Source organism: Acinetobacter sp. P37 (assembly GCF_057480965.1).
Genome location: NZ_JBLIYY010000001.1, coordinates 57,672 through 115,211, shown reverse-complemented (window position 1 = coordinate 115,211; position 57,540 = coordinate 57,672). Strand labels below are relative to the sequence as shown.

At 39.7% G+C, this 57,540-nt stretch carries 63 protein-coding genes and 2 pseudogenes (2 of these 65 running past the window's edge); 50 read left to right on the top strand and 15 right to left on the bottom strand.

The window, feature by feature from the left end:
* From AC25JC_RS00600 to AC25JC_RS00475, 26 genes and pseudogenes are all read left to right on the top strand, one after another.
* Positions 1–217, top strand: partial view of a hypothetical protein gene (locus AC25JC_RS00600; protein ID WP_180110113.1) — the 3' portion only. The gene continues 140 nt to the left of window position 1, outside the view; the window shows 217 of its 357 coding nt (coding positions 141–357); its start codon lies off the left edge, out of view; its stop codon occupies positions 215–217.
* 40 nt (positions 218–257) lie between these two features.
* Entirely contained in the window at positions 258–881 is a 624-nt protein-coding gene (locus tag AC25JC_RS00595; protein ID WP_180115799.1) for a putative metallopeptidase, read from the top strand.
* 71 nt (positions 882–952) lie between these two features.
* The gene (locus AC25JC_RS00590) at positions 953–1,147 is read left to right on the top strand and encodes a hypothetical protein (protein WP_257223749.1); all 195 of its coding nucleotides are present in this window, start codon (positions 953–955) and stop codon (positions 1,145–1,147) included.
* Between the two features lie 62 nt (positions 1,148–1,209).
* Positions 1,210–1,752, top strand: coding sequence for a DUF2280 domain-containing protein (locus AC25JC_RS00585; protein ID WP_180115798.1), 543 nt, complete (start codon positions 1,210–1,212; stop codon positions 1,750–1,752).
* Positions 1,691–2,977, top strand: a complete 1,287-nt coding sequence (locus AC25JC_RS00580; RefSeq protein ID WP_078191936.1) for a terminase large subunit domain-containing protein — start codon at positions 1,691–1,693, stop codon at positions 2,975–2,977. The genes AC25JC_RS00585 and AC25JC_RS00580 overlap by 62 nt, the downstream gene beginning before the upstream one ends.
* Before the next feature lies 1 nt (position 2,978).
* Positions 2,979–4,412, top strand: coding sequence for a DUF4055 domain-containing protein (locus AC25JC_RS00575; protein ID WP_180115797.1), 1,434 nt, complete (start codon positions 2,979–2,981; stop codon positions 4,410–4,412).
* 2 nt (positions 4,413–4,414) lie between these two features.
* Positions 4,415–5,539, top strand: coding sequence for a minor capsid protein (locus tag AC25JC_RS00570; RefSeq protein ID WP_180115796.1), 1,125 nt, complete (start codon positions 4,415–4,417; stop codon positions 5,537–5,539).
* Positions 5,540–5,580: 41 nt separating this feature from the next.
* Positions 5,581–5,955 (top strand): hypothetical protein, encoded by a 375-nt coding sequence (locus tag AC25JC_RS00565; protein ID WP_078191933.1) that lies wholly within the window; start codon positions 5,581–5,583, stop codon positions 5,953–5,955.
* 240 nt (positions 5,956–6,195) lie between these two features.
* A complete protein-coding gene (locus AC25JC_RS00560; RefSeq protein WP_180115795.1) occupies positions 6,196–6,948 on the top strand; it encodes a DUF6651 domain-containing protein in 753 nt (250 codons plus the stop codon).
* A gap of 20 nt (positions 6,949–6,968) precedes the next feature.
* Positions 6,969–7,925 (top strand): major capsid protein, encoded by a 957-nt coding sequence (locus AC25JC_RS00555; protein ID WP_180020902.1) that lies wholly within the window; start codon positions 6,969–6,971, stop codon positions 7,923–7,925.
* A gap of 50 nt (positions 7,926–7,975) precedes the next feature.
* A complete protein-coding gene (locus tag AC25JC_RS00550) occupies positions 7,976–8,452 on the top strand; it encodes a hypothetical protein (RefSeq protein ID WP_486923259.1) in 477 nt (158 codons plus the stop codon).
* 3 nt (positions 8,453–8,455) lie between these two features.
* A complete protein-coding gene (locus AC25JC_RS00545; protein ID WP_486923258.1) occupies positions 8,456–8,830 on the top strand; it encodes a hypothetical protein in 375 nt (124 codons plus the stop codon).
* Positions 8,827–9,225, top strand: a complete 399-nt coding sequence (locus tag AC25JC_RS00540) for a hypothetical protein (RefSeq protein WP_171263712.1) — start codon at positions 8,827–8,829, stop codon at positions 9,223–9,225. The genes AC25JC_RS00545 and AC25JC_RS00540 overlap by 4 nt, the downstream gene beginning before the upstream one ends.
* Positions 9,200–9,571 (top strand): glutamate 5-kinase, encoded by a 372-nt coding sequence (locus AC25JC_RS00535; protein WP_486923257.1) that lies wholly within the window; start codon positions 9,200–9,202, stop codon positions 9,569–9,571. The genes AC25JC_RS00540 and AC25JC_RS00535 overlap by 26 nt, the downstream gene beginning before the upstream one ends.
* Before the next feature lie 29 nt (positions 9,572–9,600).
* The gene (locus tag AC25JC_RS00530) at positions 9,601–10,119 is read left to right on the top strand and encodes a hypothetical protein (RefSeq protein WP_180110103.1); all 519 of its coding nucleotides are present in this window, start codon (positions 9,601–9,603) and stop codon (positions 10,117–10,119) included.
* Between the two features lie 43 nt (positions 10,120–10,162).
* Positions 10,163–10,537, top strand: a complete 375-nt coding sequence (locus AC25JC_RS00525) for a hypothetical protein (protein WP_486923256.1) — start codon at positions 10,163–10,165, stop codon at positions 10,535–10,537.
* Positions 10,534–10,947: a phage tail terminator-like protein gene (locus AC25JC_RS00520; protein WP_180115790.1), complete on the top strand. Its 414-nt coding sequence runs from the start codon at positions 10,534–10,536 to the stop codon at positions 10,945–10,947. Before AC25JC_RS00525 ends, AC25JC_RS00520 begins: the two co-directional genes overlap by 4 nt.
* Positions 10,948–11,012: 65 nt before the next feature.
* Positions 11,013–11,949 (top strand): annotated as a pseudogene (locus tag AC25JC_RS00515) (phage tail tube protein).
* A 39-nt stretch (positions 11,950–11,988) separates the two neighbouring features.
* Positions 11,989–12,459: a hypothetical protein gene (locus AC25JC_RS00510; protein WP_180115789.1), complete on the top strand. Its 471-nt coding sequence runs from the start codon at positions 11,989–11,991 to the stop codon at positions 12,457–12,459.
* A 403-nt stretch (positions 12,460–12,862) separates the two neighbouring features.
* A complete protein-coding gene (locus tag AC25JC_RS00505) occupies positions 12,863–13,024 on the top strand; it encodes a hypothetical protein (RefSeq protein ID WP_486923255.1) in 162 nt (53 codons plus the stop codon).
* A gap of 93 nt (positions 13,025–13,117) precedes the next feature.
* Complete coding sequence (locus AC25JC_RS00500; RefSeq protein ID WP_180115787.1) at positions 13,118–13,942, top strand: hypothetical protein; 825 nt, start codon at positions 13,118–13,120, stop codon at positions 13,940–13,942.
* Between the two features lie 102 nt (positions 13,943–14,044).
* Positions 14,045–14,581, top strand: coding sequence for a hypothetical protein (locus AC25JC_RS00495; protein ID WP_486923254.1), 537 nt, complete (start codon positions 14,045–14,047; stop codon positions 14,579–14,581).
* 61 nt (positions 14,582–14,642) lie between these two features.
* A complete protein-coding gene (locus AC25JC_RS00490; protein WP_486923253.1) occupies positions 14,643–15,710 on the top strand; it encodes a tape measure protein in 1,068 nt (355 codons plus the stop codon).
* 18 nt (positions 15,711–15,728) lie between these two features.
* Positions 15,729–18,176: a hypothetical protein gene (locus AC25JC_RS00485; protein ID WP_486923252.1), complete on the top strand. Its 2,448-nt coding sequence runs from the start codon at positions 15,729–15,731 to the stop codon at positions 18,174–18,176.
* Positions 18,177–18,471: 295 nt separating this feature from the next.
* The gene (locus tag AC25JC_RS00480; RefSeq protein WP_486923251.1) at positions 18,472–18,813 is read left to right on the top strand and encodes a phage tail protein; all 342 of its coding nucleotides are present in this window, start codon (positions 18,472–18,474) and stop codon (positions 18,811–18,813) included.
* A gap of 50 nt (positions 18,814–18,863) precedes the next feature.
* Complete coding sequence (locus tag AC25JC_RS00475) at positions 18,864–19,817, top strand: phage tail fiber protein (protein ID WP_180115783.1); 954 nt, start codon at positions 18,864–18,866, stop codon at positions 19,815–19,817.
* Between the two features lie 45 nt (positions 19,818–19,862).
* Here AC25JC_RS00475 and AC25JC_RS00470 read toward each other — a convergent pair whose 3' ends face one another.
* A complete protein-coding gene (locus AC25JC_RS00470; RefSeq protein ID WP_486923250.1) occupies positions 19,863–21,800 on the bottom strand; it encodes an acyltransferase family protein in 1,938 nt (645 codons plus the stop codon).
* A gap of 150 nt (positions 21,801–21,950) precedes the next feature.
* Between AC25JC_RS00470 and AC25JC_RS00465 the strand changes: the two genes are divergently transcribed.
* A complete protein-coding gene (locus tag AC25JC_RS00465; protein ID WP_180115781.1) occupies positions 21,951–22,265 on the top strand; it encodes a hypothetical protein in 315 nt (104 codons plus the stop codon).
* Between the two features lie 248 nt (positions 22,266–22,513).
* Positions 22,514–23,029 (top strand): glycoside hydrolase family 108 protein, encoded by a 516-nt coding sequence (locus tag AC25JC_RS00460; RefSeq protein WP_486923346.1) that lies wholly within the window; start codon positions 22,514–22,516, stop codon positions 23,027–23,029.
* Between the two features lie 31 nt (positions 23,030–23,060).
* On the opposite strand, the gene AC25JC_RS00455 is transcribed toward AC25JC_RS00460, so the two are convergent.
* Positions 23,061–23,285 carry a hypothetical protein gene (locus AC25JC_RS00455; RefSeq protein WP_486923249.1) on the bottom strand — a complete coding sequence of 75 codons (225 nt, stop codon included), beginning with the start codon at positions 23,283–23,285 and terminating at the stop codon, positions 23,061–23,063.
* Between the two features lie 241 nt (positions 23,286–23,526).
* On the opposite strand from AC25JC_RS00455, the gene AC25JC_RS00450 reads away from it, so the two are divergent.
* Both AC25JC_RS00450 and AC25JC_RS00445 read left to right on the top strand, forming a co-directional pair.
* Positions 23,527–24,378, top strand: a complete 852-nt coding sequence (locus tag AC25JC_RS00450; RefSeq protein ID WP_180115778.1) for a 3'(2'),5'-bisphosphate nucleotidase CysQ family protein — start codon at positions 23,527–23,529, stop codon at positions 24,376–24,378.
* 69 nt (positions 24,379–24,447) lie between these two features.
* On the top strand, positions 24,448–25,191 hold the full coding sequence (locus AC25JC_RS00445) for a histidine phosphatase family protein (protein ID WP_078188709.1): 744 nt from the start codon (positions 24,448–24,450) through the stop codon (positions 25,189–25,191).
* Between the two features lie 88 nt (positions 25,192–25,279).
* On the opposite strand, the gene AC25JC_RS00440 is transcribed toward AC25JC_RS00445, so the two are convergent.
* Positions 25,280–25,723 (bottom strand): hypothetical protein, encoded by a 444-nt coding sequence (locus AC25JC_RS00440; protein WP_486923248.1) that lies wholly within the window; start codon positions 25,721–25,723, stop codon positions 25,280–25,282.
* Positions 25,724–26,167: 444 nt separating this feature from the next.
* On the opposite strand from AC25JC_RS00440, the gene AC25JC_RS00435 reads away from it, so the two are divergent.
* Positions 26,168–28,762: a M66 family metalloprotease gene (locus AC25JC_RS00435; RefSeq protein WP_486923247.1), complete on the top strand. Its 2,595-nt coding sequence runs from the start codon at positions 26,168–26,170 to the stop codon at positions 28,760–28,762.
* Between the two features lie 104 nt (positions 28,763–28,866).
* Here AC25JC_RS00435 and rpsT read toward each other — a convergent pair whose 3' ends face one another.
* On the bottom strand, positions 28,867–29,133 hold the full coding sequence (gene rpsT, locus AC25JC_RS00430; protein WP_078188707.1) for a 30S ribosomal protein S20: 267 nt from the start codon (positions 29,131–29,133) through the stop codon (positions 28,867–28,869).
* A gap of 215 nt (positions 29,134–29,348) precedes the next feature.
* Here rpsT and AC25JC_RS00425 point away from each other — a divergent pair, with 215 nt between their 5' ends.
* The 6 genes from AC25JC_RS00425 to AC25JC_RS00400 all read left to right on the top strand — a co-directional run bounded on the left by AC25JC_RS00425 (position 29,349) and on the right by AC25JC_RS00400 (position 34,984).
* Positions 29,349–30,014: an NAD(P)H-binding protein gene (locus AC25JC_RS00425; RefSeq protein ID WP_180115776.1), complete on the top strand. Its 666-nt coding sequence runs from the start codon at positions 29,349–29,351 to the stop codon at positions 30,012–30,014.
* A gap of 10 nt (positions 30,015–30,024) precedes the next feature.
* Complete coding sequence (gene rraA, locus AC25JC_RS00420) at positions 30,025–30,537, top strand: ribonuclease E activity regulator RraA (RefSeq protein ID WP_180034795.1); 513 nt, start codon at positions 30,025–30,027, stop codon at positions 30,535–30,537.
* A gap of 147 nt (positions 30,538–30,684) precedes the next feature.
* Complete coding sequence (locus tag AC25JC_RS00415; RefSeq protein ID WP_486923246.1) at positions 30,685–31,464, top strand: glutathione S-transferase N-terminal domain-containing protein; 780 nt, start codon at positions 30,685–30,687, stop codon at positions 31,462–31,464.
* Between the two features lie 225 nt (positions 31,465–31,689).
* Complete coding sequence (locus AC25JC_RS00410) at positions 31,690–32,373, top strand: response regulator transcription factor (protein WP_078188703.1); 684 nt, start codon at positions 31,690–31,692, stop codon at positions 32,371–32,373.
* Positions 32,374–32,426: 53 nt separating this feature from the next.
* The gene (locus tag AC25JC_RS00405) at positions 32,427–34,265 is read left to right on the top strand and encodes a sensor histidine kinase (RefSeq protein WP_486923245.1); all 1,839 of its coding nucleotides are present in this window, start codon (positions 32,427–32,429) and stop codon (positions 34,263–34,265) included.
* A 23-nt stretch (positions 34,266–34,288) separates the two neighbouring features.
* A complete protein-coding gene (locus tag AC25JC_RS00400) occupies positions 34,289–34,984 on the top strand; it encodes a hypothetical protein (RefSeq protein WP_486923244.1) in 696 nt (231 codons plus the stop codon).
* Between the two features lie 50 nt (positions 34,985–35,034).
* Here the strand turns inward: AC25JC_RS00400 and AC25JC_RS00395 are convergent, their stop codons facing one another.
* From AC25JC_RS00395 to AC25JC_RS00380, 4 genes are all read right to left on the bottom strand, one after another.
* Positions 35,035–36,201 carry a ribosomal protein uL16 3-hydroxylase gene (locus AC25JC_RS00395; RefSeq protein ID WP_486923243.1) on the bottom strand — a complete coding sequence of 389 codons (1,167 nt, stop codon included), beginning with the start codon at positions 36,199–36,201 and terminating at the stop codon, positions 35,035–35,037.
* Between the two features lie 96 nt (positions 36,202–36,297).
* Entirely contained in the window at positions 36,298–36,843 is a 546-nt protein-coding gene (locus AC25JC_RS00390; protein WP_180022725.1) for a hypothetical protein, read from the bottom strand.
* A gap of 106 nt (positions 36,844–36,949) precedes the next feature.
* Positions 36,950–37,543, bottom strand: a complete 594-nt coding sequence (locus AC25JC_RS00385) for a Maf family protein (RefSeq protein WP_180027243.1) — start codon at positions 37,541–37,543, stop codon at positions 36,950–36,952.
* A complete protein-coding gene (locus AC25JC_RS00380; RefSeq protein ID WP_078193708.1) occupies positions 37,543–37,926 on the bottom strand; it encodes a DUF2237 family protein in 384 nt (127 codons plus the stop codon). The genes AC25JC_RS00385 and AC25JC_RS00380 overlap by 1 nt, the downstream gene beginning before the upstream one ends.
* Positions 37,927–38,066: 140 nt before the next feature.
* On the opposite strand from AC25JC_RS00380, the gene AC25JC_RS00375 reads away from it, so the two are divergent.
* The 4 genes from AC25JC_RS00375 to AC25JC_RS00360 all read left to right on the top strand — a co-directional run bounded on the left by AC25JC_RS00375 (position 38,067) and on the right by AC25JC_RS00360 (position 41,807).
* Positions 38,067–39,254 (top strand): phosphoglycerate kinase, encoded by a 1,188-nt coding sequence (locus AC25JC_RS00375; RefSeq protein ID WP_180078411.1) that lies wholly within the window; start codon positions 38,067–38,069, stop codon positions 39,252–39,254.
* A 151-nt stretch (positions 39,255–39,405) separates the two neighbouring features.
* The gene (locus AC25JC_RS00370) at positions 39,406–39,681 is read left to right on the top strand and encodes a hypothetical protein (protein ID WP_078193510.1); all 276 of its coding nucleotides are present in this window, start codon (positions 39,406–39,408) and stop codon (positions 39,679–39,681) included.
* A gap of 122 nt (positions 39,682–39,803) precedes the next feature.
* Positions 39,804–40,841, top strand: coding sequence for a class II fructose-bisphosphate aldolase (fba, locus tag AC25JC_RS00365; RefSeq protein ID WP_078193509.1), 1,038 nt, complete (start codon positions 39,804–39,806; stop codon positions 40,839–40,841).
* 111 nt (positions 40,842–40,952) lie between these two features.
* The gene (locus tag AC25JC_RS00360; protein ID WP_486923242.1) at positions 40,953–41,807 is read left to right on the top strand and encodes an EamA family transporter; all 855 of its coding nucleotides are present in this window, start codon (positions 40,953–40,955) and stop codon (positions 41,805–41,807) included.
* Between the two features lie 188 nt (positions 41,808–41,995).
* Here AC25JC_RS00360 and AC25JC_RS00355 read toward each other — a convergent pair whose 3' ends face one another.
* Entirely contained in the window at positions 41,996–42,229 is a 234-nt protein-coding gene (locus tag AC25JC_RS00355) for a hypothetical protein (protein WP_078188692.1), read from the bottom strand.
* 115 nt (positions 42,230–42,344) lie between these two features.
* Positions 42,345–42,998, bottom strand: coding sequence for an oxygen-insensitive NAD(P)H nitroreductase (nfsB, locus tag AC25JC_RS00350; protein WP_111883737.1), 654 nt, complete (start codon positions 42,996–42,998; stop codon positions 42,345–42,347).
* 252 nt (positions 42,999–43,250) lie between these two features.
* Here nfsB and hpaI point away from each other — a divergent pair, with 252 nt between their 5' ends.
* Positions 43,251–44,045, top strand: a complete 795-nt coding sequence (gene hpaI / locus AC25JC_RS00345; protein ID WP_486923241.1) for a 4-hydroxy-2-oxoheptanedioate aldolase — start codon at positions 43,251–43,253, stop codon at positions 44,043–44,045.
* Positions 44,046–44,372: 327 nt separating this feature from the next.
* Positions 44,373–44,591: a transposase gene (locus AC25JC_RS00340; protein WP_111883736.1), complete on the top strand. Its 219-nt coding sequence runs from the start codon at positions 44,373–44,375 to the stop codon at positions 44,589–44,591.
* Positions 44,592–44,643: 52 nt separating this feature from the next.
* Here AC25JC_RS00340 and AC25JC_RS00335 read toward each other — a convergent pair whose 3' ends face one another.
* A complete protein-coding gene (locus tag AC25JC_RS00335; RefSeq protein WP_486923240.1) occupies positions 44,644–46,053 on the bottom strand; it encodes an LLM class flavin-dependent oxidoreductase in 1,410 nt (469 codons plus the stop codon).
* A 304-nt stretch (positions 46,054–46,357) separates the two neighbouring features.
* On the opposite strand from AC25JC_RS00335, the gene AC25JC_RS00330 reads away from it, so the two are divergent.
* Together AC25JC_RS00330 and AC25JC_RS00325 are read left to right on the top strand one after the other, a co-directional pair.
* Positions 46,358–47,605, top strand: coding sequence for an SfnB family sulfur acquisition oxidoreductase (locus tag AC25JC_RS00330; protein WP_180094517.1), 1,248 nt, complete (start codon positions 46,358–46,360; stop codon positions 47,603–47,605).
* A 12-nt stretch (positions 47,606–47,617) separates the two neighbouring features.
* On the top strand, positions 47,618–48,877 hold the full coding sequence (locus AC25JC_RS00325; RefSeq protein WP_486923239.1) for an acyl-CoA dehydrogenase family protein: 1,260 nt from the start codon (positions 47,618–47,620) through the stop codon (positions 48,875–48,877).
* Between the two features lie 234 nt (positions 48,878–49,111).
* Here AC25JC_RS00325 and AC25JC_RS00320 read toward each other — a convergent pair whose 3' ends face one another.
* On the bottom strand, positions 49,112–49,831 hold the full coding sequence (locus AC25JC_RS00320) for a UDP-2,3-diacylglucosamine diphosphatase (RefSeq protein WP_180119967.1): 720 nt from the start codon (positions 49,829–49,831) through the stop codon (positions 49,112–49,114).
* Positions 49,832–49,969: 138 nt separating this feature from the next.
* Positions 49,970–50,479, bottom strand: a complete 510-nt coding sequence (locus AC25JC_RS00315; RefSeq protein ID WP_486923238.1) for a peptidylprolyl isomerase — start codon at positions 50,477–50,479, stop codon at positions 49,970–49,972.
* 168 nt (positions 50,480–50,647) lie between these two features.
* Here AC25JC_RS00315 and AC25JC_RS00310 point away from each other — a divergent pair, with 168 nt between their 5' ends.
* Positions 50,648–52,375, top strand: coding sequence for a glutamine--tRNA ligase/YqeY domain fusion protein (locus AC25JC_RS00310; RefSeq protein ID WP_486923237.1), 1,728 nt, complete (start codon positions 50,648–50,650; stop codon positions 52,373–52,375).
* Positions 52,376–52,510: 135 nt separating this feature from the next.
* Positions 52,511–53,422: a bestrophin family protein gene (locus tag AC25JC_RS00305; RefSeq protein ID WP_486923236.1), complete on the top strand. Its 912-nt coding sequence runs from the start codon at positions 52,511–52,513 to the stop codon at positions 53,420–53,422.
* 9 nt (positions 53,423–53,431) lie between these two features.
* Here the strand turns inward: AC25JC_RS00305 and AC25JC_RS00300 are convergent, their stop codons facing one another.
* Positions 53,432–54,355 carry a LysR family transcriptional regulator gene (locus AC25JC_RS00300; RefSeq protein ID WP_486923235.1) on the bottom strand — a complete coding sequence of 308 codons (924 nt, stop codon included), beginning with the start codon at positions 54,353–54,355 and terminating at the stop codon, positions 53,432–53,434.
* A 96-nt stretch (positions 54,356–54,451) separates the two neighbouring features.
* Between AC25JC_RS00300 and AC25JC_RS00295 the strand changes: the two are divergent.
* Both AC25JC_RS00295 and AC25JC_RS00290 read left to right on the top strand, forming a co-directional pair.
* Positions 54,452–55,515 (top strand): annotated as a pseudogene (locus tag AC25JC_RS00295) (aldo/keto reductase).
* A gap of 80 nt (positions 55,516–55,595) precedes the next feature.
* Positions 55,596–56,054 carry an SRPBCC domain-containing protein gene (locus AC25JC_RS00290; RefSeq protein ID WP_372491103.1) on the top strand — a complete coding sequence of 153 codons (459 nt, stop codon included), beginning with the start codon at positions 55,596–55,598 and terminating at the stop codon, positions 56,052–56,054.
* 139 nt (positions 56,055–56,193) lie between these two features.
* Here AC25JC_RS00290 and AC25JC_RS00285 read toward each other — a convergent pair whose 3' ends face one another.
* Positions 56,194–56,730, bottom strand: coding sequence for a lecithin retinol acyltransferase family protein (locus AC25JC_RS00285; RefSeq protein ID WP_078193494.1), 537 nt, complete (start codon positions 56,728–56,730; stop codon positions 56,194–56,196).
* 135 nt (positions 56,731–56,865) lie between these two features.
* Here AC25JC_RS00285 and AC25JC_RS00280 point away from each other — a divergent pair, with 135 nt between their 5' ends.
* Positions 56,866–57,540, top strand: partial view of a phosphodiester glycosidase family protein gene (locus AC25JC_RS00280; RefSeq protein WP_486923234.1) — the 5' portion only. 102 nt of this gene lie beyond the right edge of the window; only the first 675 of its 777 coding nucleotides appear in the window; the start codon lies at positions 56,866–56,868; its stop codon lies off the right edge, out of view.

Genomic DNA, 57,540 nt, shown 5'->3' with positions numbered 1-57,540 from the left:
ATTCTCTTTTGTTAAGGAGACGCCAAATGATGATGTTGTTGCTGGATATCAAATTAGTTTCCATATAAAATGTGCTGGTCAGCGCATATATTTCGATGGCTCTACAGCATATTATACTGATGGGGTTGAAAAACGCATACCAGCCACGCAAGATGGGACGGTATTATTAAAAACCAATCCTATGTACCCAATGTATTTAAAATATTGCACAAAATAAACCAAACCTCCTTCGGGAGGTTTTTTAATGGCTAGAAATTATGAAAAGACCTTACCCGCCTGAACATCTTATCGATAAAGACTGGTCGGAAGAATTTCTATTTGAACCAGTTGCAGATATCCATGATTGGTTGCAAGAGACAATCCTTAATCCAAATAGCGATTTATACAACAAAGACCACATGCATTTGATTGGTCACACAGGCATTGGATTCTTGTGGGCTGAAAGTGCATTTGAAAAACAAGGTCGTGTGGTTTTGGGGCAGGCGGAGATTGTTCAATTTCAAGCGAGTGGATGGAAGAAATACAGACAAGAAGCGCAATTGATTAAATGGTTTGGGTTTCTCCCGAAAGCACTAATCACACTGGATGCGCGTTACTGCTCAGACTGTTCTGATTCATCGTTCATGACATTGGTTGAACATGAGCTTTATCACTTAAAACAAAAGATTAGTCCTAACGGTGGACCATGTTATGACAGCCATACAGGGCATGCAGTATTACAAATGCGTGGGCATGATGTTGAAGAGTTCTTTGGTGTAGTGCAGCGTTATGGTGGGCATTCAGGAATTCATAAAATGGCAGAGCTTGTTAATAGCGGCCCAACAATTTCTAAGGCAAATATTGCTCATGCATGCGGTACGTGTTTATTGAAGTTGGCTTGATCAAAAGGATCACATTTCTACTTTTTTAATGACATTAAATTTAATAGAGTTAGATAAAAATTGGGGGTGATATGGCTACATATAAGCAGATTCAAGAATTCATAAAAGGCAAACACGGTATTACAGCTCAATCATGCTGGATTGCTCATGTTAAATCAGAACATGGTGTTGTTATGCGATCAAATAGACAAGGCAAAGAACGAGTTAAACCTTGCCCTGAAAAGCACAGAGATAAAGTTGAAGAAGCATTAAGCATTTCAAAATGATCCCCTAAGCAGGGGATTTTTTTTATCTATCGTGCTTTACGTAGCTTTACGGAGAGGTGGCTGTGGCAGCACTAAAAGAGCCTGTAAAAATCTTTATAGTCCAGTCTCTTGCTTGCTTTGAAACCCCTCAACAAGTAGCGGACACTGTAAAGCAGGAATTTAAAATTGAAATTAGTCGCCAGCAGGTGGCTTTATACGACCCGACAAAACACTCTGGACGGAATTTAAGTAAAAAGCTTAAAGACCTTTTTCAAAAAACAAGGACTGAATTTAGGTCTAATGTTTATGACATTCCTTTAGCCAATAAAGCTGTACGCCTTGCCGAGCTACAGAAGATGTATTACGGGTGGGGTGAAAATAGATACATGAAGCAAGGCATCATTAAGCAGATCAAAGATGAAATGCACGGTCATGATGCTCAACTTTTAGATATTCAATTAAAGCAGCTTGAAATTGACAAAATCAAAAATGGCGATGGTGAGGGGGCAGATGATCCAACTCCCGTAAAAGTCACAATTCAAGTTGTAAATGCGAGTAAATCAAATGCCGAACATCAATCCGACACTGAATGTTCCGCAGGCGAACTTCCTTCAGCTGAAGAATAAATTCAGGGCCTTTGTTGCTGGTTTTGGTAGTGGAAAAACTTGGGTAGGTTGTTCGAGCCTTTGTGACAAATCTTGGGAATTTCCTAAAGTGCCGCTTGGCTACTTTGCGCCTACCTATCCGCAGATTCGAGACATCTTCTTTCCAACCATTGATGAAGTAGCGTTTGATTGGGGTTTAAAAGCCAAGATCTATGAAACAAATAAAGAAGTTGATATTTATTATGGCAGGCAATATAGAACAACGATTATTTGCCGCTCAATGGAAAAGCCACAAACGATTGTAGGTTTTAAAATTGGTCACGCTCTGATTGATGAGCTTGATGTGATGAATAAGGATAAGGCGCAACAGGCTTGGCGAAAAATCATTGCTCGTATGCGTTATAAACAAGCAGGTTTGATGAATGGTATTGATGTCGCCACCACTCCAGAGGGCTTTAAGTTTACTTATGAGCAGTTTGTAAAAGAAGCCAATTCAACACCCGCCAAACGTGCATTGTATGGAATGATTCAGGCGTCAACTTATGATAATGAAAAGAATCTACCTGATGACTATATCTCATCACTGTACGAGTCGTATCCACCTCAATTAATTTCAGCATATTTACGTGGACAATTCGTCAACCTAACCAGTGGTGCCGTTTACCCTGACTTTGATCGAAAACTAAATCACACAGATGAAGAAATTCAACCAAATGAGCATTTGATCATTGGGATGGACTTTAACGTCCTGAAGATGGCAGCTGTTGTATATGTAATTCGTGATGGAAAACCTTTGGCATTGGATGAGATGGTAGGAGTACGTGATACACCAACTATGGCCACATTGCTTATTGAGCGGTTTCCTTTTCATGAAATGACTGTGATTCCAGATGCTGCTGGGCAATCAACATCATCTAAAAATAGTAGTGAATCGGATCATCAAATTTTAAGAGACAAAGGGTTGAGAGTTGAGGTTAATGGTACCAATCCAGCAATTAAGGACCGTATCAACTCAGTTAATGCCTTGATTTTAAATGGTGATGGTGAGCGTACGTTAAAGGTAAACACCAATAAGTGCCCTAGATTTACCGAAACTCTAGAGCAACAAGTTTATGACGATTTTGGGGCGCCTGATAAAAAGTCAGGACTAGATCATGTGGGTGATGCTGGTGGTTACCCTTTAGTTAAGCGGTTCCCAATTATTAAACCTGTCACACGCATCGATATACCAATGTTTGGATTCTAATATGAGCATTACAGCAACACATGCCGACTATGATAAGCACATTGCGACTTGGAATAAGTTGGATGATGTTTGTGGTGGTCAGGAAGTTATTAAGGCAGCAAAAGAGAAGTACCTGCCTAAGCCATCTCTGTTTAATTCAAAGAATGATCCAGATGGTACAAACCGCTATAAAGAATATTTGATGCGCGCAATCTTTCCTGGTGTGACTAGTCGAACTTTGGCGAGTCATATTGGCTTGGCTTATGGCAAATCACCAGTATTCAACAAACCCGATGAATTGGAATACTTGGAGCGCAATGCGGATGGTGCAGGTCGATCTATTTATCAAAGTGCTCAACGTGCAACACGCTTGATCAACCGAAATTACCGCTGTGGAGTATATGTTGATTTTCCAAACGTAGCGCCAAGTCGAAGTAAGGCAGAGGAAAAGTCTAAAGGTGCCTTTCCGATGATTCATATCATCAAGGCGGGCGCAATCAAGGATTGGGATTACATCATTGTCGGTAACCAGAAAAAGCTAAGTTTTGTGAAGCTGCTTGAGACAGTTAAAACTCGCAATGGATTTAAGGTTGAATCCAGCGATCAGTATCGAATTTTGGCGCTTGAAGAAGGTGGTAGCAGCTTTGTTTACACAGTTCAAATTTATACGAAGAACGATAAAGGCGAATGGGTAGAAGGAGAGAAGTACATTCCAACTGATTACCATGGTCAGCCTTGGGATTATATTCCTTTCACTTTCTGCGGCGCAGTAGACAACTCAGATGAAATTGGTACAGCACCACTGTATGAATTGGCAACTATGGAGTTGTCTTATTACACCAGTACTGCTGATGTAGAAGAATCGGCATTTATTGTTGGTCAGCCTACTTTGTGCTTTCCGAATATTACGCCAGAACAGTACGCCATGGTAAAGGAGTCAGGAGCCAGTGTAGGTAGTCGCTCTGGTATTCCTACGGATGCAAAGATGGTCCAAGCGGAAAAAAATGGACTGGCTTATGAGCGTATGAATGATAAATGGGACCAAATGAAAGAGCTTGGTGCTCGATTAATTGAAGTCGGTTCTGCTAATAAAACAGCGACTCAGGCAGACAATGATAGCTCAGTCCAACATTCAGTTTTGTCACTCGTTGTGGCGAATGTATCTGAAGCCTTTACCAATGCACTGCGCTGGTGTGCCAAATTTGTGATGCCTGAACATGATCTAAAAGTGGATGAGCTGAGCTTTACGATTGCTCAGGACTTCAATAAACCAAAATATGACCCAACACGCTCAAAATTGATTTACGAAGCTTGTCTTGCAGGTGAATTACCAATGTATGTCTGGTATCACTACGAGCAGACCGGTACTTTCCCAGAAGATAAATGGGAAGACATCGTTAAGAAAATTGAAAAGCGTGAAGATGGTGGAATTGATTCACTAGATGATAAGGATTAAACATGAACATTTCAGCGCAGAAAGCCTTGGTTGATGCGCTGAGCCAACATTCAGCTTATCTCTACCGCGCATCACCTCAAGCAGTAAATGAACTTACAGCTCAGTTTAATAATCTTTCCAATAGCCAGTTAAACCGCTTAGTAGATATCTTAAACGAGCTGTCAGACTCAGAGCGAAATGCACTTAAAAGCCTAAACTTTTCGAGTAAGGCTAAATCAAGTAAAAACATTGAAGATATTAAGACCATTCTGAATGAGTGGTTCAAATCAATTGATGTGGACTTGTTTGAGCAGTTCGATAAATCAGCATTACAGTTGGCGGTTTATGAGGCTTCATATTCTGCGAAGTTAGTTGCTGGTACTGCTGCAGTTGTTAATGCTGATAAGATTTATAAAACCATTAAGAAAGCACCTTTTTCAGGTGGTGCTTTGGTTGATTATCTATTTGCAGATATTGCAGCAACACTACGAAAGAAAGTTGAAAGTGCAATTCGTGATGGTATTTCACAAGGGCAGACCAATCAGCAGATTGTGCAACGAATCAAGGGGCGAAAGGCTTTAGATTATAAAGATGGCTTACTTAAGTCGTCACGTGAATCAATTGAACGTCAAGTAAGAACAGCCCGCAGTCACATTAGTACTGCAACTTATATCGATACGTACAAGGCGCTTGGGTATGAGTATGTAAAAGTTGTAGCCACTTTGGATGGGCGCACTTGTAAGTACTGCGCATCAATCGACGGTGACGTATTTTCTATCGATGATCCATTGCGGCCAAGATTTCCAGTGCATCCAAATAACCGCACAACATATATGCCTTGCAATAAGGATGGTGAGATTGGTGGATTACGGCCTTTTGTTATGGATGAGCGTAAAGTCAAAGATATTCCCAAGGATGAGCGCAAACATCTTATTGGCCAGCTTGATGCCAATACATCATTTAAAGAGTTTTTCGAGCAGTCGGATGAGTTCTTTCAGCGCACTTGGCTGGGTAAATCTAAGTATGAGCTTTATAAAAAAGGTGAGTACAGCATTGATAAGTTTGCTGATCCGCTGAATAAGCGTGGTTATACGTTGGGTGAGTTGAAGGTTTTAGATAAAAAAACCTTTGAATTGTTAGGTGTTTAAATATAATAGTCATCACTATTTTAACTAGGCAGATAACAACAATGAAGCTTTTCGCATTTCTATTTTGTGTAATTGTATCAAGCACCTCTTTTGCTTCAACTCAAAAAGACTTTGAACTTAAATATTACAAGTTAATGGAGCGATACGTTCAAACACAATCGGACAGAAATCAAGTGATTTCTACAGAGGCAAAGAATGAGCAAGAGGATCTAGCTAGGTCCAATAAACTTAAAGCTCTAGATTGCAAAGGTTGGAAAGAGAATATTGAACTTTATGATTTTGTCTTAAGTAGATTTAAGGAGTATGAGGGAGCTTCAGAAGGTGTCCGAGCAATGGGATACACCAAAGAAAGCCTGCAAGATGAGTCTGAATGGTTGCGTGAGCAATTAAACCAACCAGAGAACAAATGCAAATAATCCAAATCATGACCCGAAAGGGCTTTCTTTAGGTCATAAGGACATCTCAAAAGCAGTAACAGAAGTTTAACTTGCAGAAAACAAACTTTAGAAATTCGAAGGTTATTGCTTTTTTGCAATTACCCAAAAAACTAAATTCAAATAGAGCACCTCCCGAGGTGCTTTTTTATTGCCTGCTGAAAGCGGATGCGGACAGCGTAACGAGCGGATGCTCATTTTAGAAATAGGGTCGGATGACTTATGAAACTTAAAACAGTAACCGTGGATAACAAGACATATGCGGAAGTGAATGAACAGGGCTTACCAATCTATGTTCATGACGATGGCAAAGAAGTAGCACATGATGCAGCCCAAACCGTAGCAACCATTTCGCGTTTGAATGGTGAAGCTAAAACAAACCGTGAACGCTATGAAAAGGCTGAATCCACGCTTAAAGCATTCGAAGGCATTGAAGATCCAGCAGCTGCTAAAAAAGCTTTAGAAACTTTGAAAAACTTCGACGATAAAAAACTGGTGGATGCTGGTGAAGTCGAAAAAATCAAACTCGAAGCAATTAAAGCCGTTGAAGATAAATATGCACCAATTGTTCAAGAGCGTGATGCATTTCAAACTCAACTGCATAACGAGCTTATTGGCGGCGGTTTCGCTCGTTCTAAGTTCATTCAAGACAACATCGCTGTACCGGTAGACATGATTCAAGCCACGTTTGGAAAGAACTTCCAGATCGAAAATGGCAAGGTCGTGGCAGTTGGTGCCGATGGTCAAAAAATCTTTTCACGCACTCGCCCGGGTGAAATCGCAGACTTTGATGAAGCTTTAGAAACTTTGGTTGGCGGATACCAACATAAGGATTCAATTTTAAAAGGTTCTCAAGCTGGTGGTGCGGGTTTTCAGGGTGGTGATGGAAACAAATCGGGCCCTAAATCTTTGGCTGAATGCAAAACCAAAGAAGAAAAGATTGCTTACATGAAGCAAGTGGGCGAAAAAGCATAAATTAATTTAAGGAGAGGCATATGCCTTTTGATTTACAGGTATTTAACAAGCAAACCTATGCCGCAATGACAGAAACAGTGGCACAGGACATTGATAAATTCAACGAAGCATCACAGGGTGCAATCCAATTGATCAATGAGCCTTTCGGTGGTGATTTCAACATTGAAGCATCGTTCAAGGCAATTGCTGGAATTGTGCGTCGTCGTAATGCATATGGTACAGGTACAGTTACCGCAAAACGTTTAGAACAATTACTTGATGTGGCTGTAAAGGTTGCTGCAGGCACTCCGCCGATTGAGTATGAAAAACAGCAGTATTCTTGGATTCTTCAAAACCCTGAACTTGCTGCCTTAACAATTGGTGAGCAGTTGGCCAAAGCGCGTTTAGCTGACATGCTGAATGCGGGAATTTTGGGTGCATCTACAGCAATTTCAGGAAATACCAATGCCGTGCATGGTGACGGTACTGATGCTGCATCATTCCGCTTGCTTAACAAAGGTGCTGCGAAACTTGGTGATCGTTCAAGCGCAATTCGTGCTTGGATTGTTCACTCCACAACAATGCACAACCTGTTTGATAATGCTCTGGCCAACTCAGAAAACCTGTTCCGTTATGATGGTGTGAATGTGGTTCGTGATCCGTTTGGTCGTGTGTTTGTGGTGACCGATGCGCCTGCCTTGGTAGGTGATAATGCTGGCACTGCATTCTACAACTCGCTAGGCCTCGTAGAAGGTGCTGTTGTCGTGAATGATAACAATGACTTCAATGCTGAATTGGTGCCGGGCACCGGTGGTGAGAATATCAAGTACACCTACCAAGCTGAGTGGACATTTGGTGCAGGTGTGAAAGGTTACGCATGGGATACCGCTACTGGTGGCAAATCTCCAACTGATGCAGCAATTGGTACTCCAACTAACTGGGATCTAATCGCATCAAGCGTGAAAGATACAGCTGGCGTCCTAATTAAGTCTGCATAAATGAAGTGCCCCGAAAGGGGCTTTTCTTTGCCTGATTGGAAATAGAAAACATGAAAAAAGAATCTAATAAACGCCTATATTTCACGGATGACTTCTCTCCCGAAAATGTGGCAAAACTTCAAGGTGAAGGTTATATCCTCCGCAAAGCTAGTGCTTATCACGAAGCTGATACTTTGGAACCGTGCTCAGAAGTGGCTGGTGATGTTCCTAAGGCTTATCTAGATCTGATTAAGCGCAATAATTCCAATATTGTCACCATTGAAGCAAAAGTTGGCATCACACCAGAACTTCAAGCCACGATCGATGAAGCAAAAGCCGAATGTGCAAAAGTTATTGCTGAAAATGTGGAGTTGAAAGAACAACTAGCCACAGCCCAAGGTGAATTCATTGCATTTAAAAATGATGTTGCTGCTATGCAGGCGCGTATTGATGAATTGCAGCCACCCACCAAAAAGCCAACTGCTGCGGAATTGAAAGCAGCTAAAGCCGCAGAAGAAGCCTCCAAAGTAGAACAATCTAAGGAATAACCCATGAGCTTTATTACCCAAGAACAGGCTGAGCAAATTTTGGGGGCAGACTTTGCACCAGCTGGTGATAAAGCTCGCCTCGTTTTACTTGCAAACACATGGATGAAAAATGAAGTTGGTTTTATTCCAGATTTGATTGACGACCTACTTAAGCAAGCAGCCTGTGAAATTATCAAAGGCATTCAGGCAGGTGTGATTTATTCTGGCATTGCCCGGCAGACAACCAGTGAAAGTGTAAAGGCCGATACGGTACAGGTCAGTGAAACATTTGCAGAAGGTAGTCGCGAAGTATCAGAGTATGAGCAAATCGCTAAAGCCCTGATTGATTCACTTGATCTAAAACCCAAAGGCTTTGGATTTGAGGTGTTTCGAGCATGATTAACACCGACTATGTACCCGAATGGTATATCACGCCTTTTGAGCATTCAAAGTACACGCTTGCTCGTAATCAAATGCATATGGATCTTCTATTTGATGACATGAATGATTCGGATGAATTTCTATCTCTTGGCTGTCCTGCGCAAGTCGATTATTACGATGGCGGCAGGCACTGCATTGTTCAGCTCGGGGAAACGCAAGATAAATCACTGATTATTGTTCATGGTTTACTGTTGCATGAAGCTGTGCATATTTGGCAGCGTACAAAACACCTAATGGGTGAAAAAGAGCCAAGCATTGAATTTGAAGCATATTCAATACAACGAATAGCTCAAGACTTATTTGCTATGTATGAAGAGAGCGAAAGTCATGATCAAAAACAAAATTCAATCTAAAGTGGCTGCGGCATTTAATAAAAAGCTGGCTGATGCTGTGGATTCATTCACGTGTGAAAAGATAATTTACTCTGGTGAAATGGATTTCGAGACGCAGACTTACCCAGTCATTGGTGATGAATCTTATTCTGGTCGTGGCGTGCTATTTGGTTCTTATTTAAAAGATATGGTAAAGCCTACGGATTACCAAGCAACAGATTCAAAGGCCACTGTCTTGCAGAATGAGGTGAGTCAGGTGCCACAGATCGGTGATGTATGGACCACATCAAAAGGGCGTTTTAAGGTGGTGAATATTGGTGCTGATCCAACGGGATCTATTTGGGTTTGCCAGTTGCGGAAAGTTTAGTAATATCCCTCTGAAATTAAGGGGGATTTATGAATTTTTGTGCTGTTGATTGGAATGAGTTGATAAAATTATTCACACCTTTTTTTATTACTCTTATTGTTTATTATGTGTGGCATAAGCAAAAAGGAAAAGAAGTAATAGCAAGTGAGGCAAAGTCGCTTTTAAAGAATTTACTGGAAGAGGCTGCACATATTTCTGCACTTAAATATGAAAATTCTATCAGTTCTGAAATTCTGAGTGAAAAGATTGAGAGGATAAATATCATCTCTCAAGACAATTATAGATGCATTCTCTATCTTGAATCATGCTTGAATGAACCTGATTTATTGGAGCTATTTAAAAATTATAGTTCTTTAGCTTTTGAAGTAAAACATATCATCAGAAAATGTGTGTCTGCTAGCGAGGATGATAATTCAGATTTCCATGATAATCTTTGGAAATATAGTAAATGCTTTGATCATTATCAGGATTTAGTTGATAAAGTGATTAAGGAAGTTTCACCATTTACCACATATAAGAAAAGCTTCAAACTAAAACATTATAGTTAAATTCAACAAAACCCGCCTCGGTGGGTTTTTTAATGGGTGGAATATGGGATGGAAAAACAAACCCAGTGATTTTGCTGCACACATGCTCATGGATGCTGACCAACATGTAAAAAATATCGTGGGCGAAACACTTCAGCAAGTCATTGTACGTTCCCCTGTAATGGATGGTGAATTTAGAGCATCACACAAAGTTACGCTTGATTCACCAGATAACTCATACCAAAAAAATTATGACGAATCAGGCTCAGAAACATTAAATCATGGTCTTAAAGTAGCAGCTTCAGCTAATTTTGGTGGCCTGATCTATATCCAAAGTAATAGTCCGTATGGCCTAGATTTAGAAAACGGTCACTCTCAACAAGCGCCAAATGGTGTTTATGCACTTTCATTTCAGCATGTTTGTGAGAAATACAAATGATGACAAATACTCAAGCCTTGCGGGCTATTTTGGCACATGTAGGTACATTCACTGGAATGCCTAAACCAAACATTCAATTAGCAAATAATCCGCTTGTTGGTGGTAAACCTTTTGAGCCGCCTGCAAATGAGATATGGGCCAAGGTTACAGTTAAAAATGCGGGCAGTTTTATTGCAGAGATCGGATCTAAACCAAGTACACGCACTACTGGTATTGTTTATATCCAATTGTTTGCGCCTTTAAATACTGGCACAGATTTAATATCACAGATGGCCGACAAGTGGGCTGAGCATATGCAGTTCCATAAAAAAGATGATTTAGAGTTGCGTGAGGCTTCTATTATTGATGTAAGTACCCATGGTGAACTTTATTACCAGTACAACGTGAATATTTCGTACGTAGTGAACTAAACCCAAATTCTTATTTAGCCGTCCTTTTAGGGCGGTTTTTTTATGCCTAAATTTAGGAGACAACTATGTCAAAGGGCACTGATGTGGTAATCCACATTGCGAAAGAAGAAACACCTAATACTTTGCCTGCGGTGCCAGTTTGGCATACGTTGCGTCGAAACTCAGACTCACTCAAAAAGACGGTATCGATGACGCAATCGGATGAGATTGTTGATTCACGTTTTGAACAAGGTTCTGTGGCAAGTTCAGCCGAAGCAACGGGTAGCATTGAATTTGAATTATCAGCCTTAAGCCAAGATATGTTTTTTGAAGGTGTTGCAGGTAATTTATTTGTTGATTCAGGCACACCAAGTGTCTCAACTTTGGAAATTGGTGGTGACACACTACCAACATACACAATTGTGAAGCACGACAAAAAAAGTCGGGTTTATTCAAGTTTTCACGGGTTGTCGAATTGGTGAATTGACTATTCAAGGCGACACAGAAGGTAAAATCACGGGTACAGCTTCAATTAGTGCAACCGGCTATAGCAATCCAACAGCAACACCAGTAGTAAATCCTGTTGCAGCCACAGATACTCCATTTATGTCATCAATCAACGTGAATGAGTTTAAAATTAGTGGTGTGTCCACAGTTGGAACGGCTTGTGCCGAGTCCTTCACAATTACTATCAATAATAACCTGACCGCTAAGCCATGTTTAGGAAACGGCAGCTTGATTCCAAACCGCTACACAGAAGGTAATGTCACTATTACCCTGAATGTAACACTAGCTCTTACAACCACATCAAAAGAATGGATTCCTTACGTTGAATCACGTGAAACTATGACATCTGAAATTGGCATGGAAGATTCAAAAGGTAATGCCTACGGTTTCAATTTCACGAAGCTGGAGCTTGATAATGACGGGCTTTCAGATACCAATAAAAATGATGATCACACTATGGCGATGGAATTCCGTCATGTGAAAGAAGCGCCAACGATTACACGCACAACAGCTTAACAATGGCCCCGAAAGGGGCTATATTTTTGGAAAAAGAAAATGACCTTAGTTGTAGAAATTGAAAAAAGCAAAGAAACATCTCTTTGGAAAGAATACAAAGATGCTGAAGGTAACGTATTAGCTCGCTTTAAGATTCGTGGTGAGGCATATAAACCATATCGTGTTGCATTAGAGCGAGCACAGAATCAAGTCGCATCAAAAGGCTACGTCGTATCAACAGCCAGTGGTGAAGATAAGCTTTATCATGAATTATTACTTGAAGCTGCTGCTTGCCACCTTATTGAAGACTGGGATGGTGTATCTTTCCGTGAAAATGGCAAAGAAACTGAGCAGCCTTGCACACCTGAAAATGCCACCAAATTATTAAACATGGGTGATGTGGGGGTAGCAATATGGGCTTTTGTGAAATCTCATGCAGAGCAAATCCAGTTAGAAGCAGATGCGGTTAAAGCTGACACTTTGGGAAAGTCACAAAGCTTTACCAATGGCACGCGGGAGACGGTGGACTAACCGACTTTCAGAAGAAGATCCGCGAAAAGCAAGGGCGCAAGCTAGATGATGCGCCTGAGTTTAGTTATATAGCTCATGCTATTTTGAGTGCATTCAATGTAATTGCACGTGGGCGCTCATATCATCCTGTGACTATGCCGTTAGATGGTAGCCATATCAATGCTTATCTTGAGCTGTACGAAGTGCCTTGTGAGCTTCATATCTTTGTTGAGTGCATATTTGCATTGGATAATCTTTTTTTGGATGGAGTTAGGGGAAAAAAATAAAATTTAATTCAATGAGATATAAGAAAATCTAACGAAATATGCAATAAAATTAGTATGTTACGTTAATATTGTGCTTGATGTATAATGCTATGTATGTAATATTGGTTTCTCCCTAAGCTTAAAAAAGGAGAATAGTAATGACTAAGATTGTGGGGAGCGTAGGCGCATTATGGTTGTTGGTGTGCGCTATTGCGCTTAGTTTTAATGCCCCATTACCATTTAGTGGTGCAACACAGGATTTTGGCTCAAAAGCTCGCGTTGTTACTGATGCATTTGTGGAAGCACAGTTGAATAAGTAAAAGTTTAGTTCTATGGAAACCACCCTGCGGGGTGGTTTTTTGTTACTACAAACGATATATATTAAAGATTCTTAAAAAATATTAAGGCTAACGATGAATGGTATATCTACATTCCTTCAATTAAATTCAGCGCTAATCACTGGCCTGCTAGGCTTGTTCGGAGCTTTGGCTGGTGTAATTATTACGAATTATTACAACTCAAAGAATAGTGATAAAAAAATCAATTTTGATTTAATGGACAAAGATCGAGAACGAAAATTTAACCTTAGAAAAGAAATATACTTAGAAGCTGTTGATTCGATTGTTGATTTCGAGGCAATGCTAGGAGCTGTAGCAACAGCACCATCCCTTGATGAGTTTAATGATTTTCATAGGGAACAAACAAAAAAGTTGAAAAAATTAGAGCTAATAAGTGATATGGATATATCAATAAAGGTTGCTGATTTAAGTGCTCACTTCCGCTATCTCATAAACTATATTTTAACTGCGAAGGAACCAATCTTTAAAATTGAAAGAGAATTAGATGAACTGATGGAAAAAATTAATGAAATTGGTAAAAAAGTTGAGTGGTTTGATAACGGGGGTGCTAAATCTTATAACGCTAAAGCTGGAGAAGAAGCAAAGTTAGAATATTTAATGAATATTAAATTGGGACAAGAGCTTAGCGCGGAGAGTTCAGAAAAGGTAAAGCTATTATTTCATGAGCAACATAAACTAGCGATGTATCTACTGGACTACTTTGACAATATTTCTGGATTGATTGGAACCATATACAAAGGTTTTAGAGCAGATTTTGGTCTAGATTTGTTTGATTCGAATCGCCATGATCTTAGTGATCAAATAAATTTAAAACAAAAAATTAATTCAAACTTTCAAGAGGCAATGGGAGATGCTAAAAATAAAATATCTTCATTGTAGTTTGGTTTTTGGTGCCGATTAGAGTTTCAAAGAATACTCTTCGGAGTGGTTTTTTTGTACATAAATTAGTATCTTGTTCTAAATTATATATTTGGGGTGGGTATGAAATCGGTTGTTATATTGCTATTAAGTCTGGGCGGCTCTAGCGCATTTGCTAACGACCTTTACACACTAAAAGACCGGGATGGAAATTCCATCTTAAGCTCAATGGAAAACCCTGATGCAGAATATAGAAACTTTGTTGTGGATAAGAATACATACACAACAAAACCAAAACCTGAAGACTGGAATTTAAATTGCACAAAAGATAGGTTTAGTGGTACTAAATCTTGTACGTTAAGTAAGCCATATAATGCACTATTAGTGGGAATACATGGCGGACGACATAGTGTTTATATTGGTCGAAATCACTTTCCACGCACTCAGAGCGTCATAAAAATTGATAACATTGCTCCAATTTATGGCTATGAAGGATCGAGCAACACTCCGCAAAAAGTTATTGAGCAAATGAAAAAAGGGAAAGTTGCTTACACGCGATATAAAGAATGGCCTTATGAATATAATCAAGATGGTGAAACCGACTTAACTGGATTTACTGAAAAATACAATGAGATGCTAGAAGAGTACAAAAAGCTCTAGTCAATATAATCAAACTAACCTCGCTTTATGCGGGGTTTTTTATTGCCTGCAGGAAAGCAAAATGACCACACAACTAAGCCGTTTAGTGATTGAGATTGACTCCCGCAATGCTTTACGCAACGCACAAGCCATTGGTAGAGAGCTTGAAAATATTGATAGAAACGGCACACACGCGTCGCGCTCTATGGATAGTGTGTCTGTAGCTACCCGTCAACTTGCTGGGCACATGGCAGGACTACTAACTGTTGGTGCGGCAGTAGCAAAAATGGATGCCTATACTGGCATGCAAAATAGGTTGAAACTAGTTACAGAGTCACAAGAGCAATTAAATCTAGCAATGAGTGATACTTTCGTTATTGCTCAAAAGTCCTACCAATCATGGGATTCTGTGATTCAGGTATATCAGCGCTTTAGTGATAATGCGAAAACACTAAAAATTGATATGGCTAAAACAGCCGAATTAACAGAAACAGTTTCGAAAGCTGTTGCAATTTCAGGTGCAAGCACTCAAGCAGCTGAAGCAGCATTAACTCAATTTGGTCAAGCGTTGGCCTCTGGTACATTGCGTGGTGAAGAACTCAACTCGATTCTTGAACAAACGCCAGCTTTAGCCAAAGCAATTGCTCAGGGTATGGGTATTACAGTCGGGCAACTCCGCTCTGTGGCTGCTGAAGGTAAAATTACTGGTGAAGTTCTCGTTGATGCCTTAGCAAAATCAAAAGAATCAGTAGATGAATTATTTGCAAAAACCGATGTGACAATAGGTCAGTCGCTTCAGCTGCTAAGCAATGAAGTCACTAAATTTACAGGTGAAGCTGGTAAAGCTTCGGGTGCTGCAACCACTCTAGCTAATGGAATTCAATTGCTGGCGAATAACCTTGATGCTATCGCAGGCATTGCCATGGTTGGTGGTGCGGCATTACTTACCAAAACCATTCTTGCTCAAGCAGTGGCTATTCGCGGAACAATCTCTGCTACTCTGGAACGTCGCGCAGCAGATACAGCAGCCCTGCAATCTCAGATTCAATTGGCTGCGGTGGAGGTGCAACGTACTCGTCAAGTAGCAGCATTAGCACTTACTGAGATCAATCTAGCTCGTCAGGAGCTTAATAGTGCCACAACGCGCTAAGCACGTGCAGCGGCAACCATGCGATTGACTCAAGCGGAAATTGCACACAACATCGCCATTAAGCAGAGCACAGCAGCCGTAGTCACTCAAACTGCTGCTGAAAATGCACTAAATGCTAGCCGTTCACGCGGAGCTATGTTGCTTGGTTTGGTTGGCGGCCCAATTGGTGCAATCACAATCGGTGTGGCTGCATTAACTGCAGGATACATGTATCTTCAAAAACGCACAGCAGAAGCAAATGCAAAACTTGAAGAACAAGGCAAGGTAGCTGAGAAGACCAAGGAAGAACTTTTGGCTCTAAAAGGTGTTCAGCTTGATGTTGCTAAAGATGATTTGGCAGCATCATTTGAAGACCAGAACGACAAATTGAATAAGTTGAACTTGTCGTTTAATGGCTTTATTCGCACAGTTAAAAATGCGAATGCTGGCAATAAAGAGGTCCGTGAAATCTCAGATCAGGTGCACAAAGGATTGATGTCACAAGCTGATGCTATCGAGAGATTAAACAAACTAAAACTATTAACACCTGAGCAAAAATCCCAAGGTTTGGATTTAATTAAGAGTTACGAGGAGGCTAGGGTTAAAGCACAGCAAAATGCAGATGCTCAAAAAACTTTAGGTCAGCAGGTTACTTTATCTGGTAATGCTGCATCTAATGCCGTTGGTAAAGTAAACGATAATACCAACGCTATGTATAACAATGCTGATGCAGCGAACGCAGCAGCAGATGCACAGTCCAAGTACATTTCAAACCTACAGAAGGGTGCCGCACAGACCATTATGACCAACAAGCTAATTGCTAAAGGTTGGAATATTGAGCGTGCAAAAATGGCATCACAAGCAGCCTTTGAAAATGGAGGGAAGGTTTCAGCAAAAGATATTCAGATTATTGACATGAATATTGCTGCAAATAAAAAACTACAAGCCTCTGAGGATGCAATTACCAATGCTAAGAGAGGATCGGCTAAAGCAGCGAGTGCAGCTTTGTCACAACATCGGAAGGATGCAAAAGAAGCAGATCGCGCAGATGAAGAACAACGCAATCTAAGAGAGCAATACATTTATGCTTATGCTGATAGAGAGAAGCAGATTGAACTAAGTCTATCCAAAGAAATAAATGAAATTCGCAAGGCGAATTTTGCCAATCCGGAACCATTCTTGGAGGCAGCAAATAAGCGCGCATATTATGAAAAGCAAATTTATTTATCTCAGCTACAATTTGAAATTAATGAATTTCAAATGAGTGAAGAGCAAAAGCTTAAATACTCTTATGATATAAAAAACTTACAACTTCATCAGAATTCGGAAATAACCGAGAAAAATAAAGAGATCGCTATTAATGCGCTCGAAAATCAATACCAACACGAACTCGGCCTCATCAAACTTGCCAAAGAGCAGCGGATTTTTCAGGCTGAACAGGCGATGTATCCAGAAATGGATGCTATTAGAAAGCGTTATGAGCTGGAGCGAGAGGAAATCATCAAGACTGCGAATATTTCTGATGGAGAAAAGGCCCGCAGGTTATCTGCATCTCAATTCAATCAAAAGCAGGAGGAGGGTGATGTTTTAATCAATACAACACTTAACTACAAGACTGCTATTGGTGAAGATGTGAGTGCTGACAGGGACTTTATTTATAGACAACAAGCCATCAACGACATGTACGAAAATGGCCTTATTAAGCAAAAGGAGTATGAGTCGCAGTCTTTGGAGTCAATGCGTCAGTATGAGCGAGATAAACAGGATTTATCACTAAACTCAATGAGTATGCTCTTATCTGCAACATCTTCAACTTGGTCTAGTATGACCTCACTTATTAAAGATTCGGTTGGGGAGCAGTCTAGTGTTTACAAGGGTATGTTTTTGGCTCAACAAGCTTTTGCGATAACTTCAGCAACTATCAATGCTTTTCAAGCATATAACCAAGTTCTTGCAAGCCCGTGGACATTTGACCCTATAAGTAAGCAAACAGCGGCAAGCGTTACGTTGGGTATGGGTATGGCAAATGTTGGAATGATTGCAGCCCAAACCATCGCAGGCTTTGCAACTGGCGGACATATTACAGGAAAAGGGACAGGAACGAGTGATGAGATTCCTATCATGGCATCTAATGGCGAGTTTATGTTTAAAACAGCGGCGGTTAAAAGTTTAGGCCTGGATGCTCTGAATTATATGAACGCTACTGGAAAGCTTCCAAACCAATATTCAGACGGCGGCCTAGTAAACCCTAAAGACACTTACCGTGTAGGCATGGGAACTGTAGATGCGATTGAGCAAGAAAATAATGTTTCAGGTGGTGATGTAAAAGTATCCCAAACGATTATTGTAAATACAGATGGATCGGCTAAAGTAGATACGCAAGGACAAAAGCAACTTGCTCAAGGTTTTCAGAATATGATGGAAACCTTCACTAGAAAGGAAATGCGCCAAGGTGGATTAATTTATAATTTTGTAAGAGGCCGATAGTGAGCGACTTAATAGACGATATACAGGGTAATTTTGTAATTCAAAATGCTGTGAATTACAGCATTATTAAATTTCTAGTTCAGAAGGGTGTTATTGATTTAGTGGAATTTCAAGAATTTATGAAGGATTAAGAGTTTGTTTTTAGAAAAGCTCTTAGTCCTGAACTTGCTGAAAAATTCTCCCAACAGTTTTCTGATGCTTTTCAATATGCAGCCATGAATGTTTCTGATGAAGAGTAGCTAGTAATATTAAAAGTTAAACCACCTTCGGGTGGTTTTTTTATTGGACGCAATATATGAGCAACCAAAAATTCACATGGTGCCAAGACTTAGAGGGTAATGCTCAAACTTCATCATTCAATACGCTTTCAAGCAAATTTGGGGATGGTTATGAGCAAAACATCTCTGTTGGTATTAACAATAGATTTGGGCAATGGCCCTATCAGCGTACGGCAAAAAAGGACGAAATTTTAGAAATTAAAGCCTTTTTTGAGGCGCATAAAGGCGCTGATTCTTTCTTGTGGGACTCACTACTAGATGGTGAAGTCCGAGTAAAAGCTGGCGAATACCAAATCTCTAAAGTGGGTGGATTAGTGTGGCGAATCTCAACAACATTCACCCAAGTCTTTTACCTTTGATTTAAATCAATTTCACGCCTCACATGTTGGGGTTTTTTTGTGAGAAAAATATGGCTAAGCAAACAATTAATCAAGGCACAGCACCTACTGGTGCAGGCGGTGATACGTTCCGAACAGGTTCGGCCAAACTACAAGCAAATGACGATGAAATTTATGCATTTTTAGGTGGAACGGGTACAGGCAATGCAAATCTACCTGCAGCTTTACCTGTTACTAAAGGTGGAACTGGTGCAACCACAGCAGCAATAGCACGGACAAATTTAGGTTTAACTATAACCACAACACATCAAGATGTAACAGCAGGCAGAGTTACAAAAGTTGGAGATTTTGGACTGGGAGGAAATAGCACAACAAATGTTTTCTCTATCGCTGATGAAACAGCCCTAACACCAGATATTAATTGTTTTGTACGCTCTGAAAATGCAGCTACAACGGCTTTACTTCCAAAATATTCAGTTGGCTTGTCCATGTCGCGTGGAGCTTCGGCAATTGCTCAGATTCTATTAGCGCCACTAGAAAGAAGAGCGTATCTGCGATTTACACATAACACCGTGGCATCTGGTGCTTGGGCGATGCATGAAGTTCTGCACAAAGGGAACACAGCGACAGATGGTAACGGATTTATTAAATCTGCATCACCAATTATTCAGTTATATGCAAACAAGATCGAACACAACGATGAAGCACAGCAGCAGAATATTTCTTTTGAAAAACTAGATGTTGGCAACTATCTCATCAAAGGATCGAGCGGTTTTGCTCAAGAGGGCTGGTATATCGAAACACCTAAAGATGCAAATGGTAATGTCCTATTTTCAGTGGTCTATGAAACTTTAGAAAATGGTGATATTTCAGTAAAAACTTATAAGAAAAAGTTTGATCTTGAAACCGCTTCTATTGTCGCTGATTTGGAAAATCCTGTGGATATTACTGCAGGTCGCTGGATTGATATCCGGTTAAATGAATCATCTACTAATATTGATGATCAAGAGAGTACCGAACCCTAGCCATTCTATGTTGTACATCCCGCTAAGGGATGTACAACATAGAGTTTATTTAAAAACTTCTTTAAACAAAGGAATTAGCTGTTCAGCACCATAAACGCTTAAATGATCGTCATCAAAATAAAGTGGTATTCCCTTTTTATCTGAATAACATTTTTCTTCATCACAGAAGTATTTTGTTGTATCCAAGATGTGTACACCACATTTTTTATTAGCCTCATCCTGCGCTTCAAAAGTAAGCTTACTTCTGCTCATGTAATCATCTTTAGAAATTGTAATTTTCTCTTTATTATTAAGGATTAATCTATGCCCTAAAACTTTAGGAACATTTACAGGGAATTCTGGAACAGGTCTAGTAACATATACTTCATGATTTTTAGCAAATTCACATAGTGTTTCAATATGAGCAGCTTTCATTGTTTGATGGTAATTTTGATCATAGCTTTCTGATGGTTTAGAAATATACCGAATAGGTTTATCAATAGTAGGGTCTCCATCTGCTGCGCCATGAAATAAAACATTTGTTCGATTAATGATTAACACTTTTGCATTGGGATAACTGCTAACTGATTTTTTTAAGTAGTATGAAATAGCTTCATCGCATTTGAAATCAGGGCTATTAATTTTCTTAATATTCTTAACAGTAGGGCAGCCAGAATATGTCCAGTCTAAGGCTGCACTTTCCACAGGCAATGAGCTTTGCACAGCTTGCATCATAGCTTCAGCATGACTGTCACCAATAACCAATAGTTTAATTTCACCTTTACCATAGTGACATTCTGGAAGATTTGATCCAGAGGAAGGTTGGCATTCATTAAATCTTGGGTTACGTTCCGCATTCTTTGTAGTGGTTTGTTTTACATCTTCACTTAATCTATTTGGTAAGCCATTATTTACATATATAAAGCTAAGTAATGCTATCGGAATAAATATATATATTAAAGTTGCAGCACAATTTTTAAAAATTGAAAGATTTGATAAATATTTACGAGTAGGATTTTCAATGAATTTATATGATATCCACCCGAGAACTACTGATAAAATTATTGCACAGCAGCTGAAAAATATACTGCTAGATTTTTCAAAATAAGCTAAGTAAAAAACTATTGGCCAGTGCCATAAGTAGATAGAATACGACGTATTACCTAGAAACTGAGCAGCTTTATTATTCGTAAAGAAAGAATTATTATTTGCTAATAGTATTAAAAAAGTGCCAATAACGGGAACAAGTGCATTGTAACTAGGCCATAAAGTTTTCCCAGTGAATAAAAATAATGATAAAAAGATTAAGATAAATCCCGTTTTTTCTAATACATTTTTAGTATGGTTTTTGAGTTGTATCTTATCAAAGTAAAGAAAAATCAAGCCGCCTGCCATCATTTCCCATGCACGTGTGGGAAGTAGATAAAATGAAGCTGAAGCGTAGTTTTTTGTGAAATAAATTGATAGTAATAAGGACGATAGAAAACCAATTAAATATACAATTTTTAAACTATTTAAGTTCTTTACCAACTTTCCAGTTATAAACAAGAATATAGGTAAAATTATATAGAACTGCCATTCAACCGATAATGACCATGTGTGTAAGAGTAACTTTTCATGAGATACGGCATCAAAATATCCAGATTCTCTAAAATATTGAATATTAGATAAAAAGCTTAGACTAGCTATAGAGTGTTGAGAGTAATCTTTAAACTCTTGAGGCAATAAAGTAAACCAGCCAATTACTCCAATAATAGTAATTAATACTGCAAGTGCAGGAATGATTCTATTAGCTCTTGATAAGTAAAATTTAATAAAATTGAAAGAATCCTTTTCTAAACCTTTTACAATAATTTTGGTCATCAATAAACCAGAGATGACAAAAAATATATCAACGCCGACAAAACCACCGCTGAAACCAAAAATATTAAAATGGAAAAGAACAACAAAGGCTACGGCGTAAGCTCTAAGGCCGTTTATATCGTATCTAAAGTTTGAACTCATAATATATTGTGTTTTTCTATAAAATCTGCCTGATTTTATAGATTAAAGATTAAAAGTGGAATGTTTTTTAGTTACACAACAAACCACCACAAGCCCTAGCGCCTAATAAGCCTAGGGCTTTTTTAATGTCAAAAAATCAGGGGAGCAGCAGTGAATGAACCAAGTACTGCATTGTGGAAAAAATTAAATGAAGTAGCTGAAAAGCTACAGAAAGTATCAGAGCAGCTGATTGAAACAAACACGCTTAATAAAAGTTACCACCAAGCACTTGAACAGCAGCGCGTCAAAGTAGAAGCGCTTGAACAGCAGAATCATATCCATCAAGGCGCTATTTCAATGTTGCGTTGGGGGATGGGGTTTGTTCTTGGTGTAGCGATTTCAGGCGGTGCATGGACGATCAATTCAATTAATCAGCTAAAGCAAGACGTAGCAGTTATGCAGAGTCATCGAGAGGACAACAAATGAAATTAATATCAGATAATCCATTGAAATATTTATCAGTAAAGTGGCCGTTATGGGGGGCTATTATATTGGGTTTGCTACCTACAGTTTTACAACAAGGCATGGATACGCAAGTGATACCAGCCGAATACCACACCGTACTTCTATCAGTTGTCTTGCCAATTTTGAGTTATTTCGGCAAAAAGAAATATCAACCTGAATTGCACCCCGAGCCAACATTATTAGGCTTTGCCAGCATCCTTGCAGATTCAATTTCATTTGACGAAGCATTTCATCGTCTGGTCGGGCACGAAGGTGGATATAGCACAGATAAACGAGATCCGGGTAACTGGACAGGCGGCAAAGTGGGTGTTGGTACACTGAAAGGAACTAAGTTCGGTTTAGCTGCAAATACATATCCAAACCTTGATATTAAAAATTTAAGTCTAGCTCAAGCAAAGCAGATTTATAAAAAGGATTGGTGGGACAAGCTGGGAGGTCATGGCCTGCATTCTGCTATTACTTTTCAGCTTTGGGATTTCGCAATTAATGCAGGGAAGAACAGAGCAATCATTGAATTACAGCAAGTAGCTGGCGTCACCGCTGACGGTATTATTGGCCCGAAAACAATTGAAGCGGTGAATGCATTAGATCTTAATGATGTATTGCTATCATTGACTGCTGAACGTTTGAAGTTCTACACTTCACTTAGTAAATGGCCTACCTACGGCAAAGGTTGGACGAATCGGGTAGCAGATAACTTGAAGTATGCTGCACAAGATAATTAAAAGAAAAGCCCTCGATGAGGGCTTCTTTAAATTACTCACTAACTATCTCCACACCTTCCCAAAATTCACCCTTCTTTTTCGCCAAAAAAATATTAGCATCTCTAACGCTCATAAAATATTTGGCTTTCTCATAATCATTGGTCCAGCACCAACCTGAATGATCTACAAAATTCACTTCTGACAATTCCCAGTAATCAAGATCCTCTTCTTGTTTTACATAAGAGAGGTACTTTTTATTTTTTTTCATATCGATCATGTGTTGCTACCACTTCATTAGTAATACTTAGATTATATAATTTCAAAGTATTAAATTAGTTCTTTTTGCTTATACTTAATCAGAGCAGATAATTAAATGTGTACAAGATTGTGTACATAAAAACTTATTTTAGAGTATTTTTTATAAATAAATATTTTAAATTAATGGTTTATTGAGATATCCGTCCATATCGAAAATGATCGTCGGCTTTTCTGAGTAATTTGGCATATAAAGGTATTCTATGTTTAAAACAACAACAGCACCGCAAGACCCACTGATTTTACAGTTGGTTCCCATTGTGACACAAGCTTGCGAAATTTTGCGAGAAGAATATCAGCGTTATTGCTCAGGTGCGGATTTTGATGTGGAACATAAAAGTGATGATTCACCTGTAACGCAAGCTGACTATCGTGCAAATAGCTATATTACTCAAGCATTATCCAAAGTTTCTAACTTGCCTGTATTGTCAGAAGAAGGTGACAAGTTTGAACGTATGCAATGGCAAAAATTTTGGCTGCTTGATCCTTTAGATGGTACCAAAGAGTTTTTACATAAAAGACCTGAATTTACCATTAATCTGAGTTTGGTTGAGGGTGCTAATACTACCTTTGCCATATTGGCAATTCCGGGGGAATATAGTGTATATATTTGTCCTTTTGCAGGATTTCCATTGAAATATGATAGCCAGTCAACCACATGGTATGAATATGTTCAAACCTCTGTAGAGAATGTCGTACACGTTGGCTTGAGTCAAAGTGCTAAAAATAAGCCGATTTATACGGATTATTTAGACGCTTTAGAAAAACTTAGTCCTTATCAGGCATACCATGCTGGTAGTGCATATAAGTTTTGTATGATGTTAGAAGATCGAGTGGATATTTACCCGCGTTTTCATCCGACTTGTGAATGGGATACGAGCGCTGGACAATGTTTAATCGAGCGTATTGGTGGTGGTTTGGTTGATTTTAAAGGTCGCGCTTTTTTATATAACCAGCGCAAGACTTTATTAAATGGTGGATTTATTGCATTTAAAAATGCCGAAATGAAAGAATTGGCCTTAAATGCTTTGGCAAACATGCCTGACAAAACTTGAGCTAAATCGGGTTCATGCTATAGTGTCTGCACACTCCGTTAAATCTCCTGCATATAAGAACTGTCAATTATGGCCCTAGATTTGCTCCCTCCTAGTATGCTGAAAGCAATAGACTTATTGCCGGATGAAAAGACGCCTGTAACATTGTTTACACGTCATTCCATTCGTGAAGTTGTACAAGGACAGGGTTTGGCCGGTTATGACTTACAACTGACCCATCAAGGACGAGATTTAGCCGAAGCGTGGGGTAGCTATTTGGTTGAAAATACCGATCGTGTTATTCAACACTGTATTTCTAGTCCAATTCAGCGCTGTGTGGATACGGCAGCATTGATGATTCAAGGTGCAGATAACGTCACGATTGAGCCAAATACCCACCATATCGAGATCATTGAACAAGGATTATTGGTCGAGCCGGGAAGTTTTGTGCTGGATATTAAAAAAGCAGGACCATATTTTCAAAAGCAAGGTGCCTTGGGCTTTATCAATAGTTTTGTGAATAATGCTTTGCCGGGTATGAAACAGCCCATTCATGGGGTGGTAGATGTTTTGGAGTTGATTTACAACACTCATCCAACCAATGATTATGGTCTGAGTCTAGCGGTGAGTCATGACACGATTTTGGCTGCAATTCTTGCCATTATTTCAGGTAAAAATATCGTGACACGCGAAGATTGGCCTAAAATGATGGAAGGTTTATTTGTTTGGTTTGAAGGAGATGTATTCCTTGAGTCAAAACTGAAATGGATTTGGCGTGGTGAACTAAATGAATTAAATATTCGTGAATTTCAGCAAGCTGAACAGCAACTTTAAGAAATTTTGCTAATAATAAAAAAATTATAAAAGGCATCCATGTGCGGATGCCTTTTTTATCTGTTTCAGTATTTCATTAAATAAAAGATTAAATATTGGCTTTAATTCGTGCAGGGTATTGATTTAAATCAATACTTGAACCGTCGTCACTATAAGGCCAGCGGCTAGTATTGACAGGGAGATGTTGTTGGTGGATTCGACTATATTTGTCAGCGGCAATCAAAGTCGCAATGTCATGATCTTTAATGCTATACGCTTGCACGAGTTCAGCTGGATATTGTGTGCGTTCAAAAAATTCAGCTTCTGTTTCCCCTTGATGCAGTGCAAAGATACGTTCTACAGCTGGTAAGTACACGCCATATGCTAACCATGAGTCTACACCTTGAGAGGCTTGAATCTCAGCGGTCGATTTCATATTTGAAATGACTTTACCTAAAATGTCTTTTTCACCTTTAGTTGTAAAATATTCAATATATTGATTTTCTGCTTCTGCAAATTTTTCTAATGATGGCAAAAATTGGTTAATCGACATTTTTATCCCTCTTTTCATTTGTACAGCAATGGCTGCCTAGGATGAAAATTAAAATACCATAAAAAATATATGGGATTAAGCCATTTCTTAAAATTTTTATTTACAAAGTTTCTAAAAATATCCTGACAATTTCTGTCGGGAATATACGATTGTATTAACAGGTCTACATCTTAATTTTAGTTGAAAAGTGAAATACCTGTCACATTAATAATGATTCTACCAATACAAAATATTTAGATTTTATTTGAATTGTTAATAAGTGACAAAACACGGCAATTGAATGATTAAAAAAAAGAAAATAGCATTAACTTTGTTATAAATTATTGATTTATATATTTTATGTAAGTCTCTTTATTGGATTTTATTGTGGCTAATTGGGGAATAGTAGTGAAAAGTGTGATAGATTTTTCATATAACAAATTATCAATTTGTATTGTGTTATTAATGTTAGTTGCTTGTGGTGGTGGAGGCGGTGGTAATAGTTCAGGTGGCTCTGCATCAACTGCCAGTTATCCAGAACCGACCCAAGACATAGTCGATGATACCAGTATTGGCTTTTATGACTACGATGCAAATGATGCTGTTCGTGAAATACGAAATGATTTAGTCGGCAACTTTTCAGCGCAAGTTCAATTTGGTCAAAGTCATGTCGTCGATCCGAATGCGAACGAAGCCAAGAAAATGCCACGGTTAACCAGTGAAAAAGAAGCGCTGCTTATCGTGACGCCAACACTTGATATGCAAAACATCAAGCAACTCAAAGTAGAAATCTATCAAAACAATCGCTTAATTCGTACCGCGACATTGGATGATCCGACGCAAATGCCTGTTTCAGACCAGAGTGGGCAAAGAGGTCGTCCAGATGTTTGGTACAGTAAACGCGCGTGGACCACGAAGCTCAATTGGGATGAAGTTAAACCCGGTCTAAGATTAAAATTTATTGACGCAAATAAAGTCAGCGGTGAATTGGCTGAGGATAAAATCGATTTTGCTGCACCAGGTGAATTGGTTTTAAATAATATCCGTGTTGGTATGTTGGCAGATAAGCCAAATTCTACCGGTCACTATATGCTGCTTGAGCCTGAAAAAGCGGGTACCGATTATTTCCAAACCATTCCTGCAGCAGAAATGACCGTTGCACAATATGATGATATGCAGTTAACACGTGCAATGGTTTCCTCAGGTGTTATTTATGACAGTAAAAGTGCCGGAGATGGTGGTGTTTATGCAGGAGACATGCGTGAGGATGTCGGTAAATCAACCTTTAGTGTTGGTATAAACCTTGCTAACTGGGGTATTACCAGTGCATCTATGGCCAATCAAAGTCAGCCACAATTAACCCAAACAGTAGTTGTCCATCATACGAAGGGGAACTATGCCAATGGTGTGCATACTCATGGACTGAGTGGTGGTAATGGCATGCTCACGCTTTATGATTCTGTAGGGAATGAATTTAGCCATGAAATTGGCCATCACTATGGTTTAGGACATTACCCTGGTCAGGTAGGTGACAATCTATTTTGGGCTGCACATCATGCGGACAGTGGATGGGGTTATATTGCCAATCGCAATATAATGCGCGGAAATCTATCATGGACGGCGACATGGAAGTGGGATGGAGCGAATGGTATCCCAAATTTTAAAAATTTGTTCCCGTACGGAAAAGATGCCATGTCCGGCGGGTATCCTGATAGTAATGTATCACGCTACACACACTATACGGGTTACAGCACATTCCTGAAAATTCAACCGCACTTTGACCGTTATGTCTGGGATGAAACATCACCTACCGGCTACAAAAAGTGGAATAAAACCACTCGTGAAATGGAAGTCGCTCAACCGAAGATGCCAAATTCTACGGCTCCGGTTTGGTATAACGCAGATCAAAATTATCCACGACCACGGGGCTTTGGTCAGCCCGTAATTACCATTTTAGGGGGCTATGATCCAGTCAATCAAGTTGGTTTGTTGTATCCTGCGGCACGTTCAAACTGGGGTAATGTGTATGACTTAAATGCTGCCAATACCGCTTTGGATCAAGCGGCATGTTGGTTGAATGTGCAATACACGAATAAAGTCAACAATATTGCTTTAGCAGCTGTACGACTAGGTAGTAATGCCAATAAACTGCATGTCAATTTAGCTTTGGCAGATCAACCACAGAAGGTCAATTTATATTGTAAAAAAGCAGGTGAAGAAGCCAAATTATTAGCAAATATTGATATTCCAGTTTACAGCACAGCGATCAAGCCGGCCGTCAAAATTGGACGTCAGCATGGTTATAGTGCTTTGCGTGCTATCGAACTTCCTCAATTAGAAAGTGCTTTGGAAGCGCAAGCTGCAAATGCTGTTGTTGCTCTTAATCCAACTGAAAAAATGCTGTATGAGTCATATAAAAATGACAAGTCATTGATGAATAGTGTGGCGCGTCAGCAATTAACCCGTTATGAGTCGCAACAAAACACAGCATACCGACTAAATCGTTGGATGAATGTGTATGCACAAGACCTAACCAATCAAGTACCCGAGGCGCAAAGCGCGCTCGAAGCATTTATGAAAAAGCTTTCAGTCACTCAAGAAGGTATGTTTGAGCAGGCAACATTGATCAAAAATGGTAACAACTGTTTGAAATCTGAAACCTTAACTGATGGAACATTAAATTTATACATCAGTGGCCCAAGCGGTTGTACGGCGGATGATACTGAACAGTGGGTATATGATGCCATTGGTCGTATACACAGTAAGTCAAATCCAGATCAATGTATTACAGGCAACGGTGGTTCAGCTAAAGTGACGCTAGAACGTTGCGTGTTAAACCAAACCAACCAAATTTGGACCATGGACCCTGCGACTACAACGATTCGTCAAAGTGGTCAATGTATGGATTTAAATACGGGACGTTTGCAAAATAACCGTGCGGATTTAATTCGATATAGCTGTACCAATGGTGGCAATCAACGTTGGACAAATTTGACAGCAAGCCAAAACTTATTATGGACATATTTATCAGCGACGAATATGAAACTGATTAATAAATAATCTGTAAATAGAAAATAAGGTCCATCGAGGACCTTATTTTTTTGCTTTTAAAAACCTATAGGTACAAAAAAAGCCCTAAAAAGGGCTTTTTTTATCGCAACAAATTAGTTAGCTAAAGCTTTAACTTGTGCATTTAAACGGCTCTTATGACGAGCAGCTTTGTTTTTATGGATGATGCCTTTATCAGCCATACGGTCAATTACAGGAACAGCTTTTTTGTAAGCTTCTGTAGCGACAGCATAATCACCAGCAGCAATAGCAGCTACTGTGCGTTTAAGATAAGTACGAACCATAGAACGTAAGCTTGCGTTGTGTTGACGTGCTTTAACGTTTTGACGAGCACGTTTTTTTGCTTGAGCAGAGTTTGCCACTCGTGCACTCCTTGAAATAGATTGGTCTGGGCGGGCTGAAATTACATCTGAAAACCAACATCAGAAGAACTATCACCAGCCCGTAAACAAGTGCCATATTGTGATTAAACTAAGCGCTTAAGTCAAGTCTTGACATGCTTTGACAACATTTTAGATGCAGAAAAATTTTAAAGAAAACGTTAGATTAGTCTAAAGTGATTGAGATTGTATGAAAAATGACTAAAAGTATAGAGAATGCGATTGTCATCGGAGCAACAGGATTGGTCGGGCGGGAATTGGTTCGTCAGCTCAGTCAAAATGCAAGATGTAAGAATATTACGGCTGTGGTACGTCAGCGTGACCATGAACTGAATGGACTGGCAAAAGTTCAACAAATGGTGATCAGTGACTTTCTTTCTCTGACTCAGGATGATGTGAGAGATTATAGTCATGCCTTTAGTTGTTTAGGCTCGACCATTAAAAAAGCAGGGTCTAAAGATCATTTTTATCAAATTGATTTTAGCATCAATGCGCATTTTGCTGAATTATTAGAATATACAGATACACAATTGATCATTGTCAGTGCTATGGGCGCTGACGCCAATTCCGCATTTTTTTATAATCGAGTCAAAGGGGAATTGGAATATTATTTAAAAACCTTAAAGTTAAATCAACTTTCGATATTAAAACCTTCGCTGTTACTTGGTGAACGTCATGAATCTCGACGTTTAGAAGATGCGACACAGAAACTTTATATGCGCTTTTCGCATTTTGTACCTGATCGTTTCAAATTTAAGCCAGTGACAGCACAGCAAGTGGCTCATACTATGGTCGAGGCGGCACAAACTCAGACTGAAAAGTTCGAGATTTATGATAATTTACGCATACTAACAATTAAATGAGGGAAATACCGTGTCTACAGTTCCATTCGTCACTTGTGATTTACTTGATGATCATCCAGACAAAGAATTACAAGTGGTGATCCCGTCTTTGGATGGTAAATTCTTTCAAAGTTATGGTGCACGAAAAAGTTTTGGCGGTCAGGTGGTGACGGTCAAATGTTTTGAAGATAACTCTCGTGTTAAAGAATTATTGGCAACCGATGGTACGGGTAAAGTATTGGTTGTGGATGGTGGCGCTTCGATGCGCTGTGCCTTGATGGGTGATATGATTGCTGAATCTGCAGTCAACAATCATTGGAATGGTGTCATTATTTATGGCTGCGTGCGTGATGTTGATGCGATTGCAGAACTTGATTTAGGTGTGCATGCTTTGGCTGCGATTCCACAAAAAAGTAACCGCAAAGGCGTGGGTGAAACAGATATTCCATTAAGTTTTGGTGGTGTAAACATTCAGTCTGGTGATTTTATTTATGCTGACAATAACGGCATCGTTGTTTCAAAAGAGCAATTGGTTGCTTTATAAGCGTACTTGAATTTTTAGTCGTGGAATGAAAGCGTAATTCTTGCTCATACATGACGATATAAATGTGAAAAAGAAAATACAAACATCAGCTGAGGACTCTCGGCTGATGTATAAAAATACGAAATAAAAAAAGAAAGGAAAAAAAGTATGTTGTTGCATCAATTAAAAGTGGCGCAAGCGTTGCTCTCAGGCGTAGCAGAGGGCGGACGTGGTACAAATGGGACGCCTTATCCGAAACAACCTGAAAAAGCCCTTAAACTGTACGAATTTGAAGGGTCTCCCTATTGTCGTCGTGTGCGTGAAGTTTTGACCACACTTAATTTGGATTATGAGGTTTACCCATGTCCCAAAGGGGCTAAAAAGTACCGTTTAGAGGTACAGAAATTAGGTGGAAAACAGCAATTCCCTTTCTTGGTGGATGACAATACTGGGGATCGTTTGTACGAATCTCAGCAAATAATTCATCATCTATTTAAACATTATGGCAAAACAGGTCAGACTCCTAAGAAGTATGCCAATTATCCTAAAATTCCGTATGTTGCCTATGTTGGAACCTTAATTAATGGGGCTCAAGGCGTGTGGGTGCACCGTAAAGTCATTCATCGTGATGCTCCATGTCAACTCTTAGAACTATGGGGTTTTGAAGCGAGTCCATATACACGCATCGTACGTAGCGCATTGTCTGAAATGGAATTGGCATATACCTTTCATAATGTGGCTAAGGAACGTTGGCAAGATCAGGGATTAGCGGTAATGCGCTTAAAACCTGGTAAATATGTACCCCTGAAAGGTGGTAAGCGTGAACAAGTGTTAAAAATCATGGGGAACAATATTCAAGTGCCATATTTGAAAGATCCCAATACTGGTGTTGAACTTTTCGAATCTGAAAAAATTGTGCAATATCTGAAAAAGCAATATTTGAGCTAATCTTACTCAAGTTTAAGCTAAGTGCAGTGTATAGTCAGACAGATGGCTATACACATATTGTAATGATAAATGGGTCTAAAATTAGAAGAAAAATGCATCATAGCTGCATCAATTGAATTAGAATAAATTATTAAAAATAAGAAATTTACTTAATTATAGGGATATCCTAAAAGGATTAAACTCATTAATGTAAAAGACATTTCATTTTTTCGGGGGAAGTAAATCATGTCACCACAAGAAGTCATACTACCCGTACCGGTGCTTGTCGTTGAAGATGAGGAAATTATTCAATTACGTTTACGTCAAATTTTGACGGAGCTGGGTTATAAGCGTGAAGAGCTTATCTTCACCAAAAATGTTAAAGAATCTATTCAAGCCGTAGAGACACAACCGATATCATTAGCCTTAGTTGACTTAGGTTTGCCTGATGGCAGTGGTATCGAAATTATTGAAAAAATACGTTCCCTCGAAAGTAATACTATGATCTTGGTTGTCTCTGCATGGAGTACACAAGAAAGCTTATTTGCTGCGATTAAAGCAGGTGCAACAGGCTATGTATTAAAAGAACGTGATGATGCTGAAGTACTTTTATCTATTCGGAGTATTTTACGTGGTGGGGCGCCGATTGACCCATTTATTGCACGAGAAATCCTAAAACAAATATCCGAAGCTGAAGCACCAAGTCCAGAACAAACAGTCGCCGATGAAGCAGATTTAAACCTGCTGACCAGTCGTGAAAAAGAAATTTTATGTTTGGTTGCTCAAGGTTTGAGTAATCGTGAGATTGCTGAACAGCTTTTTGTATCACGCTATACCGTAGAAAGCCATATTAAACATATTTACCGAAAATTAGCCGTAACGAAACGAACCAAAGCCGTGAGTACAGCAAGATCTATGGGTATTCTATAATGCGTAAAGGAGGATATTTTTTCTTATTTATCCTCTGTTTAGTATGGGGGAGCTTGAGTCATGCAGAGCAAGTTTTCCCTGTAAATGATCAATGTAATGTAACTGTGAATAGCATTTCACGGGTGAAGACACCATCCAATCAAGAATTACCCAGAACTGGATGGAAAACCACGCAATTACCTGACCGTTGGAAAGAAGATAAAGACTGGGAGGGTTATCAAGGTGGTGCTTGGTATAAATTAGACTGGTCTTGGTACTGTAAAAATAATGCGCGTTTGGCAGAACCCATCGCACTATATGTTGATTACATTATTAATACGGGTTCAGTCTTTCTGAATGGCGACTTGCTGTGGACCAATAAAAATCTTCAAGAACCGGTCTCTAAAAGTTGGAATGTTGCACGCTATTGGATTTTACCGATAAGTGGAATCAAGCATGATCATAATGAAACCTTGATCTATGTTTATGGCTACTCGAGTCTAAATGCAGGATTAGGACCAGTTAAATTTAACAATGTCATGGCAACAATAGAGCAGGCCGAAGAAGCCACTTGGACTCGTCGAACCATATTACAATTAAATATTTTTCTTTCTGGGGTCTTGGGTCTAATTTGCTTCATTATTTGGTTGATGCGTCGCAGTGATACGAGTTTTGGCTGGTTTGCGCTTTCAACGGTGTTGTGGATTTTATTTCTCAGTAATGCACTGACCACTGAAACCTTTCCGTACCCAGATTCAATATTTTCCACCAAAGCCAATCTGATTTTTGCAATGCTGTACTTTCAGTGTTTTAGTATCTATATCTTGCGCTTTCTTGGGCGTAAATTTCCACGCATTGAACTGTCGTTTACCATGCTGACAGCTGCACTGATTGGTGTGGTATGTATCTGGCCGTTTGAGCGAAATGCGGAAATTTCGAGCCTCATTTTCTTATTATATTGCAGCCTCTTTTTTATCACTTACATTTATCTTTGCTGGATTAGTTTTAAAGAAAAACGTAGAGACTACACTTTATTAGCACTTTGTTTGACTGCGATTATTGTGATGGTCATTGCAGACATCACAGTACTGGCCCTCTTTCCAAAACATGGTTTTACACCGTTATCTCCATTTACCTCACCGATTATTACCTTATTTATCGTGGTGATCTTGGGGGCGAGACTCAATCGGAATATACAGAAAATTGAAAAATATAATGATGATTTGGCATTTGAAGTTCAGAAAGTCAGTGATGAATTATGCAGTAGCTTGAATGATAAACATCAGCTTGAACTGAGTAATGTACGCTTACAGGAACGGATTAAATTATCACATGATCTGCATGATGGTCTGGGCGCATCTATTGTGCGCTCGATGATCTTGGTTGATCAGTGTGAAAGTAATATTCCAAACAGACAGTTCTTGTCGATGTTGAAATTATTGCGCGATGATTTAAGGCAAATTATTGATAGTGGATCATCTTTAGACAGTAAAGTGCCAGATTCACCTTTGCTCTGGATCGCACCTGTTCGACATCGCTTTAGTCAGTTGATGGATGAAGTGGAAATGAATGCCAAATGGTGTATTCCTTCGCAGTGGGCGATCAAACCAACGGCAATTCAGTGTCTGACTTTAATACGAGTGATTGAAGAAAGCCTGACCAATATTGTGAAACATAGCCAAGCAAATCATGTCAATGTCACGCTGTCACAGTTCGAGAATGGCGCATTGTTATTAACTATTGAAGATGATGGCGTAGGTTTCGATGTTGAGAGTGTTTCAAATCATGGCATGAGTATCGGGATGCGAAGTATGAAAATGCGTGTGGAGCGTATAGGCGGAAATTTCAAAATTCATTCTCAGCAAGGCTGTACCATTATTCAAACAGAAATTAATTTAAAATCAGCTGCATAAAATAATATGTTGAAATAATAAAAATGATGATCAATTCGATATTAAGTCATCTAAAGCGCATTGCATTGTTCTGCTGTGTCACTTTTATAGCAGCTTGTGGTTCGCAGGATCATGCGCCTAAATCAGGTGAGTATGGGCAGATTTTGTTCCAGCATGCGGTGTTAAGTACCGAAGAAATTCAACAATTACTCAGTGAAAGTCAAAGCGATACAAATACATTAAACACTAAAAAATTTGCAGTGGATTACACGGCGACATCGAGCCAAAACCCATATCGTGCAGTCTTGTTGGTCAAAGGTAGGGCAATGACCAGTGGTGAGGTATCTGTAAAATTTCAAATTGATAACTACAATGCCGCTATTCAACAAACCTCAAGCAATCTCATGCAAATGGATGCAGGTATTGATCAGGTTGAACGATTAGAAACATTGGATGCAGGACAAGATTTTATTTTTGTTATGGACGGTGCACCTTTTTCAGTCAATGCTGTCATTGATCCAAATAGTATGACCAGTCAACTAAGTTTGTTAGAGTCGAGGAATGTGGAGTTTCAAAGTATTGAATTACAAATTTGGCAAGGCAAAGGTAGTCAATACGGTGTAATGCGCTATCTGTGGTTTATTGGACTGGTGTTATTGATTGTATGGGTTTATCACGTCATCGTGGAAAAAAAAGCCGATCAAGTCGAAGATTTTTTAAATCGTAGAAAGCGAAAATAATGCTATTCAGCAGTATAAAAAGGGAGCATGACGCTCCCTTTTTATTGAGTTTATTCAGCTTCCGTTGGGACGAGCATCAGCACAGATTCATTTAATAGCATGGCAATATCTTCTAAGATATCAGCATCATATAAAGATTCGTCTAGCGCTAGACTTTGGCCATCGGCAATGGTTTTTAAATGCACTGCAAATTCGTCTGAGATACAGATTCCTTCGCCATTTGCCCAAAACAAAATATCACCGTCTTGCTCTGTATATAGTAAGCGTGAAGCCGGTTCTAACATGAGTTGATAGCCTTGATTTAAGGCCTCTTCAAGATCACCAGTGCCGATTTCTTCGGCTTCAGGAATATTGTCAGGATATTTAGGTTCTGACATTAAGCTCATGATTGCATCTTCAAGTACGGTTGAATTTTGCAATTGTTCAAATAACTTTTCTTTTAAATACTCAAGTTCATTTTCAGTCACTTGGCCAATCGCACTGATTTGATCACGTAAAATATCAGTTAATGGATTTTTAAGTAGGGGATTGTCTGTGAATTTGTCTGTCACTCGATCCATCATTTCAGTGACATTTGGCATGCGGAAGCCAAATGAATACGTCAGACACTCATCTTCAGCTACGCCATAGTGTGACAGGCCTGGTGGCACATAAAGTAAGTCGCCGGGAGCAAGCACTTCATCAAAATGAACGTCCATTTCTGGCAGTAAGCGAAGCGGTTGACCTTCGACAAATGAAGTATCTGCATCACACATCTGACCTAATTGCCAACGGCGGTGACCATAGCCTTGTACGAGGAATACATCGTAAAAATCAAAATGTTGCCCGACAGAGCCACCTTTTTGTGCATACGACACCATGATGTCATCACGACGCCATTGCGGAATAAATGAAAACTGCTTCCATAGCTCGGCTAGGTCAAAAGAATAATGATCGACAGCTTGAACCAATAAAGTCCACAGTTTCGGCATTTTTTGAAAATCGGCTTTAAGTAGTGGAGAAGATTTTACTGTCCATTGGTTAGGATCACGATCTTTTTGTTTGATGAGACGTGCAGTGACGTTATCTTCTAAAGCCAATTCAAGAACATCTTTCGGTTCAAGTATTTGGGTAATTTCAGGGAGTGCATTACGAACCAATAATGGTTTTTTTTGCCAATATTCGGCAAGGAATTGTTCAGCGCTGATGCCGCCGAGGATGTCAAGAGAATGAGCCATAGCTAAATACATACAATTTCAATGGATATATTGTCCCTTGAGATTCCTGTTTTTAGCAAGGCTCTATTTCATTAAATTATTGCGATTAGCTTGAGACTATTTTAAAGGATTGTCTTTGAGATATTGCATGACTAATTTTTCAACTTCCAAATCATAGCTATTGGCAGCAGCCGTTGTCGCTGAAAATTTCATGAATTGCTCAAAATGTGCATTGGTGTCAATTTTAGTATTTTCTTTGTCAGACATTAATTTGAAATGATTCGGCATGACTTTTGCCATCATTTCAACGTTTTCGGTTTGTAGTTTTAGAAGTTTTTTCACTTCAACTGTTTGTGGTTGAATGCTTTCAAATTTTTGTTTGCCTAGAGCAACCAGTTTATTGATTTGTTGTTCTGGCGTGCTACTACCACCGGTTTTGGTTTTAGTCCCTAGCTGTTGAATGATTTGCTCCTGCATTGCAGCGCCTTGTTGTTCTAATTCAGCATAGATAAATTTATATTGAACCCACTCATTGACTAAGTTTTTGTTGTATTGCTGAGAGTTGGTCACAGTTTGATTCACTGTATTGGTATGACCGTTTGTCGAACAAAATAGAAGGCTAATGCTAATGAGGCTAGATGAAATTAAATTAAACGTTTTCATGTTTTCAGTTCTTGGTTGTAATAAATAAGTAAGTGACTTTTTAATCATTAGCCCATAAAGAGCTAATGATTTGCTTATTATGCTGTAACAGATAAAGATTTTAAAATTATGGGACTAAGATCTTAAGCTCACGCAAAATATTGCAGAGTTTAATCATCGGCATACCCATGAGTGTAGTTTGGTCTTGCCCGATCATTTCTTCAAATAAGCTAATCCCTAAACTTTCACATTTAAAACTGCCAGCGCAGTGTAACGGTTGTTCAACCTGAACATAACGTTCAATTTCAGGCAAGCTAAGTTTGCGAAACTTCACTTTATAGTGCTCGACAAGGGTTTGTTCAAAACCTGTCGATTTTTGTTGGACACTGAGTGCCGTACTGAAATAAACGATTTTGTCAGAATTGGCTTGAAGCTGCTTAATGGCTTTTTCATCGCAAAGCGGTTTACCAATAAAAATATCTGGTGCGCCTTCGCGCCATGCGACTTGGTCAGAACCAATCACAATTGCGTCTGGGTGCTGGTTTGCAATCGCAGAAGCTTTTTCAAATGCCAGTCGCTTCGCTAACTCATCGGCATGGTTTTCACCGCGAGGTGTTTCGTCTATATCTGGTACGATTGAGTGGTAATCAATCCGTAAACGGTCCATCAGGTCTTTACGGGTTTGGCTGCTCGAAGCCAAAATGATTTTGGGAGTACTCATTACACTGCATATTCCATAAGTACATCAAGCGGTACATAAGACAGCACCGCTTGGTGACACGCTTGTATTTTAATAGGTGGGGCAAATCCTTCTTGATACGCTTCCACCCAGCGAGTCACACAGATACACCAGAAGTCACCAGGTTGTAGTCCTGGAAAACCAACTTCGGGTAAGGGTGTGATTAGGTCATTGCCAACTTTTTGGGAAAAGTTTAAAAATTCAGATGTCATTTGTGCACACATCGTATGCTGACCAAGGTCTGTTGTTGCTGTATGGCAAAAGCCATTTCTAAAATATCCGGTAATCGGATCAAAACAACAGCTTGCCAAGGGTTCGCCTAAAACATTTAAACGATTAATATTTGGGTCTGGATGAATCGACATAAGCGCTGAATCTTTATAAGGCTTTTCGCTATCATAACAAAACTTTGGCTCTACATAGCTTTTCTGCAAAAGAAGCTAACGTTTTTCTGCATAATCATTTAAAATCGTCGCGTTTTGATATCAATAAAAGAGAGTAATGCATGAACTTTCAGCGTATGACTGACCTAGATTTGGCGGGTAAACGTGTTCTGATCCGTGAAGATCTTAACGTACCAGTTAAAAATGGCGTGATTACAAGCGATGCACGTTTACGTGCGGCGTTGCCAACAATTAAAGCAGCTGTAGAAAAAGGTGCTGCTGTAATGGTGTATTCACACTTAGGTCGTCCTGTTGAAGGTGAGCCTAAAGCAGAACAGTCTCTAGCACCTGTAGCCGCTTATTTAACAGAAGCTTTGGGTCAAGACGTTCAACTGATCACTGACTATTTGGACGGTGTTGACGTTGCGCCAGGTCAAGTGGTTTTACTTGAAAACTGCCGTTTCAATGTAGGTGAAAAGAAAAACAATCCTGAATTATCTGCTAAATATGCAGCACTTTGTGATGTTTACGTTATGGATGCATTTGGTACGGCTCACCGTGCAGAAGCATCGACTGAAGGTGTAGCACGTTGCGCAAAAGTCGCTGCTGCAGGTCCGTTACTTGCTGCTGAACTTGATGCACTAGGCCGTGCACTTAAAACTCCTGCAAAACCAATGGTTGCGATTGTTGCAGGCTCAAAAGTTTCTACTAAATTAGATGTATTAACTTCACTATCTGACATCTGTGATCAATTGATCGTGGGTGGTGGTATTGCCAATACATTCTTAGCTGCTGCGGGCTTCAATGTTGGTAAATCACTTTGTGAAAATGACCTGATCGACACAGCAAAAGCCATTGCCGCAAAAGTATCTGTACCACTTCCAACAGATGTTGTTGTTGCTGATGCTGCTGAAATTGATTTTGCAGACTTCCTTGGTTCATTAGCTGCTGCTAAAGCTGTCGTGAAAAAAGTTGAAGATGTAACAGACAATGACATGATTTTGGATGTAGGTCCTGAAACTGCCAAAGCATTTGCTGAAATTTTGAAAACTTCAAAAACTATTCTATGGAATGGTCCAGTAGGTGTGTTTGAAGTTGATCAATTCGGCGAAGGCACTAAAGCATTGTCTTTAGCGATTGCTGAATCTGAAGGCTTCTCGATCGCGGGTGGTGGTGACACGCTTGCTGCAATTGATAAATATGAAGTTGCAGACAATATTGGTTACATCTCGACTGGTGGTGGTGCTTTCCTTGAATTCGTAGAAGGTAAAACACTTCCTGCTGTAGCGGCGCTTCTTGACCGTGCTTAATTTAGTATTATCAATAAGATAATACAGTATTAAAAAAGGTTGGCTTCGGTCAGCCTTTTTTTATCGCCCATTCATTTTGCCGTCATCAAAGTGCAATATTTCTGCAATAAAATTCATCGCAACACCTAATTCGCAGTAGTAGGAAACAACGATGAACTTAAAACTTGCACTTGCTGTACTTTTAATCGCACCATTAACTTTGACAGCTTGTGCTAAAAAAGAGTCGGCACCAACTGAATCAGAAGCATCTGCTGTTGCCGTAGATAATGCTCAAACAACACCAGAACAACAAAAAGCCATTGATGAACTTGATAAGCCAGTATTGGATGAAAAGAACCAAGATGTTCCTGCTGAAATTGCAAATGCACCTGCAGACGAAGCAACAGCTGACGCTGAAACAGCCGCTTCAGCAGCAGCAGCTCACTAAGATTGTTGTCTTTATTTAAAAAGTCCCTGCAAATGCAGGGATTTTTTTTTAAATAGTGTTATTTGTTGCTGAATTGAAATGATTGAGCATGTAGAATATGCGGCATTACCTGGGAGGATATTATGGCTCTTATTTCATTGCGCCAGCTCTTGGATCACGCCGGCGAACATGCTTACGGCGTACCAGCATTCAACGTAAACAACTTAGAACAAATGCGTGCAATTATGCTTGCAGCAGATGCAACAAATTCACCTGTAATTGTACAAGCATCTGCGGGTGCACGTAAGTATGCAGGCGCTCCGTTCTTGCGTCATTTGATTTTGGCAGCAATCGAAGAATGGCCACATATTCCTGTGGTTATGCACCAAGACCATGGTACTAGCCCTGATGTATGTCAACGTTCTATTCAACTTGGCTTCTCATCAGTGATGATGGACGGTTCTTTAGGTGAAGACGGTAAAACGCCAACTTCATACGAATACAACGTAGACGTGACTCGTCGTACTGTTCAAATGGCACATGCGTGTGGCGTTTCAGTAGAAGGCGAAATCGGTTGTTTAGGTAGCCTTGAAACTGGTATGGCTGGTGAAGAAGATGGTGTAGGCGCTGAAGGCGTACTTGATCATTCTCAGCTTTTAACTTCAGTTGAAGAAGCGCGTTCATTTGTAGCTGATACCAATGTTGACGCACTTGCAATTGCAGTGGGTACTTCACACGGTGCGTACAAATTTACTCGCCCACCTACAGGTGACATCTTAGCGATTGACCGTATTAAAGAAATTCACGCAGCGTTACCAAATACGCATCTTGTAATGCACGGCTCAAGCTCTGTGCCACAAGAATGGTTGGCTGTAATTAATGAATTCGGTGGTAACATCGGCGAAACTTATGGTGTTCCAGTAGACCAACTTGTAGACGCAATCAAACACGGTGTTCGTAAAATTAACATCGATACTGACTTACGTCTTGCATCTACAGGTGCTATGCGCCGTATGATGGCTGAAAAACCAGCTGAATTTGACCCACGTAAATTCTTCTCTGCAACTGTTGATGCAATGAAACAAATTTGTATCGATCGTTATGAAGCATTTGGTACAGCGGGTAATGCTGACAAGATTCGTCCAATTTCTTTAGAGAAAATGGTGAGTCACTATAAATAATTTGTCTTGAGATAGATTATTTTTGAAGAAAAGCCCACAATTAAGTGGGCTTTTCTTTGATTTGAACTTAGAAAAATTGCTTTAAATACAACTCAAGAATAAGAGCGTGTCATGGAATTGATCTTTGCTGCCGCGATTTGCAGTGTTCTCGTTTCAGTAATTCTAAAACTCTGTCGTGATCGGGGTTTTAACCCTGCACAAATGATCACATGGAATTATGCATCTGCGAGTATTTTATGTTTTCTATGGTTTAAGCCGCATCTAGCGCATATTTCGATTAATAAAACGCCGTGGGTTTTAATTGCGGCTTTGGGTGTATTACTGCCGACAATTTTTTATTGCTTAGCACGCTCACTGCAAACAGCGGGTATTTTAAAAACCGAATTGGCTCAGCGCTTATCTGTTGTGCTTTCTCTTAGCGCAGCCTATTTTATTTTCAGTGAATATTTTAATGTCATTAAGCTCATTGGTATCGCACTTGGTGTACTTGCGGTATTGCTGATTTTATTTTCACAGCGCAAGGGAAGCATTGATGGAAAGCAGGGGATTTTATTTTTATTAAGCGTTTGGGCAGGCTATGCACTGATTGATGTGTTATTAAAATTTGCCTCAGGTTTGGGCATGCAGTTTGCAGTGACTTTAAATCTGGTGTTTATTTGTGCATTTTTACTTTCGAGTATTTATAACATCGTACAACACGGCAGTTTGGGGCAGACCAAAAATATCCTCGCTGGATTGGGCTTAGGTCTCTTAAACTTTGCTAATATTGCACTGTATGTGAAAGCCCACATGTTGCTTAAAGACACACCTGCAATCGTGTTTGCTGGAATGAATATTTTGGTCGTGGTTTTAGGTGTGGTTGCGGGCCTCATCATCTTTAAAGAAAAATTGAGAGTCGCAACCGTCTTTGGTTTGATTGCAGGGATCATGAGTGTGGTTTGCTTAGCATATGCCATGTCTGTCTAAGATAATTTTTAGCAAAAACGATCGGGTGTTGTAGTAAATCATCCCACCTCTGCTTGAATTGTTGTTTTGATTCAAATTATTCAGCAAAGTTCAGACCAATTTAAAAATATTATATTTTCACATTGTTACTAAATATGCCGTTATTAAAAAAGCCCTCGATTTGAGGGCTTTTAGTTTTAGATGCTTAGTTAACGTGTGAGTTGTTGAAAACGTTGTAAGGTGTTTTCAAAATAACATTTACCCACTGCAACGGGGTGTTTTAGGAAATCTTGAGTTTCAATTGTGCCTTGTAACTGACCCGGTTGTTTACAGTTTGGGCAGTTTGGATAGCTATGGAGCATATCGCCCGCATATTTTTGTAAATAAACCGTATTGCACGCTTCGCAATGAAATTTCATGGGTAATTTTATAGCTGTAGGCATAGGGAGAGACCTGAGTATATTTTGAGCAGAATATACTCGATAATTGTTTAAATAATAAGTCCTGAAATGACAAAAAAGAGGCAAAATTGCCCCTTTCGTCGGTTTTATGGAAAGCTTAGAGGTGTGTAAAAATTTCTTCAGCATTCAGACGTGATTTAGGTAATTTCGCATTGAAATCATTTTCGCTACGATAGCCTAAAGTCATCAGTACAGAAGGAATCAAGTTTTGTTCAACTAAGCCCAATTCTTCAGTGATGATCGCTTCGTCAAATCCACCAATCGGTGTTGCATCCACACCTTCAATGCCTGCTGCCAAAAGCATTTGACCTAAAGCAATAAATGTTTGGTTTTCAGCCCAACGTTGAATATCACCTTTTTCATTACGATAATAATCGACATAACCTGTACGGCTGTCTTTTTGACCTTGTTTGGCTTTGTCATCTTTAAAGCGACCACTACGATCATCCTGATTTAAAAGATTATCTAAATGCTCTGCAGTGATGTCTGCTTTAGTACAGAATAAAATCGTATGTGATGAATCTAAAACTTTTGGGGCATTGTAGGCATATTTTCCTACTAAGGCTTTGGCAATGCGTTGTTTGGCTGCATCATGATCTGCAATAAAAAAATGCCAAGGCTGAATATTGATGGAAGATGGTGTTAAACGGAGTATTTGTAATAAACGCTCAAATTGTTCCTGTGGAATTTTTTTAGCAGGATTATATGCTTTCGTGGTATAGCGTTGTTTTGATACGTTTAACAGATCCATCGAATATCTCCAGATATAGTTTGCTGTAGTTTAGCGGATAAATGGCCAAATGGTCTAAGGAGAAAATTTTCCAAAAATAGATCTTAGTCGTATATGCTGGACTCAATGGCTAAAAATTAACAGATTTAAGCTGTATGAAGTGCGAATTAGAGTTATATAAAATCATAAGATAGATAAATGCTATTGGTAGTTTTTGCCAAAAGGCGTTTAATCAATTGTAGTTAATCATAGTTTAAGCATGAGACAGCAGCGATGGATTACACCAATCATTTCAAGAAAAAATTAAAAACCGAACAGCAGATTGGTTTGTGGGTCGGTTTAGCCGATGCTTATGGGACTGAAATAGCTGCAAATGCAGGTTATGACTGGTTGCTAATTGATGGTGAGCATGCGCCAAGTGACTTGCGGACGACATTGTCGCAATTGCAAAGTATTGCTGCATATCCTTCGCAAGCTGTGGTTCGACCTCCAATTGGTAGTGTGCAATTAATCAAACAATTGTTGGATATAGGTGCGCAAACCTTGCTCATCCCTATGGTTGAAACTGTTGAACAAGCTCAACTTATGGTTAAGGCAGTACGTTATCCACCCGAGGGTATTAGAGGCGTTGGTGCAGCATTAGCACGTGCAACACGTTGGAACAGTATTCCTGACTATTATGCAGATGCACATGAAAATATCTGTTTACTGATTCAGATTGAGTCAATTGAAGGGATTAAAAACTTAGATGAAATACTGAAAATTGATGGCATCGATGGGGTGTTTATTGGTGCCGTGGATTTGTCGGCGACGATGGGTTATCAAGGGAATCCGAATCATCCTGAAGTACAAAAAACCGTGATTGATGCGATTCAGCGCATACGTAAGGCGGGTAAAGCTGCAGGTATTTTGTCGACACAACATGATGTGACTCAGAAATATATCGAGTTAGGCACAGAATTTGTTGCCGTGGGTGTCGATACCAGTGTGCTCATGAATTCGTTACGTGAACTTTTATCGAAATACAAAAATGATACCCCAGTTACGAAAACAGAAGGTGGTTACTAAGCGATACAGCCTTCGTTATATTATTCACTGTATGGGTAATTAATTTACTCGATGGTTAAAATTTTAATTCAATAATTTTAGCAAAAGTAGTAGCTTAGAGTATATGTAAACTCTACTTTTGCTAATCAAAGCGCAATATTGTATACTTCTGCTTAACTCGAAGCGGGTAATGTTCCTGCTTATCTTTTTTATTTAGCTGATTGTGATTTATCTGTATTCAAGCTTCTGACTTGAATCTTATCTTTGTAACTACAGAATTATTATTCCAAACCCGATTGATTAATCTCTTTGTTCTGTCACAAAAAGCTCACATGTTGAGTAAATCTTTTGAATATTTTAAATACTTGGCAAACTGCCAAAGCTGTAAATGGCGATGAAATTAATGTGAAATTGGTGCCTTTGAAACGTCAACAAAATACCAATGCTGGTTTAATTTGGGTGGATGTTGGGCAAATGATTGAATTAGAAACAGGCGAGACATTTAACCTGAATCTAGATGGTAAAAGCTTCTATACTGGCCCAAACCAGCTATATCGCTTAGCCTGAAAGCAAAAAACAGCAGATCATCTGCTGTTTTTTTTTGCCTAAATAAAGCGGCTTAAACCATTTCTACGTGTTGATTGATATTCCCAACTTGAGCGTGGTTTTTATATCGGTATTGCGCCGCACGGTGGTTGTCGGGCAATTTCGCGCCTTGGCCGAAGAGTTTTTCACGCAAGGTTCCGTCAGCATATTCTGTTTGATATACACTACGACGTTGTAATTCTGGTACCACGTATTCCACAATATCTTCAAAACTCTTATGCGCCAATATGTAGGCTAAGTTAAAGCCATCGATACCAGTGTACTCAATCCACTCTTGTAAGCGGTCTGCCACGGTGATTGGTGAGCCAACAATGACTGGGCCGTTACCGCCGACACTGGTCCATTTTGCAATTTCCTCAATCGTCCAAATTTTATTAGGATCTGCCTCTACATAAGATTGCAGCATGGATTGAATGGCATCGGTTTGAATGTATTCAACTTGATCTGTTGGTTTAAACTGCGAAAAGTCGACACCTGACCAGCCAGAAGCCAGGGTCAAGCCGCCGTCATAGCTGCCATATTGCTGATATTCACAGAATTTTGCTTGGGCTTTTTCATCGGTCTCATCAACCACTATGGCCAGCATGGTATAGATCAGAACAGAATTCGGATCTTTGCCTTCTTTCACTAAATTATGACGAATACCATCTGCCAGCTTTTTTACAGCAATTTGAGTTGGTGCAGAGATGAAAACACATTCCGCATTTTGACTAGCAAACTGTTGTCCGCGTGCTGAAGCGCCAGCTTGATATAAAACCGGTGTACGCTGGGGTGAAGGTTCGCAAATATGAATGCCAGGAACTGTAAAGTATTTTCCTTCATGTTGAATTGGATGCACTTTACGGTAATCGGCAAAAATCCCTTTTTGCTTATCGCGTAGCACAGCATCATCTTCCCAAGAACCTTCCCAGAGTTTATAGAGGACCTCTAAATATTCATCTGCAATGTCATAGCGGTTATCATGGCTGACTTGGGTTTTCAGACCTAGATTTTTAGAGCCACTTTCTAGATAGGAAGTCACAATGTTCCACCCTGCACGGCCTTTCGTCAGGTGATCTAAAGTACTCATACGCCTTGCGAAAGTATAGGGGTGCTCAAATGAAATTGAAGTCGTGACACCAAAGCCTAAATGTTTGGTGACGGCTGCCATTGCGGGAACAATTTGCAAAGGATCATTCACTGGCACTTGCACTGCGCCAGTCAGCGCATGTTCAGCAGAACCATGATAGACATCATAGATACCCAAAACATCTGCTATAAAGACACCATCAAATTTTCCGCGTTCTAAAATTTTAGCTAAGTCGGTCCAATATTCTAGGTCTTTGTATTCTGTAGAACGGTCTAATGGATGACGCCATAGACCGGGTGACTGATGTGCAATACAGTTCATTTCAAAGGCATTGAAGCGAATATTTTTAGACATGATTTTTTACTAGGTTATTTAATCTCTTGCATAAGAGGGTATATAAAAATACAGCTGCATTTATTAATAAAAAGTCAAAAACAAATCTGAATAAATGCTAATCATAATTTTTGAATACTTCATATATTCATATGGATAAGCAGATATTTTTTTTGTTTGGTACGGCTTATAAAGATTTTGTTTGACAATTAAAAATGTAAATTCCATGTCATGAAAACTGATTTGTTTTGATGATAATTCTATAAATAATCAAAATAAAAAGTGCTAGCTTATTTGAATAATATCTAAACTGAGCATTTTAAGAATGACTTCAAAAATTGAAATTAAACTAAAAGAGGCGCAAAACATTCCGCGCGATTTCTATCAATCTAACGGTTTAGCGCATATTATTCGATCTGATCAAGAAGCTATCGAGGTTGCTGAACAATTAGCAGTGGAATTTACAAAAGAATCAGCTAAACGCGATCATGAACGCCGCTTACCTTTGCAGGAAGTACAGCAATATTCAGCATCAGGTTTGTGGGGCATTACTGTACCGCGTCAATTTGGTGGTGCAGGAGTGAGTTATAAAACCCTTGCAGAAGTGGTCAAAATTATTTCTAGTGCAGACTCATCCCTAGGACAAATTGCCCAAAACCATTGGGCCTTTGTCGAGCATATTCGTTTGGATGCAAATCCATCACAGCAAGAGTTTTTCTTTGATCAAGTCTTACAAGGTAAACGCTTTGGCAATGCATTTTCAGAAAAAGGTTCCAAAACAGTTGCAGATTTAACAACAGCCATTGAGTTTAAAGATGATCATGCGCTCATTAATGGTCAAAAATTCTTTGCAACAGGCGCTTTGCTTGCACATTGGATACCTGTTGTTGCTGTGAATGATGGAAAGCCTTATGCAGCCTTAGTACGCCAGCATACGCCGGGTTTAACCATTATTAACGACTGGAGTGGTTTTGGACAAAGAACGACAGTCAGCGGTTCTGTACTGTTGGACAATGTCAAAGTGGATTTAAATCACATTGTACCCATTCATCAAGCTTTTGAACGTCCAACGGCTGCGGGCGCTATTTCTCAATTCATTCAATCTGCTGTCGATGCTGGTATTGCGCGCGGTGCGATTAATGAAACGATTCAATATATACGCCAGCATGCACGTCCTTGGATTGATTCAGGCTTAGAAAAGGCGGTGCAAGATCCGTATACGATTGCCAACATCGGCGAGTTGAAAATTAAACTCCGAGCTGCAGAGGCAGTGTTGGCTTTGGCGGGTGAAGCGATAGACCGAGCCGTAGAGAACCCAACAGAAGAAACAGTGTCAGAGGCAACACTACTAACAGCAGAATCTAAGGTCCTGACGACTGAAATTGCGTTACTTGCGGCGAATAAACTATTTGAACTCTCAGGCACACGATCAACATTGTCTGAGCTGAATTTAGACCGTCATTGGCGTAATGCGCGCACGCATACTTTGCACGATCCCGTACGTTGGAAGCTGAATATTGTAGGCAACTACTATTTAAATGATGTACCACCGCCGCGCCATGCTTGGAGTTAAGAGGAGAAGATTATGACGATTCAAAATAATAAACAGCCCTTATCTTTAGGTGCTGACTATGATCAAGTGGCCGCTAAGTTCCGTCCGATTTTTCAGAGAATTGCAGAAGGCGCTTTGGCGCGGGAACAAAATAGGAAACTGCCGTATGATGCAATTTCATTGTTAAAACAAGCTGGATTTGGTGCGGTCCGTGTACCCGTGGCTTTTGGCGGTGAAGGGGTTTCACAAAAACAGTTGTTTCAGCTGTTAATTGAATTGGCTAAGGCCGATTCTAATGTTGTACAGGCATTAAGAGGTCATTTTGCTTTTGTAGAAGACCGTTTAAATGCGCAAAAAACACAAGATCAAACGGTTTGGTTTCAACGCTTTCTGCAAGGCGATTTGGTCGGTAATGCTTGGACAGAAATCGGAAAAGTTGAAATTGGAGATGTTGTTACCCGAGTTACTGAAAATGCGCAAGGTCAGCTAAGGGTCAATGGTCAAAAATACTATTCTACCGGAACAATCTTTGCAGATTGGATCGATCTATTCGCTTTAGATGAAACAACGAATCAACATGTTATAGCCGCAGTTTCAACACATGACGCTGGCATACAAGTATACGATGATTGGGATGGCTTTGGCCAAAAAACCACAGGCAGCGGCACACTGAATATTCAAGATGTCAGCATTGATCGTGATCATATTTTGCCGTTCGATCAGCGCTTTAAATATCAAACGGCGTTCTATCAGGTCGTGCATTTGGCAACGCTGGCAGGTATAGCACAAAATGCTGTGGACGTTTTCAGTAATGAAGTCCGTGAACGCACACGTATTTACAGCCATGGTAATGCTGATTTAGTTCGAGATGATGCACAAATTTTACAAGTGATTGGTAAGGCGTCGGCACAGTCTTATGCAGCTGAAGCAATTACACTTCGTGCAGCAGAAGCTTTGGATGTCGCATATTTAAGTCATTTTCAGTCTGATACCCAGTTGGATCAGCAAGCGAATGACCGTGCGGAGCTTGAATCCTCTAAAGGGCAAGTGGTCATATCAGAGTTGGTACTAAATTTGAGTAGTGAGTTGTTTAACGCCTTGGGTGCTTCAGCAAGCTCGACAACTAAACAGTTAGACCGCTTTTGGCGTAATGCTCGTGTAGTGTCATCGCATAATCCACTTATTTATAAACAGAAAGTCATTGGTGATTGGGAGATTAATCAAACGCCGCTACCATATGTATGGCAAATTGGTAATAGTCCAGCAGTTAAGCAACCTGTCATTGCTGCTTAATTAATATCTGAAGATGTTCACTGTGGATGAAAGTAGTCCATAGTGAATTCCTTGTGAAATTATTTTTAAGTTTAAACTTTGTTTTTTTAAGATTTTAAATGACGTTAATCTGCTATATGTAGGATGCAGTTCAATTGAAAATCTGTTGAGATAGTCTGGTAAAAGGCTATGTCTTGATATCTGGATGTATTGTTTTAACCAAATATGACGGCAGGTTTAACTAAAGCCTAAGGGTTAGTAAGACCATTTTTTTAATTTTAAATCACTCACAGATGGGTTTTCACCAACCTCTAATATTTGAGCTTGTTCTGCGCGCCAGTCCCCTAAAACGATACGTAGTTTTCCATGCACATCATGTATTTGGGGCCGGTGGGTATGTCCATGAATCAGTAGATCGACATGCTCTAAAGCTTTTTCTACAGCTTCGGCATTTACATCCATGATTTCATAAGATTTAACTTGCTTGGTTTCTGTACTTTTTTTGCGGAAGCCATTGGCGATTTTTTGTCGAATGCTAAGCGGTAAGATTTTTAAGAAACCTAAAAGCAAAGGATTACGAATCACTTTACGAAACTTTTGGTAAGACACATCATCGGTGCAAAGTAAATCTCCATGTTCAAGGCGAATTTTATAGTTGCTAATGTGGAGATAATCCACGTCTTGTAATAATTGACCGTGAAATTTATCTAAAAACTTTTGACCCAATGCAAAATCACGATTACCTACTTGGAAATAAATTTGATTTCCCAAAGCAGTAAAATCTTTTAGCGCTGCAATGATTTCATCTAACCATGGAGCAGTAAAGTCATCACCAATCCAAGCATTAAACCAATCACCTAAAATATACAGCTGGGTATTTTGAGTTTTGTATTGTTCTAACAAAGCTAAAAACCCCCGAACGAGTCGAGGGTGTTCAGGTGACAAATGTAAATCAGCGATAAACAGATAGGTCACGAATCTTTTCCTTATTCTAAAAATCCCTCCCAGCCTCCCTTTAGAAAAGGGAGGAGTTCCGACATTTATTTCATATTGAAACTCCCTCCGTTATTAAAGGGACTTGCGCAGCAATGCTACTCAGGGAGAATTTAAAAATTACTCAGAAATGATTTTAGCTGATTCAATTACAACGTTCTCTAGAGGAACGTCTGCGTGGTAACCACGGTTACCAGTGCGAACGCTTTTGATTACGTCAACAACGTCAAGACCTTCAACTACTTTACCAAATACTGCATAGCCCCAACCTTGCGCTGTTTTACCAGTGTGGTTAAGGAAGGAGTTGTTTTTAACGTTAATGAAGAATTGAGCCGAAGCAGAATGAGGTGCTTGAGTACGTGCCATAGCGATCGTACCAACATCATTGCTTAAACCGTTGTCAGCTTCGTTTTCAATAGAATCACGAGTTGTTTTTTCTTTGAAGTTTTCATCCATGCCGCCGCCTTGGATCATGAAACCATCAATAACACGGTGGAAAATCACGCCGTCATAGAAACCATCGCGAACATACTGTAAGAAGTTTTCAGCAGTTTTAGGTGCTTTTTCAGTGTTAAGCTCAAGAACAATACGACCTTTATTGGTGTTTAATTCGACTTGAGGAAAACTCATTGTGTAATCTCCTGTACATGGACATGAAAGCCATGGGTTTTTTGGTTGTGAGAAGCATAAGCAAACTGTAAACTACAAGGCAAGTAAAAACGTTACTTTCTTTGTTAAAAATAAAGAAAAGCGTTTTAATTATCCTAATTTTATCTTTATAGAAGTGATTTTATTACCATGAAGCCAAACGATGTTGTTTCATCCCTGCCTAACAATCCGACAACCAAGAACAATGCCCCTGTCGAAGCTGCGCAGCAGGAACAACAGCCAGGCTTAGATTTTGTACGTCAAGTCATTACAGATGATTTATCTGCAGGTCGTACCGAACAAGTTGTAACACGTTTTCCACCAGAGCCAAATGGCTACCTACATATTGGTCATGTAAAAGCTATTTGCCTAAACTTTGGTATTGCTCAAGAATTCGCAGGTCTATGTAACCTCCGTTTTGACGATACAAACCCGGATGCCGAAGAGCAAGAGTATGTAGACGGTATTGCCAATGACGTGAAATGGCTAGGTTTTGAGTGGAACGGCGAGCCACGTTATGCATCAAGCTATTTTGATCAGCTTTACACTTGGGCAGTGCAATTGATTGAACAAGGTGATGCTTATGTGGATTTGCAGAGCCCTGAAGAAATCAAACTAAACCGCGGTAATTTTGTGGAGCCGGGTAAAAATTCGCCGCAACGTGATGCTAGCGTAGAAGAAAACTTAGCACGTTTTGAACAAATGCGTAATGGTGAGTTGGGAGAAGGTCAGGCAGTACTACGTGCCAAAATTGATATGAATTCACCTAACATCCATATGCGTGATCCTATTTTGTATCGTATTTTGCATTCTGAACATCACCAAACTGGTGATAAATGGAAAATGTACCCAATGTACGATTATGCGCATCCATTATCAGATGCCATTGAAGGGGTTACGCATTCACTGTGTACACTAGAGTTTGTTGATCACCGTCCATTTTATGACTGGGTGGTAGAGAAAGTTAAATCACCATCTGTACCACATCAGTATGAATCAAGCCGCCTAAATGTAGATTACACCATTACCTCTAAACGTAAATTACGTAAATTGGTTGAAGGTGGATTTGTGAATGGTTGGGATGACCCGCGTATGCCTACCGTTGTGGGTATGCGCCGTCGCGGCTTTACCCCAGAAGGTCTGCGTGACTTCTGTAAACGTGTAGGTGTAACGAAAGTTGATGGCAGTATCGTTGATGTTGCAATGCTTGAATACTGCATCCGTCAGTCTTTAGAAAATACTGCTGCTCGTGGTATGGCCGTGTTGAATCCACTCAAAGTGACTTTAACTAACTTGCCTGAAGCAATGGATTTGGTGCATGCACGTCATCCAAATGTAGACATGGGTGACCGTATCATTCCGTTGACTCAAGACATTTACATTGATCGTAAAGACTTTGAAGAAGTTGCGCCTAAAGGCTTTAAACGTCTTATTCCGGGCGGTGAAGTGCGTTTACGTCATGCGTATGTGATTAAGTGTGATGAAGTGATTAAAGACGAGAACGGTGAAGTGGTTGAATTGAAATGTTCAATCGACCCTGAAACTTTAGGTAAAAACCCTGAAGGCCGTAAAGTGAAAGGTGTTGTACATTGGGTTTCTGCAAGCAAGGGTATTGCTGCGGAAGTTCGTATCTACGACCGTTTATTCACTGAATCAGACCCTGAAGTGGGTGATGACTTCCTTGCAAACTTAAATCCAGAATCACTTAAAGTGGTTCAAGCGGTCATTGAGCCTGCATTGGCAGAAGCAAAACCTGAAGATCGTTTCCAATTTGAACGTGAAGGTTACTTTGTTGCAGATCAGTTTGATCATACAGCGGAAAAACCAGTGTTTAACCGCATCTTAGATTTGAAAGACAGTTTTAAACCGGGTAAATAAAATCTTAGTTTTTAAAGGGATTCATCTTTGAATCCCCAATAGGTTAAGATCAAGTAGGTTAAGATTAAGCTCAACTTCGGTTGGGCTTTTTTCATGCTTGAGATGGTTCATTAAGGCAGTACAGAGGGGAAATAAGTGATCATTCGAAATAAAAATAATAGCTTTAAACTTTTATTTGCATGGCATGGCACGATACTCCCAAAAGTCATGCCTGCGTTGGCTATCGTCGTGAGTTTGTCGGCGATTTTGGTGTATCTAAGCGCTGCACACTACCTGAATACGCCTGAAGTTCCAGCCATCGGATTTACCATCTTTGGGGTGATTCTGTCGATTTTTTTGAGCTTTCGAAATACTGCCTGTTATGACCGTTGGTGGGAAGGGCGCAAGCTTTGGGGCTCATTGATTGCCAATACACGCCACATGATTCGTGATAGCCATGTCCTTGAAGATGAGCAAAGAAACGTGTTGATGTACCGCATCATGCTGTTTTGCAATTTGTTACGTGATCGCTTACGCCATGAATCACAAGATATTGCACATTTTAAAGACGGCGTAGCTTTGACGGATCAGCAATGGCAGCAATGCCGAGACAATATCAATGCACCACAGTATTTACTTGAAATTATTCAAAAAAATTTAGTCAAAACCTATAAACAAGGTCAGATTACAGACATTATTTACAGCACGCTCACACGTCATACTGTAGCGATGGGTGATATCCATGCAGGCTGTGACCGTATCATGACCACGCCATTACCATTTTCCTATTCGGTGCTTTTACATCGCGCAGTGTATTCATTTTGTCTGATTTTGCCATTTAGCCTAGAGGCCAGTTTAGGGATATGGACACCTGTCATTGTGGCTTTGATTGCATATTTATTTTTAGGTTTGGATGCGTTAAGTGCAGAACTGGAAGAGCCTTTTGGCTTGCAGGAAAATGATTTACCGCTGGACTCAATTGTACGAAACATTGAGCGTGAAATGTATAGCAGCTTAGAAGTTGAACTTCCGCCGCTGATTAAGACTTTTAACAGTAATTTAAGATAAATTCTTGGCCTAATTTTCAGATAAATTCGGCGATACGTACCAAGCATATTGATGCTGAAAATAATCGTCCAAGTGTCGCATAAAAGCCTGTACTTTAGGTGGTACAAAATGTCGATGCGGAATTACCACATAGATTGCAGTACTTTGAACAGGGATCTTGGGTAGAACTTGGATGAGCTGGCCAGATTGTAAATCTTCATCCACATGCCAGATGGAGTGGTTCGAAATGCCTAAACCTGCAAGTGCTGCTTGGCGTATGCCTTCGCCTGAGTTGATATGAAATTGCCCTGAAACGGGTATTTTTATGCTGTGTTGATCTTGGAAAAATGTCCAATGCTGCGAAACACCCTTAGGGTATTTCTGCAAAATGCATTGGTGCATGGAGAGCTCTTCTAGGGAGTGAGGTTCGCCATGTTGTTCGATATAGCTAGGCGAGGCACACAAAATACGACGGTTTAAGCTGAGCGGTTTAGCAATCAGTGATGAGTCTTCTAACTGTCCAATACGTATCGCAACATCTAAACCTGCGGAGACCAAATCTAAATTTTGATCGGTCTGTTCAATATCCAAAGTCAATGTTGGATGCAACTTGGCAAAGGCTGCAAATACTGGCCCTAAAATACGATTTCCAAAAACTTCTGAACATGTGATTTTTAATACGCCGCTGAGTTGTTGTGGTTCAGGCTGAAATTGGCTCAGGAGAGAATTAAATTGTTCGAATAAGTGAAAACCTTGCTGCAATAAAACAGCACCTTCCTGTGTTAAATGTAGCTGCCGTGTAGTGCGATGAAATAAGCGCAGCCCTAAACTATGTTCAAGTCTGTGTAGACGGCTACTAGCGACAGAAACAGAGAGATTGGCTTCTTTAGCGGCTTGACTGATTGAACCCAGTGCCGCCATTCGTGTAAATAAGTCGAAATCTTCAGTTAGCATTATCAATATAATCAAGAAAGTCTTTCTCGATATTCAGGGTTTTTCTGATAAATATCTGTACCTATTCTGTGTATAAATAAAACACAGGAAATCACCATGAACTATCACAATCTAGGGCAATCTGGCCTACAAGTTTCAGAGTTTGGTTTTGGAGCAGGTACATTTGGCGGGCAAGGCCCAATTTTCTCTGCATGGGGGCAAGCGAGCTTAAATGATGCTCAGCGCATGATTGATCTCTGTATTGATCAAGGCGTGAATTATTTCGATACCGCAGATGCTTATTCAAATGATGCCTCTGAGTAGATGCTCGGTGCATTACTTCAATCAAAACGCCAAGAGGTGATTATTTCCAGCAAAGTGGGTATCCGATTGAACGATGGAATCAATCAAGGTGGATATTCAAGAAGCTATTTAATTCAAGCCGTGGAGGCGAGTTTAAAGCGGTTAGGCACAGATTATATTGATGTGCTGCAACTACTCAGTTTGATAGCACAACGCCACTTGAGCAGCTGATGCGCAGTTTGGATGACTTGGTACGTAGTGGAAAAGTTCGCTATATCGGTGCGTCGAACTTTTCAGGCTGGCAGCTTATGAAAGTACAGTCGATTGCCCAACAGCAGGGCTATGAAAAGCTAAGTGTGCATCAAGTCTATTATTCTTTGATTGGACGTGACTATGAATGGGAGTTGATGCCTGCGCAGCATGATCAACACATTGGTGCAGTAGTTTGGAGTCCGTTGGGCTGGGGGAGATTAACAGGAAAATTTGATCGTGAGCATGCGATTCCAAAGCAAAGTCGGCTGCATGAAACGGTACAATTCGCACCGCAAGTTCGACATGAAAAGTTATTTGCAGTCTTAGATGTAATGCAAGAAATTGCCATGGAAACAGGGCACTCTATCCCGCAGATTGCATTGAATTGGCTGAAAACCAGACCGACTGTGTCTAGTATTTTGATAGGCGCGCGTAATGAACAGCAACTGTTGGATAACCTTGCGGCGAAAGATTGGTCGTTAAGCGTAGAGCAGTTAGCCCGATTAGACGCAGTCAGTGCAGTGTATCCACCTTATCCATACTATCCCTATTGGAATGGGCAATTTACAGAGAAGAATCCCACGCTAGTGACATCAGCATTTATTTCAGAACATACAGCAGAATAGGGCAATAACAATTCAGTGGTAGGCAATGATCAGTGCTCTGTGCTATCACTGAATAAAATTAAAATACTGTAGGAATGCTGATGAGTGTCGTGATTGAAACCCAGATGTTAATTCGTAAGTCCATCAATATCGTATTTAATGCTTTTGTTGATCCTTTAATAACACAGCATTTTTGGTTTAGTGCATCGAGTGGCTATCTAGAAGAAGGTAAAACCGTGCAATGGACTTGGCAGAAATATAATGCAGTCGCCGATGTAGACGTGCTGAGTATTAAGGAAAACAAATTAATTCAAATACAGTGGGGAGAACCAAAAACTCAAGTCGATTTTATTTTTGAGCAGATTAGCCCGATGGAAACCTACGTTCGTATCAAAAATTCAAAGATTCCTCTGCAAGGTCAGGCATTAATTGATTTTATTATCGATAGTACAGGTGGTTTTACAACGGTTTTGGATGCAGCCAAAATTTATTTAGAACATGGCCTGCAAAGCAATTTGGTTGAAGATAAATTTCCACCTTTTAGCAATGCGAACTTTTAGCAATGTGAAGAGTGACCAAAATTAAGCATGACATCTGATACGCCTTAAGGAAAAGCTTGTGTATTGGCGCAGGATTTCTAAGCAATGTGCTGATGTATTGAAATTTGATAAAGCCACGGTTCAATGCTGCTGCAGTGAATTAACGATTTTTATGTTCTTCACGCTTTAAATAGGTATAAACCGGCATTTGCATTTTGGCTTTTTCACGCAGTTTCTTTTTGATATAGAACACCAGTGCAAAGCAAGTAGTGGTGACGGTTAGCATCATACTGCTCATAAAGCTCATCAGAGAACTGACATAACCAATCGTGGTGAGTCGGTTCATCATACGGAACACCTGAGGGCTGCTTTCAACACCGGTAATGGCCCATGTGCATAAGTGTTCACAGTTATTAATAATCAGATGATAGTTGTTTTCATGCATACGCGAGCGCATGCGACGCACCACTTTACGACCTTTAAATTTTGGATTGCTATATGACTGAACGATAATTTTTTTGCCGTGGCTGAATTTTTCGATAGAAGTCATTTCAATCGGATGTTTTTTGAAAAGGTGTGCAAAACCAGAGTAGTGAATGACTCTACCGCGGCCGGCATATATGCCATGATGGCTATAACCGAAGTGTTTAACAATCAGATGTGTTCCAAGAGGAAAACCATCTTTCTGCACGTGCATGAATTTACCAGTCCTACTTTAAATCCGAATTATTTTTAAAGATTAGTCTACTTTTAATCTGTGAATTAATCGACTATTTTAGCGATGATTTAGCTAAAATTTGTTCGATTTTTAACGTGCACTATGGATAGGGTCATGCTTGGTCTTCAATCAACCTCAATGTTTAAAAAAATGCGCTTTATGATGCTGCTCGGTCTGATTTTCTCACCGACTATTTCCTATGCCAATATTCAAGCGAAACGTGTCAGTCAGCCCATTGCAGTGGATGTGGTTGAAATTTCGGATTTGAGTAAACTAGAGCTCTATTTATATGAAGCAGAGCAGCAGCCATATCGAGACTTACAGCGTTTAAAGCAGTCATTAGCGCGTAAGTGTAATACGATGAACTTCGCAATGAATGCAGGGATGTATCATGCAGACTTAGCACCTGTTGGTCTTTACGTTGAAAATGGGCTGCAGAAAAAAGCCTTGAATCGTGCAACACGAGGCTTTGGTAATTTTTTAATTCAGCCGAATGGTGTTCTGGCATGGAATGACAAGCAAGCGGTGATATTAACTACACAAAAATATGCTTCCACAGATTTTAAGGCACGTTATGCAACGCAGTCAGGTCCAATGCTGGTGGTAGATGGAAAAATCAATCCAAACTTTATCCCACAGTCAGATTCATTGAAAATCCGCAATGGTGTGGGGATCAAGAACGGGAAGTTGTATTTTGTGATCAGTCGTGAAGGCGTATCGTTTTATGCATTTGCACAATATTTTAAGCAGCAATTATCGATTAACAATGCCTTGTATTTAGATGGATCT

Bases quoted from the DNA above. Each gene is read 5' to 3' on its own strand.
- AC25JC_RS00595 (WP_180115799.1), top strand. From the start codon at position 258: ATGAAAAGACCTTACCCGCCTGAACATCTTATCGATAAAGACTGGTCG.
- AC25JC_RS00590 (WP_257223749.1), top strand. From the start codon at position 953: ATGGCTACATATAAGCAGATTCAAGAATTCATAAAAGGCAAACACGGT.
- AC25JC_RS00580 (WP_078191936.1), top strand. From the start codon at position 1,691: ATGCCGAACATCAATCCGACACTGAATGTTCCGCAGGCGAACTTCCTT.
- AC25JC_RS00575 (WP_180115797.1), top strand. From the start codon at position 2,979: ATGAGCATTACAGCAACACATGCCGACTATGATAAGCACATTGCGACT.
- AC25JC_RS00570 (WP_180115796.1), top strand. From the start codon at position 4,415: ATGAACATTTCAGCGCAGAAAGCCTTGGTTGATGCGCTGAGCCAACAT.
- AC25JC_RS00565 (WP_078191933.1), top strand. From the start codon at position 5,581: ATGAAGCTTTTCGCATTTCTATTTTGTGTAATTGTATCAAGCACCTCT.
- AC25JC_RS00560 (WP_180115795.1), top strand. From the start codon at position 6,196: ATGAAACTTAAAACAGTAACCGTGGATAACAAGACATATGCGGAAGTG.
- AC25JC_RS00555 (WP_180020902.1), top strand. From the start codon at position 6,969: ATGCCTTTTGATTTACAGGTATTTAACAAGCAAACCTATGCCGCAATG.
- AC25JC_RS00550 (WP_486923259.1), top strand. From the start codon at position 7,976: ATGAAAAAAGAATCTAATAAACGCCTATATTTCACGGATGACTTCTCT.
- AC25JC_RS00545 (WP_486923258.1), top strand. From the start codon at position 8,456: ATGAGCTTTATTACCCAAGAACAGGCTGAGCAAATTTTGGGGGCAGAC.
- AC25JC_RS00540 (WP_171263712.1), top strand. From the start codon at position 8,827: ATGATTAACACCGACTATGTACCCGAATGGTATATCACGCCTTTTGAG.
- AC25JC_RS00535 (WP_486923257.1), top strand. From the start codon at position 9,200: ATGATCAAAAACAAAATTCAATCTAAAGTGGCTGCGGCATTTAATAAA.
- AC25JC_RS00530 (WP_180110103.1), top strand. From the start codon at position 9,601: ATGAATTTTTGTGCTGTTGATTGGAATGAGTTGATAAAATTATTCACA.
- AC25JC_RS00525 (WP_486923256.1), top strand. From the start codon at position 10,163: ATGGGATGGAAAAACAAACCCAGTGATTTTGCTGCACACATGCTCATG.
- AC25JC_RS00520 (WP_180115790.1), top strand. From the start codon at position 10,534: ATGATGACAAATACTCAAGCCTTGCGGGCTATTTTGGCACATGTAGGT.
- AC25JC_RS00510 (WP_180115789.1), top strand. From the start codon at position 11,989: ATGACCTTAGTTGTAGAAATTGAAAAAAGCAAAGAAACATCTCTTTGG.
- AC25JC_RS00505 (WP_486923255.1), top strand. From the start codon at position 12,863: ATGACTAAGATTGTGGGGAGCGTAGGCGCATTATGGTTGTTGGTGTGC.
- AC25JC_RS00500 (WP_180115787.1), top strand. From the start codon at position 13,118: ATGAATGGTATATCTACATTCCTTCAATTAAATTCAGCGCTAATCACT.
- AC25JC_RS00495 (WP_486923254.1), top strand. From the start codon at position 14,045: ATGAAATCGGTTGTTATATTGCTATTAAGTCTGGGCGGCTCTAGCGCA.
- AC25JC_RS00490 (WP_486923253.1), top strand. From the start codon at position 14,643: ATGACCACACAACTAAGCCGTTTAGTGATTGAGATTGACTCCCGCAAT.
- AC25JC_RS00485 (WP_486923252.1), top strand. From the start codon at position 15,729: ATGCGATTGACTCAAGCGGAAATTGCACACAACATCGCCATTAAGCAG.
- AC25JC_RS00480 (WP_486923251.1), top strand. From the start codon at position 18,472: ATGAGCAACCAAAAATTCACATGGTGCCAAGACTTAGAGGGTAATGCT.
- AC25JC_RS00475 (WP_180115783.1), top strand. From the start codon at position 18,864: ATGGCTAAGCAAACAATTAATCAAGGCACAGCACCTACTGGTGCAGGC.
- AC25JC_RS00470 (WP_486923250.1), bottom strand. From the start codon at position 21,800: ATGAGTTCAAACTTTAGATACGATATAAACGGCCTTAGAGCTTACGCC.
- AC25JC_RS00455 (WP_486923249.1), bottom strand. From the start codon at position 23,285: ATGATCGATATGAAAAAAAATAAAAAGTACCTCTCTTATGTAAAACAA.
- AC25JC_RS00450 (WP_180115778.1), top strand. From the start codon at position 23,527: ATGTTTAAAACAACAACAGCACCGCAAGACCCACTGATTTTACAGTTG.
- AC25JC_RS00445 (WP_078188709.1), top strand. From the start codon at position 24,448: ATGGCCCTAGATTTGCTCCCTCCTAGTATGCTGAAAGCAATAGACTTA.
- AC25JC_RS00440 (WP_486923248.1), bottom strand. From the start codon at position 25,723: ATGTCGATTAACCAATTTTTGCCATCATTAGAAAAATTTGCAGAAGCA.
- AC25JC_RS00435 (WP_486923247.1), top strand. From the start codon at position 26,168: ATGTTAGTTGCTTGTGGTGGTGGAGGCGGTGGTAATAGTTCAGGTGGC.
- AC25JC_RS00425 (WP_180115776.1), top strand. From the start codon at position 29,349: ATGACTAAAAGTATAGAGAATGCGATTGTCATCGGAGCAACAGGATTG.
- AC25JC_RS00415 (WP_486923246.1), top strand. From the start codon at position 30,685: ATGTTGTTGCATCAATTAAAAGTGGCGCAAGCGTTGCTCTCAGGCGTA.
- AC25JC_RS00410 (WP_078188703.1), top strand. From the start codon at position 31,690: ATGTCACCACAAGAAGTCATACTACCCGTACCGGTGCTTGTCGTTGAA.
- AC25JC_RS00400 (WP_486923244.1), top strand. From the start codon at position 34,289: ATGATGATCAATTCGATATTAAGTCATCTAAAGCGCATTGCATTGTTC.
- AC25JC_RS00395 (WP_486923243.1), bottom strand. From the start codon at position 36,201: ATGGCTCATTCTCTTGACATCCTCGGCGGCATCAGCGCTGAACAATTC.
- AC25JC_RS00390 (WP_180022725.1), bottom strand. From the start codon at position 36,843: ATGAAAACGTTTAATTTAATTTCATCTAGCCTCATTAGCATTAGCCTT.
- AC25JC_RS00385 (WP_180027243.1), bottom strand. From the start codon at position 37,543: ATGAGTACTCCCAAAATCATTTTGGCTTCGAGCAGCCAAACCCGTAAA.
- AC25JC_RS00380 (WP_078193708.1), bottom strand. From the start codon at position 37,926: ATGTCGATTCATCCAGACCCAAATATTAATCGTTTAAATGTTTTAGGC.
- AC25JC_RS00375 (WP_180078411.1), top strand. From the start codon at position 38,067: ATGAACTTTCAGCGTATGACTGACCTAGATTTGGCGGGTAAACGTGTT.
- AC25JC_RS00370 (WP_078193510.1), top strand. From the start codon at position 39,406: ATGAACTTAAAACTTGCACTTGCTGTACTTTTAATCGCACCATTAACT.
- fba (WP_078193509.1), top strand. From the start codon at position 39,804: ATGGCTCTTATTTCATTGCGCCAGCTCTTGGATCACGCCGGCGAACAT.
- AC25JC_RS00360 (WP_486923242.1), top strand. From the start codon at position 40,953: ATGGAATTGATCTTTGCTGCCGCGATTTGCAGTGTTCTCGTTTCAGTA.
- AC25JC_RS00355 (WP_078188692.1), bottom strand. From the start codon at position 42,229: ATGCCTACAGCTATAAAATTACCCATGAAATTTCATTGCGAAGCGTGC.
- nfsB (WP_111883737.1), bottom strand. From the start codon at position 42,998: ATGGATCTGTTAAACGTATCAAAACAACGCTATACCACGAAAGCATAT.
- hpaI (WP_486923241.1), top strand. From the start codon at position 43,251: ATGGATTACACCAATCATTTCAAGAAAAAATTAAAAACCGAACAGCAG.
- AC25JC_RS00335 (WP_486923240.1), bottom strand. From the start codon at position 46,053: ATGTCTAAAAATATTCGCTTCAATGCCTTTGAAATGAACTGTATTGCA.
- AC25JC_RS00330 (WP_180094517.1), top strand. From the start codon at position 46,358: ATGACTTCAAAAATTGAAATTAAACTAAAAGAGGCGCAAAACATTCCG.
- AC25JC_RS00325 (WP_486923239.1), top strand. From the start codon at position 47,618: ATGACGATTCAAAATAATAAACAGCCCTTATCTTTAGGTGCTGACTAT.
- AC25JC_RS00315 (WP_486923238.1), bottom strand. From the start codon at position 50,479: ATGAGTTTTCCTCAAGTCGAATTAAACACCAATAAAGGTCGTATTGTT.
- AC25JC_RS00310 (WP_486923237.1), top strand. From the start codon at position 50,648: ATGAAGCCAAACGATGTTGTTTCATCCCTGCCTAACAATCCGACAACC.
- AC25JC_RS00300 (WP_486923235.1), bottom strand. From the start codon at position 54,355: ATGCTAACTGAAGATTTCGACTTATTTACACGAATGGCGGCACTGGGT.
- AC25JC_RS00290 (WP_372491103.1), top strand. From the start codon at position 55,596: ATGAGTGTCGTGATTGAAACCCAGATGTTAATTCGTAAGTCCATCAAT.
- AC25JC_RS00285 (WP_078193494.1), bottom strand. From the start codon at position 56,730: ATGCACGTGCAGAAAGATGGTTTTCCTCTTGGAACACATCTGATTGTT.